Origin of the sequence: Methanosphaera sp. WGK6 (genome assembly GCF_001729965.1) — an archaeon.
Lineage (GTDB): Archaea > Methanobacteriota > Methanobacteria > Methanobacteriales > Methanobacteriaceae > Methanosphaera.
The window spans coordinates 57,672-115,342 of sequence record NZ_JRWK01000002.1; the positions used below are offsets into that span (position 1 = coordinate 57,672).

Consider the following 57,671-nt stretch of genomic DNA (forward strand, 5'->3'; position numbering starts at 1 on the left):
TTTTCTGTTGTTTTACGTGCTATAGCAGCAATTTGTCTTTTAAGACCTCTTACTCCAGCTTCTCTAGTATATTTTTCAATGATTGTATTTATTGCATCATCTGTTATTTCAAGGTCATCTGTTGTAAGTCCATGTTCTTCTAAAACTTCTCCTATTAGATGTTCTTTAGCAATGTGTTGTTTTTCAAGGTTAGTGTAGCTGTCTAATTCAATGATTTCTAATCTATCTCTTAATGGTCCTGGTATATCGTGTAAAGAGTTAGCAGTTCCAATAAAGAAAACATCTGATAAATCATAAGGTACTTCTAAGTAATGATCTGAAAATGTGCTATTTTGTTCAGGATCTAAAACTTCAAGAAGTGCACTAGTTGGATTGCCATTAATGGATGCTGTTGTTTTATCAATTTCATCTAATACAAATACTGGATTTGTTTTACCTGCTTTTTTCATTCCAGTTATAATTCGACCGGGTAGTGCTCCTAGGTATGTTCTACGATGTCCTCTTATTTCAGATTCGTCTTTGACTCCTCCTAAACTTGCTCTGATATATGGTCTATCTAGTGCTGTAGCAATACTTCTTCCAAGACTTGTTTTTCCAGTTCCTGGTGGACCTACAAATAAAAGGATTGAGCCTTGTTTTTCATTTTTCATTTTAAGTACTGTTAAATGTTGAATTATTCTTTCTTTTACTTTTTTAAGTCCATAATGATCTAAATCTAGTTGTTCTTTAGCTTTTATTATGTCTATATCTTGTTTATCTTCTTTATGCCATGGTAATTGGAGTATTGTGTCCAGGTAGTTTCGAATAATGTTTTCTTCGGAGTTATTTTGTCCTTGTCTTTCAAGTTTATTAACTTCTTCTAGTGCGACTTTTTCTACTTCTTCAGGTAGATTTGCTTCTTTGATTCGTTCTCTGTATGTTTTTTTGGATTCATTGTTTTCTGTCATGTTCAGTTCTTCTTGAATCATTTTCATTTGTTCTCGAAGAAGAGTTTGTTTGTGTGATTCACTCATATTTTTATTGAGTTTTTTGGCTATTTCCATTTGTATAATCATTGCTTCTTTTTGTTCTAATAATAGTTGTGTTACTTGTAATGCTCTTAGTTTTGATGAGTTTAACTCAAGTAATTCTTGTTTTCTTTTAATGGGTACTCGAAGGTATGGGAATACTTCTGCAATTTTTTCTTGGAGGTCTGTTTTTTCAATTATTGGTTGAGAATATACTTCTGAGTTAGGAATTAAATTGGATATAGTTTGAATAGCTTCATTAATTTCTTTATTTATTTTTTCAGATTCTTCTGGTGTTATGTTATTTTCTTCATGAATAATTTCATATTGTGCATTGTAGAAACCATCAGTTTCTATGACTTTATTAACAGTTATTTTATCTTTTACTTTTAATTCAAGCATGTATTGTTCTGGTTCTTCATCTAAACTTTTGACTTCTAATATAACACCAATGTCATAGAATTCTACTTCATTTCCTTCATCTTTTGCAGGAATTTTTTTTGGTGTTAATATAATTCCTTGATTTTCTTCATTCACATTTTTTAGCATATTTTCAGTATGAAATTTATCTAAGGGAATAGTAATGTCTGTGTGGGGTAGGAGGATTGTGTTAGGTATTAATAATATGGGTAATTCATTTTTATTTTCTTTAACATCTAATGTATTTTCCATGTTTGCTGTTATATCGGATATTATTAAACCTTTTTCTCTTAAGTTTTGTGTGAATGATAGTGTTTTGTTATCATTTTCAGATGTCATGTTTTATACTCCTTATTTTATGTGATGTGATTTTAATTAATTTGATTATTTTAATATGTTATGGAATAATGTATCAATACATTTTTTTCTTTTTTTAATTGTTCTTGTATTGATTTTATAATAGATATTATTGCCTTTTTTATCACATTTAACAATTTTTTCTTTTTTTAATAATTTTAAATGTTGTGAAGCAGCAGGTTGAGTTATGTTTATTTTTTCTGCAATTTCATTTACTGTTACTTCTTGGTTATTTTTGGCAAGTATTTGTATTATCTTTAAACGATTTTGATTACTAAGAAGTTTGAATGTTTTTTCTATTTCTTCATCAGTTTTCTGTTCATCTATTTTTTCCATAACTTAAGTATATAAGAATATTCTTATATACTTTTTTAATTTTTTTATAACTAAATGTTACTAAAGTAAAATAACCCATATTTTATTTAAAAGATTATTTAAAAATATAATAACATTAAATTTCATGGGAGAATTAATATAATGAAAATATCTTTAACTAAAGGAAAAGCTGAAGGACCTACAAAATTAAATGCTTTTGATAATGCATTACTTGATGCTGATATAGGTAATGTTAACTTAATTCCTGTTTCAAGTATGTTACCACCTAATACTGAAATAATACCAATGCCTGAATTAAAACCAGGGGAGATGACAAATTGTGTATTATCTAGACAATATTCTGATAATCAGGGGGATGAAATAGCTGCAGTAATAGCTTATGCTCAAGCAGAAGAAATGGGTTGTGTAATAGAAACATCTGGGATAAATAAATCAGTTAAGGATTTAGAAGAAGAAGCAAAATTCATGGCAGAATATATGATTGAAAAAAGAGGACTAGAAATTTTGGATTATAAAGCAGTAATTCAAACACATACTGTTGTAGATAAGGCCTGTGTTGTAGCTGCATTAATTTATCATGATCCTATAAGACATTAATATTTGTTTTAAAAAAATAAGATGAGAAATATTTATTTATTAAGTATTTCTTTTAATATTTCAATAAATTTTTCATTTTTAGGATGAGTTTCAATACTAATTCTGATATAGTATTCATCAAGACCGTAGAAACTGGTACAATCTCTTACGATAACTCCTTTTTCCATAAGTTTTGTAGCTAATTCTTTTGCAGTAAATCCAGTTTTTCTAATATCAATTAATAAATAATTGGATTTTGATTTATAGATGTGTAAATTTTCTATAGCATTTACACTTTCGTATAAATATTCTCTCTCAGCAATACCTTTGGTTGTAGATTCTTCAATGTATTGTTTATCATCAAGTGTTGCAATAACTGCTTTTTGAGAAGGAACAGTTACACTAAATACTGGTTTTATTCTAGATATTTTTTCAAGTAAATCTGGATTAGATAATCCATAGCCTACTCTAAGACCTGCAAGTCCCATTACTTTTGAAAATGTTCTTATAATAAGTACATTATCATATTTATCTAATAAATTCACATTATTAACTTCTGCAAATTCCCAGTATGCTTCATCAATAACAACAAGAGCATCTGTTGCTTCAATGATTTTGATTAAATCGTCTTGGGGTATTAATCCACCAGTAGGGTTGTTTGGTGTACAAAGAAATATTACTTTTGTTTTATCAGTTATATTATTAAGTACGGAATCAACATCTAATTTATTTTCTTTAACATTCCATTTTGCATATACTGCTTTTGCTTGGTATTGTTTGAATGTAAATGAATAGTACATGTATGTTGGTGGATGTACAATAAATTCATCTCCGGGATCAATTAATGTTTTAGCTATAATATCTAAAAGTTCATCAGCCCCATCCCCCGTAACAAGTACTTGGTCTTTTCTAACACCAGCATAGTCTGCAATTTTTTCTTTAAGATATTCATGATTTGATTCAGGATATCTGTTCATTTCACTTATTGCATTTGTTATTGCATCTTTAACTCCTGGAGCACAACCCCATGGATTTTCGTTTGATCCAAGTTTTATGATTTCTTCTTCAGGCACTCCAAATTCTTCAGAAATTTCTTTTTTAGATCTACCTGGGATGTATGTGTCAAATTCATCGATTATTGCTCTTGTTTTAACCATATAATCACTTAATATTCTTATTATTCATTAAATGCAAGATTTACATATTCTTCAGCATTTTCTAAGTTTCCTTTAATTTCTTCTTCAGTTAATTGTCTTACTGCTTTTGCTGGTGAACCTATGATTAATGATCCTTCAGGGAATGTTTTGTTTTCAGTTACAAGTGCTCCTGCTCCAACAAGACAATTTTTTGTAATGTGTGCCCCATTTAGAATTATAGCACCCATTCCTATGAGTGCATTGTCATCAATGGTACATCCATGTATGATGGAACCATGTCCTATGGATACATTTTTACCAATTTTTACAGGATGGTCTTTACTAACATGCACTACACAATTATCTTGGACATTTGAATTTTCATCAATGTCTATTGGTTCTAAATCTCCTCTAATAACTGCATTGTACCAAATGGATACATTATTTTTTAAAGTCACATCTCCTACTAGTTTTGCGCCTTCATATATTTTAGTTTTTTCAGTCATAAATATCACTTTTTCATAAATTTAGTTTAATTTTTTTGGGATTTTTTATTAAAAATTTTATTTATAATTAATTTGATTATTTTTTTTATTTATTACTTTGATTAATTTTTATTATGTTTTCGTAGTTTTAATATTTTTTTATATAATATATTTTTGTAGTATACGAACTATATTTAAAAAAATATTTATTATAATTGAGATATAATATATTTACTTAAAAAAACACACATGATTAATATGAATATACAACCAACTTATTCTTCATTAGATTTTCCTGGAAAAATGGCATTAGTGCTTTTTACGCCTGGTTGTGACCTTAGATGTAAATATTGTCATAATCCACAATTATTAAAGAATGAAACACTAACTAAATGGGATATAGAAGAAATTGAAGAAGAAGTAGAGAAAAATATTGATTTTATTGATGGAATTGTTCTCAGTGGTGGTGAACCGTTATTGCATTTGGATGTTATTAAAAATTTTATTAAACAGGCTAAAAATAATAATTTGTTAGTTAAGTTAGATACGAACGGTTTACATCCTGACGAAATTATTAAAATAATTAATGATCTCGATTATGTAGCAATGGATATCAAAGCACCCTTAGATAAATATTATAAAATCACTGATATTTATCCAAGCAATGTTAAAGAAACTATTAATAAAACAATAGATATTATATTAGAACATGAAGTATTTCTAGAATGTAGGACAACATATGTTCCAAAATTATTAGAACCTCAAGATATTGAAAATTTAACTAAAGAAATTAGATGTAATATGTATACATTACAACAATTTAGAAATAGAGTTACATATGATTCAAGATTAGCAGATTATGCTGAACCAAATCCAAATGATTTAGTAAATATATTAAATAATTTAGATACAAATATTCCTGAAATACATTTAAAATCTAATCAATTTGGAAATCAAATTATTAAAAAAGGGTAAAGAAAATGCCAATATTATTATTAGGAAACAAAGATATTGATTTGATTAGTGGTAAAAGAAATATCACAATAAGGCGTTTATGGAAACAACCATTATACAGGGGAGACCGTTTATATTGTTATTGGAATATTCTTTCAAAAGAAAGGGAGAAATTATTTGAAGCTGAAGTAACTCATGTGGATATTATAACATTTGAGCAAATAAAAAATAATTCAGAACTAGCCATAAAATTAGGATATAAAAATTCAAAAGAATTAGAAAAAGATCTTAAAAAAACATATCCTAACAATACAAAAGCTAAAGATAAATTCCAAGTATTTGAATTTCATAAACTACATGTAAGTCAATGGGAAGGCTCTGCTATTAATCAGAAAAATATCATCATAAAGAAAGCAGATGCACTATTTGAAATGGGAAATTATCATGAATCATCTGTATGTTATAAAGTAGCCCTTGAATATGATGAAAATGATATAAATCTCTTAAACAGGATAGGTGATAATTTATCACGTTTAGGTCAATTTGGTGATGCAATAAAACACTATAAAAAAGCTATAAAATTAGACCCTAATAATGAATACTTATATAATAACATAGCTATAGCTTACTTAAATAAACATGAACCAGATAAAGCACTTAAAATGAGTACTGAAGCTCTTAGAATTAATCCAAAGAATACAACAGTACTTTACTGGAGAGGTCTGATTTATGAAATGCTCACAGATTTTGAAAAAGCATTACAATACTTTGACTGTATATTGGAAATAGATGATAATGATCCTGATGTTTGGAATGAAAGAGGTACAGTTTTAAACATGCTTGGAAAAAGTGAAGAAGCATTACTATCTTATGATAAGTCAATAGAATTATGTTTAGATAATGAAGATGATTCAAATACATGGGCAAGTAAAGGAAATACATTATTGGGTTTGCAAAGATATAGTGAAGCAATAGAATGTTATGATAATGCACTAAAAATTGATGTAAATAATCCTATAATATTAAACAATAAAGGAGTAGCTTACATGGAATTAGATGACTTCAAAAGTGCAATAGATTGTTTTACTAAAGTTTTAGTAATGTATCCTGATAATCCTGATGCACAAGTACTTCAAGAAGTTTGTCTTGAAAACCTATAATTAATCTCCATTTATTCTACTTCTATTAATGAATTTTAATGTTTATTTCTTGTTTTAACTAATTTTGGAATATGTCCAGTTTTACCAAGAGTATCTCCTTTTATAACAAGTACACCCTCAAAATACTCAGAATACTCTTCAGCTTTTTCTAATGAATTATTGATAATCTCTTCATCACTATCACCATTACCATAATTACCAATACATGTAGCAAGACTATCAGCAACACTACTTTGATTACTAAAAACAATAGTAGCATCAGTTAAACCAAAACTCTTAGAAGGACCAGCACATGATGATGTACAAATACCATAGCCTTTAGGTTTAGGTTTTATTTTTAAACCAATTTCATATGAAAACACACTTTCACCAGCATATATTCCAAGAATTACTTTTCGTTCTGTTTTTAAAGCAATATCACCACCATTTTCAATAATAGAAAACTTAGATCCTCTTTTTATAAATTCTTCAAGACATACTTCACTAACACTTCCAGCAACTGAAGACATAGGACCAGTATCTGATATTTTTCCAGCATAAGTCATATGTTCTAATATTTTTTCTTTATGAATAAGGGGTATTGGTTTATATTTTATAAAATCAGGATTAATTCTAATTTCATCGGTAATTATCTGTCTTTGTTTTTCAATAAATGGGATAATATTATAATCCAAATCGCTTTTTAAAGAAATATGTGTTGAATCAACATTAATGTCTTTGGAATAAAGTTTAGTTTTCATGAGATTTTTCCTTTTAGTAATTATTAATTCATTATTTTTATGACTCTATATAAAATTATATTATTTATTATCAACAAATATATTTAACATATTTAAAAAAACGGAGGCATTTTAAAATGATGCCAAAACCAAAACAACATAATATAGAGAATAACTCTAATTTCAGGGATAATGTGTCTGAACAAACTTTACTTGAAGTTAAACCAAGTATGATTTTACACATAGACAATTTTATATTTAAAATAGTTGTATTATTCTTGTTAGTATTTTTCTTCACACCAATACTCGCAATCTTCTCTAATCTACAAATTCAATTACTAACATCATTCCAATTAAACTTTACAAATATGACTTTTGTAGTGGAATTAATTCTCATATTTTGTATAATATTAGTACTTCTTAGAATATTATTGGATGTACTTGACTGGAATTCTACACTTTATACACTAACAGAATCACGTATAATAATTAAGAGGGGAATTTTTCGTAAAGAAAAAATTATGATGTCTTATGGGAAAATACAGGATATAGAAGTTTCTCAAACTATATTAGAACGATTATTAAATGCAGGTGATGTTATAATATATGGTGGTCATGAACATCCTGAAACAATATTAGATAATATACCTGATCCTAAAAATGTAGAGGAAATAATATTCAATCGTTTAAATGGAAATTCTAATCATAATCATAATCAACAAAATTATAATCAACAATATATGCCACCTCAACGTAATTATGATGATTATGAGGAATATACAGGAAATCAACAGAGGACTAATAAAAATAAAAATGTACATTACTTTAATAATGAAGATTATCTTGAAGATGAATATAATCAAAGTTCATATGAGCAATCTAATTATGAAGGTTACAAGAATAAATGGCAAAAAAATAAGAATACTCATAAAAAATCTAAAATGAATGATGATGAAATTGTAAGAAAACATCAAGAAATGTTTAGAAATCATAGAAAATAATCTTATTTTTTTATCTTTTTTCAAATATCTTAATTTATTAGAAGATATTTTTTTTATTAATTGTTTATACTTATAAAAAATAAATTGGATGGGAATATGAAAAAATATGATATAATTGTAGTTGGAGCAGGACCTATAGGCTCTACTTATGCCTATAAAATGGCTAAATTAGGCTATGATGTTGGTCTTTTTGACATGAAAAATAGGATAGGTCAACCATTACAATGTGCAGGTATCGTTTCAACAAATATAAATGATACAAAAAATTTACCAAAGGAATTCATAGATAACCAAGTAAAAGGTGCTAACTTAATATCACCTGATAGTACAAGTATTACTGTTGAAAAAGAAGATACAGTAGCATATGTATTAGATAGGGTTATGTATGATAAATATTTGTTTGAAAGAGCAGTTGATGCTGGAGTAGATGCTCATCTAGGTGAACGTGTTTTCGATGTTGACATAAACAATACAAGTATCAAAACAGATAGGGAGTATTCATCTAGACTTATCACAGTATCCTGTGGACCTAACTCATCAACATCTAAAAAAATGAATCCTAATTTAACTGATGAATCATTTATGGGAATACAATATACAGTAAAAACAGAACTAACATCTACTGATTATGTGGATGTTAATGTAAATTCTTCAATATTACCTGGATTTGTATGGAAAATTCCAGTATCTCCAACAGAACAAAGAATAGGTTTATTTACACAGCAATCATATAACAATGCAAATCAAATATTGATGAGTATGATTGATTCTAAAAGTATTATTTCCCAGAAACATTATGGATCCATACCTAAATATAATTTCAAGAAGAATATTGTTGAAAATAACACTATTTTATTAGGTGATTCTGCAAGTCAAGTAAAACCAACAACAGGTGGAGGATTAATAGCTGGATTTAATTGTGTTGATATAGCAGTAAATAATTCAAATAAAATGCTTGAAGAAGAAAATAATAAATATCTTGAAAATTATCAAAAAGAATATCATAAAAAATATGGTAATGAATTTAGAGCACAACAGAATGTGCAAAGTATCATACAGGACATGACTGAAGATGATTTTAATTACATGTTTAAACAATTAAAAGAAAATCATGTTGATGAAATAATTTCAGAATATGGTGATATGGATAATCAAACACCTTTATTAAAACAATTAGTAAAAACAGGAATAATATTTAAATTATTACCGAAAATAGGCCTAAGGAGGCTGAAAAATATATGGAAATCACAGTAATTTTATCACAAGAAAATGAAACATTACCTAAAGCAGAATTATTAGCAAGATTAAAAACTTTGGATATTGATTATAAAATACTAAATGAATATCCCGGAGTTGTAGAATTAGATGTTGATACAACATTAGATAATATTCTAGAATTAGGTAATCACTTAGCATATACTCATGAAATTCTATCAAATATTCAAGAAACAACACCCGATAATCTTCAAAAATCAATTGAATCAATTAACTGGAAAGAATATGTTAAAGATTCATTCAAAGTTCGTGTTAAAAGAATGGGTAATGGTGATGTGGACAAAGATGGTATTGAACGTAATATTGGTGGATACATTAAACAAGAATCACAAATGCCTGTTTCATTAGATAATGCTGTTCATACAATAAAACTTGTATACACAGACCCAATTCTTGAAACTAATGAATATAAAGAATCATCTGTTGTAGGATATAATAAAATAATTATTTCCGAACTAATACTCGAACAAAATAAGAAACATTTCTTTGATAACAAACCCCATAAACGACCATATTTCCATCCGGGATCTATGAGTCCTAAACTAGCATTATGTATGGTAAATCTTGCACATGTTCATGAAAATGACCTAGTTTTAGATCCTTTCTGTGGAACTGGTGGAATTCTCATAGAAGCAGGTGAATTAAATACAAAATTAATTGGTTCAGACATTGAAAAACACATGTATGAAGGAACAAAACTTAATCTTGCTCATGAAGGATTTAAAGACTTTGAAATAATGTGGGAAGATGTAAGAAAATTAGAATTAACTGAAAAAGTAGATGCTGTGGCTATGGATCCACCCTATGGTATATCAACCACACTTGGTGGAGATGATACAAAAGAATTGTATCATGAAGCACTAATAGCAATATCCACCTATCTTAAGGATGATGGATATATATGTATGGCAAGTCCACACTATATAGATTTATATGAAGTAATTGAAAACACACCACTTAAAATAGATGAACAACATGCAATACGTATGCATAAAAGTTTAACCCGTATAATAACTGTTTTAAGTAAAAAATAGGTGATCCTAATGCTAAATGATTTAAAAATACTAGATACAACATTAAGAGATGGAGAACAAACCCCGGGGGTGTTAATAACATCTAATGAAAAACTAAAAATTGCATTAAAACTAGATGAACTAGGAGTAGATGTAATAGAAGCAGGTTCTGCAATAACATCCAAAGATGAACAAAAAAGTATCAAAGCAATAACTGAAAATAATTTATCTGCAGAAATATGTAGTTTTGCAAGACCAGTTAAAGTAGATATTGATACAGCACTTGCTTGTGATGTAGATAGTATTCATTTAGTAATTCCTTCATCTGATTTACATATCCAATATAAATTACGAAAAACTAGAGAACAAGTTGAAGAAATGGCAGTAAAAGCTACTGAATATGCTAAAAGTCATGGTTTAATAGTAGAATTATCAACAGAAGATGCAACAAGAACAGAAGTTAGTGATCTTAAACATTTATATAACTTGTGTATTGATGCAGGTGCTGATAGATTATGTGCATGTGATACAATAGGATTGTTAACTCCTGAAAAATCATATGACTTCTATAAAGAATTATCTCAACTATCAAGACCATTAAGTGTGCATTGTCATAATGATTTTGGATTAGCAGTAGCAAACACTTTAGCTGCATTAAATGGTGGAGCAACAGAAGCACATGTAACAATAAATGGACTTGGTGAAAGAGCAGGAAATGCTTCTTGTGAAGAACTAGTAATGGCTATAGAATCATTATATGGTATAGATACTAGGATAAATACAGAATTATTCTATGAAACATCACAACTAGTAGAGCGAATATCGGGAGTAGTTTTACAATCAAACAAGGCAATAGTTGGAAGTAATGCTTTTGCACATGAATCTGGAATACATGCTGATGGAGTATTAAAAAAATCAGAAACATATGAACCAATAAATCCTGAAAAAGTAGGTCATAGGAGAAGATTTATACTAGGAAAACATGTTGGAAAACACGTAATTCATGAAAAAATAAAAGAAACGAACACAGATGTTACTGATGAAGAATTAGATAGAATTTTTGCAAGTGTAAAATCGTTATCTGATATGGGGAAAACAGTAACTGATGTTGATTTACAAGCAATAACTGATGAAGTATTAAGTATTAATCCTGAAGATTCATTGATTCTAGAAGAATATACAACAGTATCTGGAAATAAAATAACACCAACAGCATCTGTAAAAGTAAATATAAATAATAAAGAAAAAATAGAAGCTGGGGTGGGAGTAGGTCCAGTTGATGCAGCAATAGAAGCAATAAGAAAAAGTATAGTGGATACTGCGGATATTACACTTGAAGAATACCATGTAGATGCAGTGACAGGTGGAACTGATGCATTGATTGATGTACTTGTAAAACTTAAATATGGTGATAAAGTAATTACTTCACGAAGTACAAAACCTGATGTAATTTTAGCAAGTGTAGAAGCATATCTTAAAGGAATAAATAAAATATTATCTGATGAAAAAAGAAGATGAAACAAATGACTGACTTACAAAAAAAATTCTTGGATGATTATAGTATAATTGTACATTCCTATCAGGATAATCATATTAGTAATATTCCTGATTTTCTAAAAAAAGTGGATAAAATCACAGATTTAAAAGAAGATTCCATAATTCAACTATTGGACACAGATTATATTTGTGGGGAAGATCATTTAAATCAGGGAATATCACAAGCATTCAAAGCATTTAATGAAAAACAGAATTTTGCAAAAGATAAAGGATTAGAAATAGGCGTTAGATTATCTGCTCAAAAACAGATAAGTGAAGCATTGAAAATTCTAGGAATCAAAAAAGAAGGAAATATCACAGTATTGTATATTAATACTAGTGATGAACAAGTAAATGAGATGGAAAGCTTATTAAATACTAGAAATGATGAATTACTAGAACAATATGATTCTAGTAAAATAATCAGAACATATGATTTAATTGATGATGAAAATATTATAGATAATTTGAATGAAAAAATAGCTTTATTATCTATTAAAGCATAACTTTTTCACTCTTTTTTTTATTCATTAATTGCTACAATGATAATATCATTTAATTTATCTAAGTTTTCAATAGTTAGTGAAGTTATATCTAAATTTTTTAATTCAATACACACACAAGGTCTTTTAAGTCTATTATAATTAGGTCCTGTGGTTATAATACTTTTATTATTACTTATTTCTAGTTTTTCTCTAATTTTAAATGATAATTGTTTTGCCTTACTTTTACTTTCTTCAGATATGATTATATTAATACCATGACCATCTTTATGAATAATATCATGTATTTTATCTGATTCTAGTTCTTCAATTAATTTATTTTTAAGATATGCTGTTGCTTTTATTGTTTTTTCTAGATTTATCTTAGCATAGGGTATTTCTTCTATAATTCCAGCACATGTAATATTATCTGCTTTAAATGTTTTTAAAAGATGATTGTTGAATTTTATTTTCTGAGTGATATTATTTATAAATCCACCATTTTCAACATTTACTATTTTTGGACTTCCTGTGGATGATACTTGAATATCAGCATATGCAGTATTTGATAAGTAGTCATCTCCAATAGAACCAGAAATATCTACTATAAGTATTACATCATGTAGATTACATAGTTCAGAAATTTCTTTTAAGGGTTGCTCTTTAGTATAACCAACAAGACTTGTAATATAGAGGGAACCTACATCATTTTCATTAAAATAATTACTCAATTCTTTTAAATTTATCAAACCATCTTCAGTAGTAATTTCATGAGTTTCCTTGTTTAATATTTTTGCAGACCGTTGTAATCCATTCCATCCACCTTCATCAGGTATAACTATAGGTTCAGGTAATGCTTCAACTACTGTAAATATTGCACTATTAGCACTATTTAGTATATGTATTTCCTTTGATGGTAATAATTCTTTTATAGTATCAATAGCTTCAGTATAATAATTCTTCTTTGAATCAATAGCTTTTTTCATAGCATTACGTGTATGTTTGGATATTTTTTTATATTCTAGCTTTAACATTTTAATTCCTTCTTAAAAAAATTGGTCCAATGTGGTTTGTCTTTCTTTCAAAACTTCATCAAGTAAATCACTTGCTTTTCTAAAATCATCCACAGTTAATTTTAATTTTGTTTCAATATAATTTAGTGATTGTTTCATTGTTTCAAATTCTTTTGGTTTTGATGTCATTGCATGTCTAACATTTTCTCGAACATTAAACACTCCTAGTGGTATATAATCCTCATTTGCTTCTCTAAATATAATACATCCTGCCTGTTTCTTTTCTTTTTCTAATTGTTCAAGAACAGCCATTTTTGATGTATAGTAACATCCACCTACACGAGAATACTCTTTTTTACCCTTGTTATGTTCATAATCTGTGAATATTAAGTTTCTTCCTTTAACACCTAAAAATGCTTCCATCCATTCAAATTGCCATGGTGTTGGTATTTCAAGTATTGCATAATAATTATTAAGACTAGTATATTCATATACTCGGTATGTGTCAATTTGAGGATAATATTTAACATTTTCAAGTAATTTGTCTGCAATGATTGTATCTACTGCTGTTATTGACCATCTTGTAGGAACTAATTTTCTATTATCTTTTTCACCCATAGTTCCTACTGAAAATGCTTTTTGTATTTGTGTAAATGGGATTTCTTTTTTATGTAGTATTTCGACTGCATCTGCTGCTTTAAGATCTGTGTCATAATATGCTTTTTCTAGTTGATGTTCCCATTTGAAGTTATCAATATCAAATTTTTTAAGTTCTGCACTTGGTCCGTGCGGTGCATTTTCTGCACTAAATGTCATACCTCTTGGTTTTTTATTAAATTCTGCTTCACTTGTAACTGATGTTTTAGCCATAGTTATTTCTTGTAGTTTTTCAACATAGTTATTTTCAAGGTCTGTTATACCAATGGTCTGTTTTCCTCTAACTAAGTTTAGTCTGTAACCTATAATTTCTTCTTGACTAGTATTATTATTAATCCAAAGTTCCGGTTTGTCCATGATACTTGAATCTTCATAAGCTGTTGTAAGTAAGGGTCCTGCAAAAACTTTAGGATAATTATAAGTACCTATAAATACTGAAGGTGGTGTTGTCCCATCAAGTTCTTTATCTACTTTAGTTGATTTCATGTTATATAGTTGTTTTGTAAGCTTTTTTAAGTATTGGTACTTACTATCAATCATTATAGGTTACCTCCCTTTTATTTTTCCATATTATATTTTATAATTATTATATTATAATTTTTTGATATAATTAGTTAATCATGTTTTTATTTTAATAAAAAGGAGACAAGTTTATAAATAATTTTTTTTTAATAATCTTTAGAATATTTAATTTAGTTTCTTAATTAAAATATAAATTAATTATTTTTAGAATCATGTTTTTATAAAAAAAGTATAAGTTTACAAGAAAGAAAATATATTTTTGTTTAACTCTTAGGATGATTGAGTTTATTTTCTTTTTTGTTTTTCTTTTCAAGTTATATTATGTTTTTAATAAGGAGTGGTGAGTTTTTTTTAAACATTTTTATAATATAGGTGATTTAAATTTCTTTTTTTAAACTATCTTGTGTAGGATGAATAGTTTTTATAAAAGTCTTTTAATAAAATGTTTATAGTCTTTCATGTTTAACTCAGTTTGTTGACTAGAATTTTATATTTCCAATTTTTTAGGAATACCTAAATTCTTAGTCAATTTAATATATGCTTTCTTGAGTATATAAATGTTTTGGTATACCTAAAAATTTATGGTATTTTTTATATTAATATAATATCTTTAAAATAAAAATAATAAAAAAATAATGGTTTAATTAAATAATTGTAAGTATATAATATATGAATTGTTGAGCAGTACGACCTGAAGGTCCACCATGGTTCATTAACCATTTATTAGCTTCATTTATTAATTCATCATCAGATAATGTTATTTCAGGATATTTTCTAGCTAATGTTGTTACAATATTGAAATATTCTTTAATAGTAGGTTTATAATATCCAATAGAAATTCCAAAACGATCTACAAGTGATAATTTCTCACGAATAGTATCTGAATGATACATTTCCTCATCAGATGATGTGTTAACACGTTCATTCCATGTTTCCTTAATTAAATGACGTCTATTTGATGTAGCATAAATAAGAACATTACTTGGATTAGTTTCAATTCCACCTTCAATTAAAGCTTTTAAATATTTATATGAACTTTCAGATTCTTCAAATGAAAGATCATCCATGTATATTATAAAATGGTAATTTCTATTTTTTATTTCCGAAATTACTCTTGATAAATATTTAGCTTCATGTTTATAGAGTTCAATCATTCTAAGTCCTTGATCATAGAATTGATTTAAAATAGCTTTAATGCTAGTAGATTTTCCAGTTCCAGCATCACCATATAATAATACATTATTTGCTTTCTTTCCTTGAACAAATGCTTCAGTATTTTTAATTAATTTATCTTTTTGATTTTCATAACCAACAAGATCATCTAGAACAACATCATCAAGGGATGTTATTGGAATTATAAATTCTTGTGAATCATCATCAGATAATCTAAATGCTCGGTTCAAACCAAATTTTCCAACACCATACTTTTCATAAAACTCAGTAACAATTAAAAAAATCTCATTTTCATCTTTAGATTCTTCTATTAACTTACTAAGTTCTTGTACTTTCAGACTAACATCTTTATTAAATAACTGTTCTTTTTTAATTATAGCATGATAGTTCTGAATAGTTGTAAAACAATTAATATCTAACTCTTTTTCTATTTTAGTAAAATCATAATCAAATAATTGTTTTATTATTTTAAAATCATTTTTAGCAAATTCATTCACAGATCCGGTATTAGCACCAATTTTTTCTGAAACTAATGTAAATGGATTTTCCGTCATAGTTATTAAAAATGAAATGTAATTATGCCATAAATTTTCATTAAATCCATAACTTGTTGCAAGAGATAATAATTTATTTATTTGAATGTAAATTTCTTCAATAAGTTCTTCTTTATTGTAATTATCCAAATCATATTTTTTAAAAATGTCTGCTAATTCAAATAAGATATTATTTTCATTATTTTGTCTATATATTATTAATTTTGATGTCAAATGATGCATAAAATCAAGTCCTTTTGTCAGATATTTTATTTGTCTAAGAAAATAATTTAAAAAAAGTAATGATGAGAATAAATAAGTTATTTATTCAAATTCAATTGTAGCTGGTGGTTTATTACTTAAAGATAGTGAAACGTGGGTTATTTCAGGTACGTTAGCTGTAATTTCCTGTGAAACTTTATGTAAAAATGGCCATGGTATGTCTGGTATGTTTGCTGTCATAGCATCAAATGATTGAACCATTCTTATAACAACAAGGTATCCGAAATCTCTTTGATCTCCTTTAACTCCTGTTACTTTACTGTTAGTTAAAACAACAAAGTATTGCCATAAATCTTTGTCAAGTCCTTCTTTTTCAACATTTTCTGTTAATATTGCATTAGCTTCTCTACAAATTTCAAGTTTTTCTTTAGTGATGTCACCTAAAACTCTCACAGCTAATCCAGGTCCTGGGAATGGTTGTCTATGAACTATTTTATCAGATAAATTAAGAGCTGAACCTACTTCTCTAACTTCATCTTTGTATAATTCACGTAAAGGTTCTATAATTTTAAGTACTAAACCTTCAGGTAATGTAAGGTTATGGTGTGACTTAATATTTCCTTCACTTTCAATCCAATCTGGTGCAATAGTTCCTTGTAAAAGATATGTAGCTCCTGATTTTTTGGCTTCTCTTTCAAAAACTTCTATAAATTTATGACCAATAATTTCACGTTTTTTCTCAGGATCTGTTTCACCTTTTAATGCTTCAATAAATTCATCTTGAGCATCAACTAGTTTAAAGTTTAATCTGTCTTTAAATGTTTCTTCAACTTCTTGGGCTTCATTTTTTCTAAGTAATCCATGATCTACAAAAATTGCTTCTAGTTGGTCACCTATAGCTTCTGAAGCTAAAACAGAAGCAACTGAACTATCCACTCCTCCAGATAAAGCTATAATTACTTTTTCATCTTTAACTTCTTCTTTTATTTTTTCAATTGATTCTTTAATAAATTTCTCTGTATCCATCATCATTTTAATTCACACAACTTTACAAATCTAATTCCCTGTCACATATTTTATTGAAATTTTCAAATATTTCTCCACCACGGGGGGTATGCTGTACTTCTGGGTGGAATTGAATACCATATATTGGTTTAGCAATATGTTTCATAGCTTCTATATCACATTTATCTGAAGTAGCAACTATTTCAAATTCTTCAGGTAAAGTAACTACTTCATCTTTATGTGAAGCCCATACTTTGAGAGAATCATCAATACCTTCAAATAATCCACATTCTTTTATGATATTGATGTCTATTTGAGCATAGCTTTCAATTTCTGCAGATTTTATTTTACCTCCAAAAACATCGGCAATTGCCTGATGGCCTAAACAAATTCCTAAAATAGGTATGTTCATTTTAGTAATAAATTCTTTACAATTACCTATACGTTCAATAGATGGTCCTCCTCCTAATATAATTCCTTTTGGATTCATATTTTCAAGTTCTTCTAGACTTATTGTGTTAGGTACAAGTTTATTTTCTATACCTAAATATGTTAAAGTTCTAGATATTCTATGATTATACTGTCCTAAATTATTAATAACAACAATGCTCATGATAAATTCCCATATTACTTTAAAATAAGTTATAACAATTTCTAATTTTTAGTATACTATAAATTTGTTATATATTACTTTTATCTATATATTATATATGATAATGGGGTAATATATTTTTAATGTAAATTATTGTAATTATTTCAAGATAAGAATGGGGTCTTCGCCAAAATTCAAAAATTGATTTTTAATAATGTCTATTCGGGCTTCAATTGTAAAATAAATAAAAGTTCATATGCAAAAAATTTATTTTTGGTGGACATTCAATTATTTAAAAAAAAGGTGAAAAAATGGATGATATTAATTTATTCTCAGAAAATGTTATTTATGAAGTATTAATAACAACATTTGAATGTGGTATTTTTCATACAAAGCCATTTGGGATGAAAATTAATGATAATAAAATAATTTTAAATTTATTTCCAAATAAAACATTATACAATTTAAAACAAAATCCTAATTTCATAATTCAGATAAATCAGAATCCTTTAATTTATGTAAAATCAGCTACAAATCAATTACATTATGAAGATTATGTTAATAATAATATATTAAAAGATACAAGTCATGTTCTAATTGCAAGGGTATTATTTATGGATGAAATAGAAATTAAAGATAGTTATGGGAAAAATGTACTAACTGAAATAATTGCAGAACCATTAGAACTTAAAAAATTAAAAAATACAATTCCTTTGATTAATAGGGCCACTAATATAATAATTGATTTATTGGTGGATTATAGTAGATTTTATTATATGACTAGTTCTGAAAAAGAGAAGTTTTGTGAAAAATTAGTGGATTGTGAACGAATTATAAAAAAAACAGGAACGGAAAATCATTTGGAATCTTTAATGATTCTAAAAAATGAAATAAAATTGGAATAAATTAATCTTCATGTTTTATAATATCAATAAATTTATTCTCATTAACATCAAATAGTCCTTTATTTGTTATTTTAAGGGATGGTACAACAGGTAATGCCATGAAGGATAATGTTGTAAATGGACTACTTAAATAACATCCCATTTGATAAACAAGTTCATTTAATTTTGTTGATGTCTCTGCAACTTCTGTCACAGGTGCGTTACTCATTAATCCAGCTATAGGGAGTGCTAAATCTAATTTTTCTTTATTTGAAATAGCAACTATACCACCTTTATTTTCAATTATTTTATTGGTAGCTTCTGCCATGTATTTGCTATTAGTTCCAACAGCTATGATGTTATGGGAATCATGACTTATACTGGATGCAATAGCTCCATTTTTTATTCCAAATCCTTTTACAAAACCATTGATAATTGTATTTCCTCCATAACGTTCAATTACACTAATTTTGAGTATGTCTTCAAATACTGATGGTATTATATTACCTTTTTCTATGTTTAATTTTGCTTGTGTATGTCCTGTAATTATGGAATCATCTTTCACGGTTATTACATTCACAGTTGCACTTTTATGTGATGGGTTCCTAGCTTTTAAATCGAAATCTGCTGTAGTTTTAGGAGATATTTTTAATGTTGTATCAATTGCTTTGGGATTTGCACGGTATAATAATTTTTGTTTTTTGAAAATTGTATTACCATTGATAATAACTCTATTTACTTTAAAATCTTCTAAATTGTCAATAAATACTAAGTTTGCTTTTTTACCTGGAGTAATACTACCTGTGTTTAAATTATAATGCTCTGCAGGATTTATTGTTACTAATTTAATAGCATCAAATGGGTCCATTCCCAAATCCACTGCTTTACGTAATAGGTAATCGATATGTCCTTTAATAAGGTCTTCTGATTTGAGGTCATCTGTTACCATAAACTCTGCATCTGAATGGATAAGTTCTTCTAAAGAATGTGCTTCTGATCCTTCACGAATCATTATTTTCATTCCCATTCTTCGTTTTTCACTTGCTTCTTTTTTATTAGTACATTCATGATCTGTGCTGATTCCATGTTTTATGTATTTTTGAAGATTTTTTCCACTAAGTAATGGGGCATGTCCATCAATAGGTTTTTGATATTTTTTAGCAATTTCAAGTTTAGATATCATTTCAGGATTTTCATTTATAACTGCATTATAATCCATAACTTCGCCTAATGATACAAATTCGGGTTGTGATAATAGTGATTCTATTGTTTTAGAGTCTATTTCAGCTCCAGAAGTTTCAAATTTTGTTGTGGGTACACAAGATGGTGCTGAGAAATAATAGTTTAATGGTGAATGTTTCGCATCTTCAAGCATATAGTTAATACCATCTATTCCCATAACATTTGCAATTTCATGTGGATCTGCAACAATTGATGTTGTCCCATGTTTAAGTGCAACTTCTGAGAATCTAGAAGGTGTCACCATTGAACTTTCAATATGTATATGTGAATCAATGAATCCTGGAACAATAATGTCATTAAAATCTTTATTAACTTCTTTTATTGATTGGATAATTCCCTGTTCAATTTCAATTTCTCCAGGATATATTTCGTTGGTGAATACATTTAGAATATTTCCTTTTATTATCATTTATTAAAACTCCCCTTTATTAATAAATATAAACTTTAAATTTTATTTTTTTTCACTGTAATTAACAAATATATCGTTTTTAACCATTTTAAAATAAAATAATGATATGTCCTTTTTTATTTGAATATATTTGGGTTTTATTTTTTTAATTTAAAGATTTAGTCATTTTTAAAGTATTTATTTAGATAAGTTGTTATTTTTAACTTATCTTTATTTCTTTTACTTTATTCAATGCTATATTAAAATATTTATTCTATACTATATAAAAAGATATTATTATATTAAAATTAATATGTGTTCATAAAAATAGGATTTTAGTTAAATTTTAAACAATTTTTTAATTATTATTAATATATTTTGAATTTATTTTTCTTTAAAAGAGAATAGTAAATTATTATAATAATTTACGTAATTTTAATAATTTTCTTGGGGATATTTTTATTGCAGCTTTAAGTAATGATTTCGTGGAAAGAGTGGTTATATTAGCTTTATTCAATGCTTCAATATAGTCATTTAAATCATCATCTTCTAAATTATATAAAAAGTCTCTTATGTTAATGTATTTTCTAAATTTTTTACCTATATGTTCTTCAACATAATCAGAATATTCTTGTAAAATTTGTGTGGAATAATTATTTTCTTTAATAGCTTTAGCTGCAACACGTCCTGCTATCATACCACTTTCAAGTGCTGTGTCAATACCTCCTCCAGTAATAGGATTAATACATCCTGCAGCATCACCTACTAACATGAAATTATCTGTAATAATTTGATCAAAAACACCACATAATGGATTTCCACCTGTATTAATTTCTACAATTTGACCATCCTTTGTAGCAGGATTATTTTTGACAAAATTATTAAGATATTCTAAAGCACTTTCAGTAGATTTAACACTTGATATGTCAATACCTACATTAGCAGAATCATAACCTTTAGGGAATATCCATGCATATCCTCCAGGAGCCACACTTCCAAAATAAAATTCAATAGTGTCATTTTTTTCCATTTTTAAATTAGTCATTTCATATTGTATTCCAGATTCCATTTCATTTGCTGGAACTTTTGTTTTAATACCCGCCCATGTACCAACATGACCTTCAGGACCATCTGCACCAATAACAATATTTGCTTTAATTTGGGTAATTTCACTATTAAATCCGTTAATATCAACTAGGAAGTAATTATTTTCTTTTTTCATGGATAAAGCTTCTGTTTTTATCATTACTTCAGCACCATTACGAATTGCATCCATTGTTACGTGTTTATCAAATACTTTTCGTTCTAATATAATTCCTGTGGCAGGTGTTTCTAGATTTTCTGATGTGAACCAAGCACTAGTATTATTTGGTGATACTATACGAGCTCCATCAATATGTCTTGCAATCCATCTTTCGTCTGGTGTAATTCCTACTCTTTCAAGAACACCATCCATAATACCTTCAGCACAACGTTTTGGAGTACCAATTTCGGATTTTTTATCAATAATTAATGTTTTAGCTCCATTTTTACTAGCTTCTCTTGCTGCAATAGAACCTGCTGGTCCAGCACCTATAACTAATACATCTACTTCTTTAATATTATTCATATAATTCCATTCCTAGTTTGCTTTATTTATTGAAATTTACCTATTTATAATATAATATGTAATTTATCTATTATTACTTTTATTGATAATCAATTATTTTATAAATTATCTTTTCAATAAATAATAGTACTAATAATTATGAGAACAAAAATGCTTAAAATCACAATAAAAGATAGAGAAATAGAATATTCTGTTCATTATCGTAATGTTAAATATATTCGATATGAACTACGTGAAGGTAAACTTAAGGTAGTATTACCTAAACGTTATGATGTTGATGTGGAAGATTGTGTTCGTAGAAAAGAAGACTGGATTTATAATAAATTGATTGAATATGATAAGGTACATAATGAGCTAAAAAAACAAACTGAAAATAAGACTTTGATTAATAGAACATTAACTGAACTTAGATTAATTGTGGATAGTTATATTGATAAATATCAAGATTTGTTAAATGTGCATGTAAATAGATTACAATTTAGGTGCATGACTACAAAATGGGGTAGTTGTAGTAGTTTAGGTAATGTGACATTATCTAAGGATCTTCGTTTTTTACCTGAAGAGTTAATTGCATATATTGTATATCATGAATTAACTCATTTGATTATTTTAGCACATAATAATGATTTTTTTAAGATTATAAAACAAGAATTTCCTTTTTATGAACTGTATGATCAACAATTAAAAGAATATTGGTATTTAATATATAATAATACTTGATTTTTTGTAATTTTTAATAAAAAAGTGATTTATACTATAAACTAAGATTTAAATTATTATATTTTAGTATTTTTCTTTTTTTAGGGAGTTTTTTTTAATTTTTGAGTTATAAATAAATATTAAAAGAATTATTTTTTTATAATAATAGGTGATAAGTCCTTTATTTGAACTATTTTTGTTTATTGTGTAGGAGTAATATGTTATTTAATTCTTTTAATATGGTGTGGTCTTGTTATTTCTAACTCATTGACTAAACTTTATATATTCCTATGAATTAAGGTTAACCTAAACTTTAGTCAATTTTTATATTGTATTCTAGGAGTATATAAATATTTTGTTATATCAAAATTTTTTTTAGGAAAAAATAAAAAGAGAAAAAAAGATGTTTACCTATTCTCATAAGGATTTTCTTTTTTACTAGAATGAGTGAATGGGATATTAAGACCTAAATCTAGTTTTTTATCAATATTTTTTTGATTTTTCTTCTTTTTATTAGAAGCTAGTTTATTAAGCATTTCTAATCCAAATTTACCTTCATCAATAGGTGCAGTTTCAAGAACATTGTCTTCAATAGCTTGATCAATTAATGATTTTCCTTTATCTGTACGTTTTATAATGGTGGACCATCCCGGTTTAGCACCTACTGATCCACAAGAAATATCTGCTAATTCTGCAACATAATCCATACAATAGTTACATCCACTTTGTTCATATCCATGAGTTTCTTTTAGAGGTATTTTACCTTCACCTTCAGTATGTGTGATAAATAATTTACCTTTAGTAATATTCATTTTTGTAACTTGTGATGGTTTTACACCAACTTTATCTTGAATAAATGTTTTTATGGATTCATAGGGGAAGTTTTCCATACAGTAAATACCCAGAGATAATGCAATTTTATCAGTTACATTTCTTACACCCATAGGATATGTTTGCATTTTACGTAATCCCATAACTTGACAGGGAGTTCCAATAGTTCCTATTTTTTCAAGACCATATTCACGTGTTGCTTCTTTAATTAAAGAAAGGTTAGGACACATGGTGTATTTTGTTCCAGCTCCTTTAAGGATTTCTTTTTTCGTTGTTGCAATCATTGGTTCTGGATTCCATGGGTCTTCTTTACTAGGAACAGCTACAATAGTACCATCAATAATATTTTTTTCTAATGCATATATCATTATGGATGATACAATTCCTCCATCTTGAGATTTACTTGTAACTTTATTATCTTTAGCTTTTGCAGTTATAATTTCTTGATATGGGCCTAAAATTGAATCATGTATCATTTATACTTCCTCCTTAAATCCTATTTCTTTATTAATTTGATCTATTGGCCACCAACTACGTGTACATTGATAATAACATAATCCACATTTCACACAACGATCACAATTAAATGAAGGTCTACCATCTTTCATAGTCATAGCTCTAGTAGGACATGCTGCAGCACAAGCTCCACAACCAATACAAATGGACTGATTTACTATTTTTTTCTGTAAGTCACAGCCACATGCTTCTTTGTTTCCAGCAAAATCAAGGAATGGTTGTAAATAATCCATATCATTATTTATAGCTGCAAGTAATACTTTTTTAATCATTTCGGGTGAAGGAGGACATCCTGGAATTGCAAGGTCTACTTTCACTAAATGTTGCAATGCTAAAAAAGATGCATGTTGTGGTTGAGCTTGTTGTCCTCCTTTTGCATAAACTGTAAATCCTCCAGTAGCAGCACAGGATCCTAGAGCAACTAAAAGTTTGGATTTATTTCTAGCTTCTTGTAATTCTTTTATTGAGTGTTTATCTTCTAAACATACTGACCCCTCAATTAGTACTAAATCCATTTCAGGCATTTCCCAACAATCTACTAATGTTTGTCCATATACAATATCAACTGCATTGAGTAAATCAGCGAAATCATCATAATTTTCAGTAAATGACATTAAATCACCAGTACATCCAGATAAGTGGATATATCCTATTTTTAATTTATCTCCGGATTTATTTGGAGAGTTATTTTTTATAGTATTATTTTCATTACTTAATCTTTTTTTGAGTTTTTCAAACACAATTCTCACCTTTAATTATTATTAAACTCCTTTTAACATATCATTCAAAACTTTAATAGTGATTTCCACAGTTTTAGGTATATTTTCTAGTAGTACTTCACTTAAACCAATTTTCATATCTGATGGGACATTTTCAGGTTGACATGCTATTATTTTAATGTTTACTTTACCTTTTAAGCTGTGTAAAGGATATGTTGCAGATATACCATGAACATCCATATATCTTTCTTCTTCTTTTATTTGATTTAATTCTAAAATATCTATTGTCCCAGGTTTTTCATTCATAGAAGCAATATCTATGATAATAATATTTTTCCATTTATCTTGTGGTAATGTGAAAATATAATGGGGAGCACTAGTTCCACCATCAATCAGACAAGTATCTCCATTTAATTTTATATTATTCTCTTTCATGTATTTGATAACTTCAGGTCCAAAACCATCATCACCAAAAAGGATATTTCCACACCCTACTATTAAGTTTTCATGATTATATGACATAAAATTCCTTCATTTTATAATTGAACCATGTCTTCTTTTATTATTTTTTTAGTTTCATCATCTTTAATAACCATATGAGTAGCGCAGGATAAACATGGATCATATGCTCTAATTACATGAGGTGCATACTCATAATGGAAGTTTTCTGTTGCATATCCCATTGTTGGAATATTCCAAGTGGTTGGTACAATAGCTCTGTAATCACTAATATATCCTTGTGATGATATTTTTGCAGTATGTATGTTTGTTCCTCGAGGTCCTTCAATAACACCTACACCTAAACGGTCAGTACCTTCTAATGTGAATTTAGCCATAACTTGTGCTGAAGGGTCAAGTTGGTCAACTAATTCAATTATTTTTTCTGCAGAATTTATCATTTCTTTTGCACGTGCAAGGTGTTGTGCTTTAACTCCTGTTTCTTTAAATTTACGGAATTTAGCAGCTCTTGCTCTTGGACCTGTTTCAACAACTTCTCCTTTATATCTTGGTATTTGTGAGCAAGCTTTTTCACCTATTTTTGGATCATCATACCATGAACTTGGTAATATTTCTTCAATATCATTCATTGAAATTGCAGTTCTAGATCCATATGTGTCATCAGATGCAAATATTGGTTGTGTATGTGTACCTAATCCTTTAGGAAAATCTTTGTCTTGGATAAATCCTTCCATTGTTTCAACATGTTTTTCAAGTAAATTCATAAGACCTTCAATACGTGTTTTTATTTTATTTTTGGTATTTTTTGTTATGTTATGTGCCATTCCACCAATTCTTATATCTGATGGATGAATTCCTTCTCCACCAACAGAGTCTTCAATGTATTGTGCTTGTTTTCTTATTTCAGATACATTTTTAACTACTTCATTATACTGATTTTCAGGTACAAAATCAGGTGCTATTAGAAAATGATGAATTGCATGACTATTTATCATATGTGCATTAAGACACATTTCTCTTAAAATTCGTGCTGCTTTAGGAATTTCTATTTTCAATGAATCATCAATAGCTTCTACAGAAGAAAGAGTATGTGTAACGGGACAAACTCCACAAATTCTTTGAACTAGTACTGGAGCTGTTTCAGGTCTTTTTCCTATAACCATTTTTTCAATGCCACGTACTGGTGTAATACTGAAATAACGTCCTGTAGTTACTATTCCATTTTCGTCAACTTCCATTGATAATTCGGCATGTCCCTCTTGACGGCTAGTTGGGGAGATTACTATAGTTTCACTCAAATAAATCACCTATTATTTAGTATTGTCTTTCTAAATTTCTTTATAATTATTATTTTTTAAATATAATTTATTTTAAATGTTATTTAGAATACATTATCTTTTTATACTTATTATTAGTCTAACTTATCTATTAATCAGAAAAGTACTTCCGAGACTATTATGATAATATATAATTATGTCATAGTATATATTTTTTATTTTTATCTAATTTTTAACTAAATTAATAGTTATTTTTCAATAAATAATGTATATTAAATTTTTTTATAAAAAAAGAAGTGTTGATGAAGAAGTTATTCTTCATTTTTAGGAATTATTTTTTTTAAAGTAAGATTAGTTTTTGTAGAGACTAATGTATTAGAATCAATGTCTGTATATAAAACACATCCTGCATTAATAAATGAATTATTACCTATTTTTACACCAGGGTTTACACTAGTATTAATTCCGGTTTTTACACCATCACCAAAAATTGCACCTAATTTTCTAAGACCTGAGTCAATTTTTTTCCCTTTAATAGTTACAGTCACATGTTTATCATCAAATCTTAAATTTGCAAGGTTAGTTCCAGCACCTAAATTACAATTAACTCCAATAACTGAATCTCCTACATAAGATAAATGGTTAACATTAGTTCCATCCATTATAATACTATTTTTAATTTCAACAGCATTACCTACATCAACATTATTGCAAAGGCATGTATATGGCCTGAGATATGTATTTGGTCCAACATCACAGTTTTCACCTATAAATACAGGGCCTTGAATGTAACAACCAGATCTAATAATACTATTTTTACCTAAATGTACGGGGCCATGGATAGTAACATTTTCTTCTATTTCACCTTCAATAGAGTTTTCCATTTTTTCAAGAAAATCTTGATTACATTTTAATAATTCCCATGGTCTTCCTACATCCATCCAGGGTTCTTTTGAAACTAAACCTAGTATTTCCCATCCTTCTTGTAGTTCAATGTCTAATGAGTCAGTAATCTCATATTCGCCTCGTTTTGACTTTTCTGTTTTTCGTATAGCCTCAAAAATTTCGGGACTGAATAAGTAAATTCCCGCATTTGCTAGATTACTTGGAGCATCTTCAATAGCTGGTTTTTCAATAATTTCAACTATTTTATCATTTTGCATAGAAACAATACCGTAATTTGAAGGATTATCTACTTCAATCAATGTTAAAACAGATTTAACACTATTATCTGTTCTAGTAGCATATTTTTCAATTAAATTTCTAATTAAATCATAACTAACAATAATATCTCCATTTAAAACAATAAAACTTTCATCTATGTATTCTTCAGCACTACCTATAGCATGTGCTGTTCCTAGTTGTCCATCTTGTACAGCGTATGTTATATTTACTCCAAATTTACTACCATCGCCGAAATATTCTTCAATAATTTCTTTTTTATATCCTACAACAAGGGTTATGTCTTTTATCCCAGCATTTTTTAATGATTCGATATTATATTGTATTAATGGTTTACCGCCTGTGATTAGCATAGTTTTAGGTCTTGTTGTTGTTAATGGACGCATTCTTGTTCCTTCACCGGCAGTTAAAATTACAGCTTTCATTAGTTTTCTCCCTTATATTTTATTATATTAATATTAGTAATCCATTAATATTAAATCTTAATCAAATATTTGGTGAGTTTAAAATGATATTAAACTTTTTATAAAAAAGAGAGGAGATTAAAAAAAATTAAATTAGGTTATTGAGGAATTTTTTTGATATTTTTTCGATATCATTTAAGTGTTCTTGAGTTTTACCTTCAGCAGTTATTCTAATGTATGGTTCAGTTCCAGAAGGTCTTATTAAAACCCAACTTCCATCTTTAAATTTGATACGTACACCATCAATGGTGAGTATTTCAGTAACATCATTGAATTCGTTTTTAAAGTCTGAAGATACTACTTTCATAACTTCATCTTTTTTATTATTTTCACAAGTAATTTTTTCTCTAATAGTTGGGTAGTTTTCAATTGCATTCAATTGTTCTGATAATTTACCATTTTTTTGTATACATCTAACAATTCTTAAACCTGAAAGAAGACCATCTGGACACATACAGAAATCGGGATGTAACCATGTACCTGAAGGTTCACCACCAAATGTTCCATTATTTTCATTAATTGATTCTGCTACATGAACATCTCCAACGGGTGTTCTAAGAACTGTGCCTCCAATTTTTTCCATTTCGGTATCAAGACAAGCTGATGCATCAACAGTTGTAACAACAGTACCTCCAAATTCTTTAGCAATTATTGTTAATAATTTATCAAAGTCGGATAAATTTCCATTTTCATCAACAGCAATCATACGATCGGCATCACCATCATGAGCTAAACCAACATCAGCTCCAATTGTTTTCACTGTTTTCATTAATTCTTGAAGATTATCGCTGTTTGGTTCGGGGTTACGTCCGGGGAAGAAACCATCTGGTTGTGAATTTAAAGTAATTACATTCATTCCTGATTTTCTCAGTGCTTCTGGTGATAAATAGGATCCTGCTCCACTAGCACAATCTACAACAACTTTCAATGGTTTTTCAGGATCAATTTCTGAAATTTTTATAATATCGTTAATATATTCTTCTTTGAAAGAACTAATATCATATTCCTTTCCTATTTTATCCCAGCCTACTAAATTAAATTCTTTTTCATAAACAATTCGTTCTATTTCACGTTCTTGTTCTTGTTTATATGCTAAACCATCAGCATTCCATAGTTTAATACCATTGTATTGTGAAGGATTATGTGAAGCAGTAATCATAATTCCTGCATCAGCTTCTTTTTTTAGTGTTGCATAACCTACTGTAGGTGTTGGAACCATACCTAAAAGCAGTACATTACATCCTGATTGTTCTAGTCCTGCAGTCATAATATGTGCTATGAGTTTACCTGTTGTTCTAGTGTCATAACCTATTACTACTTTTTTATCTTCTCCTCCAATATATTTAGCTAGTGCTCTAGCAACATCTAAAGCTAATTCTAATGTAATTTCGTCTTGATATTTGCCTCTAATTCCTGAGGTTCCAAATAATTTTGGTATATTATCCATTATTTAATACTCCTCTTTTAAAATATTGATTAATAAGTATGTTTATAATTGTTTTAGAAATAGTTGTTTAATTTTTTTAAATAAGTAATTAAAGAAAAAATAAGTAAGATTTTTATTTATCTTACTTTTTAAGCTCCAAATTTAGTTACAACATTCATTAAGTCACGAATTATGTACATTACATCAGATCCTCTTATACGACATAATCCACCTTTGGCTGCTTGTCTTTCACCATATTCTGTAATGTCATCCACACGTAATCCTGGTGCTTTCATAAATACAGGTACTGGATCACCTGTATGGTCCATCACACTTACTGGTGTTGAATGGTCTGCAGTAACAAACAATACAATATCGTCCATTTCACTTAAATCCTTCATAATATTATCTACTTTTTCTATGAAATCTCTTTTACCAAATATGTCTCCATCATGTCCAGCTTCATCTGCACCATCTACATTTACTAGGATAAAATCATATTTATCACTTTTTACAGTATCAATAATGTGTTTATGTACACTATCAATATCTGTATCGATTCCACCTGTAGCTCCAGGTATATTTATAATATCCATGCCTGCAATTTTAGCTATTCCTTTAATAAGTCCTGTTTCAGCAACACAAACTCCTTTTAAACCATATTTTTCTTCAAAAGGTTCTACATGAGGTACTGCACCTACACCTCTTGGAAGAACTATGTTTGCAGGATTTTCACCTTCTTTAATTCTTTCAATATTCACTGGGTGATTTTTTAACATTTCATATGATTTGTTTACAAATTGATTTACAATATCTGCAGTATATTTTGCTTCTTCAGAGTTATCTAATGCTTTAACAATTTTTGGTTTGTTTCCTTCATGTTTAGGATCAGCATCTGAAATTTTATCAGATAAACCTTCTCCTCTAAGTACTAAAACTCCTCTATGTGCATCGGATTCTTTGAATATGATTTCTACATTATCATCAATTTTCATTTGATTTAGGGTTTCAGTTAGTTTATCTGTGTCTTTGTTAATTCGTCCTGCACGCCTATCTGTAATTATCATGTTGTCATCTGCAGTTGAAAAATTACATCTAAATGCAATATCACCTGGTTTCACATCTACATTTACACCTGCAGCTTCAAAAGGTCCTCTTCCAGTGTATACTTCATAAGGATCATATCCTAATAATGTTAAGTGTGCTGTATCACTTCCAGGTCTAACTCCTGGACGTATAGTGTCCATAATACCAGTTATACCTTCTTTAACCATTTTATCCATTGATGGAGTTCTTGCACTTTCTAATGGTGTTTTGTCACCAAGTTCTTTCATTGGGCGGTCACCCATTCCATCTATTACAAATATAATTCCTTTCATTTTTTCATGCTCCAATTGTTATAATGATACCAACTAATGCTCCAATTATTGTGGCGGTTAAATTAACATGTTCATTGTTAAATAACCCATTACGTTCTAATGTTGCACCAAGAAGACTATCTGCAAAGCAACCAATAAATCCTGCTATGATTGCTATACAAATACTGTGGGTAATGTCTGGGGATACATTTACTATAAAGGCTGAAACTCCTATTATTAGAGCTCCTATTAATCCTGCTACTGTTCCAAGAAGGGAAATTCCTCCATCAGTTCCAGGTTTCACATGTTCTTTAGTTGTAATTAATACTGGTTCACTTAGTACTCCTATTTCGCTTGCCATGGTATCTGCAATTGCTGTTGCTATTGCACCTATAAAACCAGCATAATTTCCAAATATTGCCATAATCACGGGGATTATCCCATTTGAAATAACATTTCTTATAGTACGTTTTTCATGAACTAGGCCTATACGTCTTTTATAATCTTTTTTAAATTGAGTAAACGCTGAACCTAATATAAGAAATAGTAAAAGTATTGCTAACCAGTTAAAACCTCTGGATAGCACAATAAATATTCCAATAATTGTAACAAAAAATGAGCCTAGTAAATCAAGTGCACCACTTAAGTATACTATGATTCCGAATATTACACAAATTATAAGAAATATTAATTGTATCATATAATAATTTCTGTGTCTTGTTAATATAATATTTTTGTATAAAAAAATTAAAGAAAAAAAGAAGGCGGTTATAATAAAGTTAATAGTTTTCTATTTTTAAAACTAATCCCTTAAAGTACTTTTGTTTTGATTGTTTCTACTTTTTTAAGTGGGTATATTTTTTTAGCTTCATGGTATATGCTGGATGCAAATTTACCTGAAATAATCTCTTTTACTAGTTCATCAAGGTTTTTCTCAGCAGCATTTTCTAAAATCATGTTTTGCATAGTTTCTCTGATAAGTCTTTGTTGTGAAGCTTTTGCTCTTTTCACAGTAATAGCTAACATATGTACATTAACTTTTTTACCATCTTTTGTGGTAGCATTTGTGATGGTATCAATTCTACTTGTACCTCTTCTAATCATACTACGTACATAGTCTGTTGTTACTTTATGTCCTGTAAATATTGTGTGTGCTACTTCTCCACTTACATGGTCTACTTCAAAGAATAATTTTACATACTGTCTACTGAAATCACCAGTAATTTCACGCATTGATGTTTCAATTTTACGACCAACAAGCATTTCTGGTTCTTTTGCTGGACTTGTTCCTAAACTAGCTTCATCAAATTCTGCTGGTGCTAAAATTTCATACCAAATTTTTTCTTTCCAGGTGTCACGTACTCGTCTTCTTGCTTTTGCCATTATATCACTTTCTCCATTTTTTTTTAATTAAATATTAGTTTTATTGTTACAGCAAATTCTTATAATCTTTATTAAATTCAGTGTAACATTACTTGATTTTAGGGGGTTATCTTTTTTTAAAATATTTTTTATTAGTACTAAATAAGTTTTTAAGGTTATAAAAATTTAAATCTATTGATTTGTAAAGTTCCGTCCAGTCTTACTGGTAAATAAAACAAGAATAGTTGTTTTTTATAAAAGAATTTAGATACTCATGACTTTAGTCATATTCTATTATAATAATCTCTTAATATCAGATTATAAATTACCATAGACTTAGTCTATATACTTATTTATTATTATATTTTTTATATAATATAAACTTAATGAAAAAATAGTAAATGATAAAAGAATTAAATGGAAAGTAAATTTTATTTAGGAATTGATAGTATTTTGGATTAATTTATCTAAATTGTAATTGAACACGTCGTTATTTCCTTCAACTTTTTGTTTTGTTATTTCTTCATCAATAATTTTTAATAAGTTTTCTAGTTTTCTAGTATCTTGATTTTTTTCGAGGTATGTATCTTCAAATAGTTTATTTTCACTATTTTTAATGATATCAAGGTATTTGGAATTCACATCATATGCTTTTGCATAAAGTAGTGATTTATTATTTTGACTTCCAGGTAATGTTACAAGTTGTGAAAACGGTTCTATTTGAGTATATGTTAGAGTTGTAATTTCTGTATATGTTTCTATGAATTTATATAGGTAGTAATAAGTTATTGTGGGATTTTTTAGTTGTAATTTGTTGGTGAATAGATATAAATAACATTCATTGTAACCATTAAACATAATCCATGGTTTTATGTTGAATAGTTCTTTAATAGCCGTATTTACTTTTTTAACATCATGTATTATTGTTTTATCAGAACCTAAGTTTATGGATCTACGAATAAACATGAATTTTTGAATGTCATTTAAATTAATAATTTCTTCTCGTATAATATCTGTGTTTTGTCTAAATCGGAATAATATTGAATTTTTTATTGCTTTTTTTTCGAATTTATTACTATCTAGTCTATTCCATGAAAGTAATGATTCTTCAGAATCATAATCATATAAACTAATATAGAATTCATTTCTAGGATAATATTCATCTAATTTTTCTTTTAACTCATTAAGTGATTTTATGTTAAAAGTTTCATAACCGTTCTTTGTTGTACCTATTGTTAAAAGTCTGTTAAATTTACTTCCATATAGGTATTCATATAATTCATGCCATTTATTGTCTAGCTTCATAAAGATTACTCTCCGTTTAATATCTTCAAAAATATCTTATGAATTATCCACTTAATTTTAATTTAATTTGAATTATTAAGTTGTATGTCAGTATATTGTATTTATTATAAATAAGATTTATCTATTATTCATTAAAATTCATTTAAGTTTTATTTATATTATTTTGAATTTTATTTGAGGAGTATTTTTTTAAATTAAAACTAGTTAGTATAAAAAGGAGAGGATAATTATATTATTTTATTATAAAATAATATTTTCTTTTTTAGTTTCAGTTTTTATGAAATCATCAAGTATGTCTTCAATTAAACCTTCACTTTCAATAATTTTAATACCCATTTCTTTAACTTCATTTTTAGCGACTAATCCTATTTTTTCACATATAACTATGTCACAGTTTTTAATAGCATCTGCTGATTTTTCCCATTCTTCACCATTGGTTCCATGATCTTTTGAGGAGAAGATTACATTATTGTATTCAACATTATGTTTTTTTTCATCATAATTATATACAATAAAATACTCGCATATACCAAAGTGTTCTACTTTTTTTCCATTTTCTTTAACAGCTATTGCAATTTTTTTCATGTAATGTTTCCTCTATTTAATTCTATTATTTAATTCTGTCATTACTATTTAATTAATTTAAGTTGATTATATGATATGGATTCATGTTAATTATTTGAGAATATTTTATTTAGTGTAACTTGTTTTTGGTTTAAGTATATTCATAAGATAAATAACTTCATCTTCATTAACCAGTGTATTAATACAACCATCATTTAATAAATATATTCCTTGAACGGTATAGTTAGATAGTGCAGTCATAGCAGTATTTAAATCTAAGGGACAAGCAACACCAATCACACCTTTAAATTTTCTTATTTTTATAACATGTTTAATAAAAGTAGAACCAGGTACAATATACATTCCAATTCCTTTTTCATCACTAATTTTTTTAAATGTACCAATAGAACATTTTCCACATTTAATACATTCTAAACCAGCATGTCCTAATTTTGCAGGACAATTCATTGCTCTTAAACAATGTGGTAAAACCATTATTACATCTTTGGCATCTAATTCTTTGAATTTTTTTTCATTTAATTTATTTCTTAAATCAATACTAATACGATCTATAATTAAATCATCAAATTGAAATTTCTGAAGTAAGTATTTTATGGATGGGTATGTGAAATTCAATGTAAATAATAGAATTTTTGGGAAAATTAGCTTATTCTTACGTAATAAATAAATTCCTAAAATAATTGTGATAATTATGGCTATTAAAAGTATTATAATGCCTAATACAATTATTTCTCCAACTAATGTAAATATGTTTATATTCATGTTATATTCCTTTAAACTGATTGTTTCATTTTTAACTATAATATTTATATTACTTTTTTTCTTTTATGATTATTTTTATTTTCTAATTTTATTTTTAATTTTTATCATTTAATCAATTTAATTTAATATGTCATTTAATGTAATTATCATAACTTATTTTGTTTTAAAGTCGTTCAATATTTCTTATTTTGTAATTTAGTTCATTTTTATTATTTTTATTATTTTGAATATGGTTATCTATAATAGAAATCTTTTTATTATGTAAAATAAATAAATATGATATACTATTCTAATAATAATATATTATTCTAAAATTTTTATTCAAAAAAGAATAATAACTAATTATAAGAATTATTAATTTAATTATAAAATATTTAAAGTTTAATAAGATGAAAATTGTAATTTATCACTCAAATGAGTGTGATCCAAAAAGATGCACCTCAATAAAACTAGAAAAGCAAGATAAAGTAAATATTACTCATAATATGAGAAAAATACCTTATAATGCAATAGTTTTGGATGCTGAAGCTAATAAATCTGTATCTCGGGAAGATAGGGATAAAATTACAAAATATGGATTATCGGCATTAGATTGTTCTTGGAATAAATTAAAAAAATCATCATTTAATTTTAAATCTAAGAAAAATCATAGGTTACTTCCATTTTTAGTAGCAGCTAATCCTGTAAATTATGGAAAACCTTGTATATTATCTACTGCTGAAGCATTAAGTGCTACACTGTATATTGTAGGTTACAAAGATGAAGCTTGTGATTTGATGAATTCATTTAAATGGGGGCCTCATTTCATAACACTTAATGAAAACTTATTAGAAGCGTATAGTGATGCAAAAAATAGTGCTGAACTTATTCAAGTACAAAATGAATTTTTAGGAGGAAAATAGAATGGCAAAATTTGAAGAAGCTGAAAATAGGATGTTTAACATTAAAATTTGTTTAAAATGTAATGCAAGAAATCCTGCTACTGCAAAAACATGCAGAAAATGTGGATACAAAGGTTTAAGATACAAAGCAAAAGAGCCAAGAGGATAGATTAATTGAATTATTAATTAGTCTTACTCTTTTTTTATTTTTAAACAACTTTTTTTTTATTCAAAACTTAGTTATACATTCATTATTTATCTAAAAATTATTTTATTATTTATTGGTGTTGATTTAGAAAAAAAATAATGTTTATGATTCTATTTTTAATAGGGTTAATTTATTTTTTTTGAAATATAGATTATTATTGCACTGAATAAAATAAGAATTTGAATTTTTTCAAATAGTTATATGTGTTATTCTTATGTTTGATAATTTCTGCTAAAATAATAAATTATAGTAATTTGATAAATAATATTATATATTTTAGAATTTCATTAATTAAATAGTAGGTAAACTATCATGAATGTTGAAAATTTTCTGAATGAAACATTGAAAAATCATAAATTACACTTAACTTTAATTGATCCTGATGAACAAACACCTGAACAAGCAGTTAAAATAGCAAAAGAAGCTAAAAGAGCTGAAACTGATGCTATTTTAGTTGGAGGTTCTATAACTAATCAAGAGGAATTAGATCTCACAGTTAAAGCATTAAAAGAAAATGTTGATTTACCTGTTTTATTATTTCCTGGTAATATTAGTGGTGTTAGTAAATATGCTGATGCTTTATTATTTATGAGTTTATTAAATTCAACAAATCCTTATTGGATTACTGGTGCTCAAGCTTTATCTGCACCTGCTGTTAAAAAAATGGGTATTGAAACTATTCCTATGGGGTATTTGATTGTAGAACCAGGAGGTACTGTTGGTTGGGTTGGGGATGCAAAACCAATTCCAAGAAATAAATCTGATTTGGCAGTAGCATATTCTTTAGCTGCAGAATTTTTAGGAATGAGAGTAATTTATCTTGAAGCAGGTTCTGGAGCTGATACTCATATACCTTTAGATTTCATTATGAAAGTGAAAAAATTAACTAATTTAATTGTAATTGTGGGTGGTGGAATCAGAACAGCGGAAGATGCAAGAGAAGTTAAAGAAGCCGGTGCTGATATAATAATAACAGGTACTGTTGTTGAAGAAAGTAGTAATGTATATGAAAAAATTAAAGAATTGACTGATGCTATACATTAAGTACTATTTTATTCTATTTTTCTATTTTTTTTAATTATTTCCTGATAATTTATTTTGATATTTAATTATGTTATATACAATAAATTAGATAATATAATATATTCTAAAAAACTATAACATAATACAATAATTTTTATTATTATATAAGGAGTTTAATGATTATGAGTCAAGTTCATATTAGGGATTATGAAAGAATATCTGGAAAATTAAAAATTTTATTTAAATTAGATAAAAGTCCTGTTGCAGTAAAATTATATAAATCAGAAAATGATGTAAAAAAAATATTACCTAAATTTGAAGATAAGGCAAAACACTGTCAATTAACTTATATTTCTGCACAAAATAAAAAATCATTTTATGCTACAGTAAATGAAGTGGATTGTAAAAGTGGGGCGGGTTCATTAGGTTTGCTTGATGTTCCTAATTTAAAAGTACCAAAAGCAGAACCTATTAATGAAGCAGTTGCATATGCACCATTAGAAAATGCAACATTTGAACCAGATGTGGTTATATTATATTGTAATGTAATGCAAGCATTTGATTTTATTACATTATATAGAAGATCCACTGGGAAAAGATTGCAACCTGATTTAGCAGGAACACAAGCATTATGTTCTGAATCAGTAATAATACCTAAAGAAACTAAAAAACCAAATATATCCTTTGGTTGTCCGGGATCTAGAGCATTCAGTGATTTAAAAGAAGATGAATTGATAATTTCTTTAACAGTTGATGATGCAGAAATAATATCTAATTTTGCCTAATTTTTCATTTTTTTTATTTTTCTAATTTATTTTTAATATACCTATATTCATCATAATGATTAATATTCATTAGTTCTAATGTATTTTCTGAAGATACTCCGTAAAAATCAATATTGTCTAAAATCATTTTTCTAAGTATTGGATTTAAATTGTTATTTTCATATTTTATATAATCATATAATAAGTTACCATAACAACAAAAAGGCATACCTAATCCTTCAGCACTATCTAATTTGCCTATTTTTCTTCTTGCAAGGATACTAATAGTTTTTTTAGGATTCTCACTATTGTTTAAAGTAGTTATTAAGTTATTTATTGTATTGGTGGATATTGTTGGTTGGTCCGCAGCCATAAATAAATAATTATTTTTTAGATCTTCTTTTAAACAGTTTTCAATTGTTTTAGATAAACCTACATTTATGTTGGGATTAATTTTAATCTGGACTTTATCTAATAAATTATATTCTTCAATTAATGAGTAAATTTCATCTTTATAATGACCTAGGGCAATAATTACATTATTAATATTGGAGTTAAGGACATTATTTAATGTATGAATTAGTATTGGTTTTTCATTAATTTCTAATTTTAATTTATGAATTGGTGTTTTATTTCTTTTTTTAAAATCATTTATCATTCTAGAATTTTTTCCAGCCGCAGTTATAATAGCATTCATAAACTCATCTCTATTTATAAATTGAACTATGAATAATATAAAGTTCTCATATAAAAAAATAAAATATTTGAAAAAGGGGGTTATTCAGAACTACTATTTGTATTATTTGTACTGTTAGTAATATCTGTTGTATTATCTGTTAGTTTATATATTTTGGTATATATTTGCGTGTCTCCACTGGATCCCGTGGTCCACATAACAATTTTTATTGGATAATCTAAATTGTTAGTTACTAATACATCTACTGTTGGTCTATAGCCATATAAAACTGCTTCATCACCTGTAGTCATTCCAACAGGTATTGGACATCCTAACTCTAGTAATGCATTTCTCAAAGATCTTGCTGGAGGACATACTCCATGAGTAGCACTTCCAGATGCAGCTTCAGATTCAGCTATTGCTGTAAAAGATGCATTTTCTTTTCCATGGGCTGATGAATGTGCAGGTATAACTGTGTTATTCCAACCAGCTGCAAATGCCTTAGCATTGGCTGCTCTTGTTTCTGTGGGATATCCTGATAGATATTCAACAGTACTAACACTATTACTTACTTCTATTTCAGAAGCATTATGTTCATATACAAGTACTGGTGCTCCTGAAGTGTAATTTCGCATATAGCCGTATGAATCATTACCAAAATTTTTAATTATGTTTTCTTTACCATAAACATTTGCTCTATCATCACTAAAGTTACCTAAATAATAGTCTACAGCAATTTCAGAACCATTACTTGCAGAATCAAACCATGATTGTAATTCTGCTGCAGTAACATAATCTGTAGGGATAGAATCATTATTGATTTCACTTTTGGATAATGTTTTGATGGTTGTGTTATTTTGGACTAATGATATTGAATCTCCTGATTTAATTGCAACAGTATAGGGTAACTTATAACCCCATATCATTGAATCAGCAGGTTTAACTAGTATTTTACCTTCATCATCCATTATAATTTTACCAGGACCTTCTAATTTACTAGAAATATGTCCATTTGCTGTTATGTATGAATTATTTTTAATAACATCTTTTGGAGCAGATCCTGTCATTAATGATAATAATACTGTTGTTATATCTCTATTTTTAAGAGGACGTAGTATATTTTCAGGATTTGATGCTAATGGAACTTTTCTCATGGTTCCAGTATTAATCAAAAGATCACCTGAAACAACAGTAGTTCCGTTTTCAGCCATAATACTTGAAGTATCATGAGTATTTGCTGTAATTATATTACACATAAGACCTGATGCAATAACAGCTAAAATTAGAATTCCAATAAATAAATAAGGATTATCATATTTGACCAATGTTATTTAACCTCCTTTTAAGTTCGTAAAATGAAATTAAGTATTAAATTTAATTGTTAAAATAGCTTTTAAATTTTATTAATAATTATAATTATTTATTTTATATTATATATTTTATTTCATTTAAATTAAACTAGGTTTATTGGGATTTATTTCTATAATAAGTTTTATTAAGATGATGTTTTTATAAAAATTAAAAAAATAAAGGTTATTATTGTAATTTATTAGTTATTTTTGTTATTTTAGCTTGTCCATTCCCTCCAATGAATATTTTACAATTATCTTTGCTTTCAATATATTTTAAGATATCATCTATGTTTTTAATAACTAGTACATCTTTAGTATAACCTAGATTATTAAGGTATTGAACATACTCATAAGTAGTATCTTCAAGTCCTGGAAATATCACTATAGTATCAGGACTATATTCTTTAAGGTAATCTAGAATATTATATCTACATTTTTCATGTTTACGTGGAGTACCTATGACTACAATATTAAATTTTTCTTCTTCCAAAACAGCTTTTAATGCATCAACATTATCTGTTTTTCCAGAAATAATTTCATTATTTTTATAGTTTATTTTTATTGTACGACCTTCTACTGATTTGAATGTTTTTAAGAATTCGATAATTTTTTCATCAGGAATTCCAAGATATTTACAAGTTACTCTTGCAGCATCAGCATTTTGTAAATTAAATTTACCAAATAAATTTAAAGAATATTTATATGTATCAAATAATAATGGTTTGCTACTTTTTTCTTTAATTTTTAATAAGTTTTCATCATTTTTATTTAAAATAGCTGGTTTATTGTTTATGAATGTTCCTATTTCTTCTGTATAATGTTCTATAGAATCATGAACATCCATATGGTCATAACCTATATTGGTTGTAACAATAATATCAATATCAAACACATAATTACAAAAATCAAGGGTCATATCACATGTTTCAATAATCATGTAATCATATTCGTTTTCATTTGCAGTTAATAATAGTTCAGTGTATCCTGAAAATCCACCACCACCATTACCTCCAATAACTACTTTATAACCGGCATTTTTAAGAATATGGTAAATCATATGGCTAGTGGTTGTTTTTCCATTAGTTCCTGTAACAGCAATTGTTTTTATTTTTTTGTGTTTTTCAAATACATCTGATATAAAAATCCCTTTTTCTATAATTTTTTTACTAATTTCTTTTTTAAATAAACTAGGACTAACTAGAACAGCTTTTACTTTATATATTTTATCTAGATTATGACTTCCAATTTCAAGATCTAAATTAGATTTATCTAAGGGATTTTCATTTAAAAGTGTTAAATCAATATTTCTATTAATATCTGAAGCATATACTGAATAACCTCTATTTAATAAGGATATTGTTGCTTTTTGTCCTTCAACACCTAATCCCACAACACTTACTTGCATATATATTCCACGACCTTATTTTTTAAACAAATTTTATAGTTTATAATTCATTATCATGTATTATTTATTCATATTTTTCAACATTGAATTAGACTATTAGTAATTATATAATAATATAAATATTTTAATTTTAATAATATTATTCATTGATAAATAAAATAGAAACTACATATTTATTATATTAATAATTTTTCAGCTAAAATAAGAATATAAGGAGTTATTGGTTAATATGAAAAATTTAACAAAAGATATACTTAAAAAAATAGATGAAGTAAAAACACCAATGAAAATTATGCATGTATGTGGTTCACATGAACATACAATAATGTATAATGGTATCAGATCAATGTTACCAGAAGAAGTTGAAATTGTGGCAGGTCCGGGATGTCCAGTATGTGTAGTTCCAGCTCAAGAAATTGATGAATGTGTTGCATTAGCAGAGCAAGGAGTAACAGTAACAATATTTGGTGACATGTTAAGAGTACCTGGAACTATAAAATCATTAGCAGATGCAAAAGCAGAAGGAGCTGATGTTAGGATTGTTTATGGTATAGGAAATGCGGTAGAATTAGCAAAAGAGATTGATAATGATGTAGTATTTATGTCAGCAGGATTTGAAACAACTGCTCCAACTACTGCAAATGAAATGTTAAGTAATCCTCCTGAAAATTTTTCAGTATTGTCTTGTCATAGATTAATACCTCCAACACTTGATTTTTTAGTACATGATGAAGTAAAATTAGACGGGCTTATAGAACCAGGACATGTATGTACAGTTATAGGTACAAAACCATTTGATTTCTTATCTGAGGATTATGGAATTCCTCAATCAACTGCAGGTTTCAATCCTTTAGATATATTATATGCAATATACTTAATATTAAAACAGAAAAAAGATGGAAATCCACGTATGCAAAATGAATATAAGCGAGCAGTACGTGAAGAAGGAAATATTAAAGCTCAAGAAGAAATGGAAGAAGTATTCCAAGTAGCTTCAAAAGAATGGAGAGGCTTTCCGGAAATACCAAACTCTGTATATGAACTTAAAAAAGAATTTGATGATAATAATGCAAGAGTAAAATATGATATGGACCTTCCTGATTCTGAAAATGTTCCAAAAGGATGTATTTGTGGTCCAATACTTAGGGGTATGGCAAGACCGGAAGATTGTAAGCTATTCCGTGGAGAATGTAATCCATTACATCCAATTGGTGCATGTATGGTAAGTAAAGAAGGTACGTGTAATATTGCTTACAGATTTTCTAAAATGGATTAATTAATAGGTTGGTAACATGAATCAACTAATGGATGATATTTTAAGAAATGTAACCAAAAAAGTGGATCACGCAGAAGTATACATGGAACGAGAACAATCTACTGACGTGGACATATTAAATGATAAAGTAAATCATGCAAAAGAAGAAAACATAGTGGGTTTAGGAATTAGAGTAATTAAAGATCAAAAACAAGGTTTTGCTTATACTACTAATTTAAGTAAAGTGGAGGAAACAATAACTCAAGCAATCAATAATTCTAAACTAAATAATGTTGATAAAAATTTAACAATTATAGATAATAATAAAGTTTATTCAAAAATAGATGGGTTATATGATAAAAAATTAGAAAATATTGATTTACAAGAAGCTATTGACTATTCAAAAACATTAATTGACTTAGTAAAGGAAAAAAAGTGTAATCCTACAGCAGGTGGTTATGGTGAAGGAATAGGTATAGTAAATATAGTAAATTCAAATGGTGTTGAAGTAACTGAATCAACAACTTCTTGTGGAGCATCTGTATCTGTTAATGTTGAAGATGCGGATGTTGTATCTAGTGCTTATTATTATGATTTAAAACATGATAAAAATTTAGATTTGGATTTGATAGTAGATAAAGCAACAGAATTAGCATTATCTTCAAGAAATGCAAAATCAACAGAAACAAGAAATACTGCAGTGGTTCTAGATCATACAGCAGCAGTATCATTATTGAGTACATTCTTTTCAGCATTGAATAGTGAAAATAAACAAAGAGGACGATCTAAATTCAAAGATAGTCTTGGTGAATTAATAGCATCTGAAAACTTTAATTTAGTGGATGATGGAACAATTCCTGGAGCTTTACGTTCTTCAATTGCTGATGATGAAGGGACACCTACAGAAAAAACAATTTTAATAGATGAAGGAGTACTTACAAATTTTATCTATGATACATATCATGCTAAAAAAGATGAATCGGATGTAACTACAACAGCAAATGCAATTAGGGCAGGATATAGTTCAGTACCAAGTGTAGGTTTCACAAATTTAAAATTAAATTTTAAAGAATTAGTGGATATATCTGATATTTCAAATGGGATTATTGTAAATAGTGTAATGGGAGCTCATACAGCAAATCCAATCACTGGTGATTTCTCTGTTGAAGCAATGAATGCATTTGAGATAAGAAATGGATCAATTGAAAATCCAATTAAAAAAGCAATGATTTCTGGAAATATTTTTGATATAATGAAAGATGTGAAAGCAATTAATGGTGAAATTCGTCAACTTGGCTCATGTATAACTCCAAAAATTTTAGCAGATAATTTAAGAGTAATTGGTTAATTAAACCATTTAATTCTCATCTATTTTTTTTTAAAAATAAAATAAATCTTCTTTAATGTTCTAATTAGTAAAAAATAATATTTTGTGTACTGAGTTGTGTTTCTACTGTATTTTACTCTATTTAATTTAAGATTCTATTTTTAATCGGAGATTATAAAAATTAAAATATAGGAATCTATTTTATAGTTTATTTCTAAACTTTTGTACTATTTTATTTGAGATAGTTTCTAAGTTATTTTTTTTGATATGGATGATTTATTTCTATCTATTTTACTTTGTTGTGTGGCTAGTTATTATCTTAAATTATAATTCATATGGTTTAAATTTTTCGGGAAGAACTATATTAAGTAGTTTAATGTAATTTTTCAGAATTTTTAATATAACTTTATATAATATTATATTTTATATAATATAAAACACATAATTATTATTTAATAAAAAATTATATTCACATAGAATAATAATGTATAAAATAATAATGTAATTTAATTTATTTATCAAATAAGTTTAATATTACTTTTTTTCATTTATCAATCATATAATTTTTAAAAAATACAAACGGGGGTATAATCTAATGTTTTGCAGGAAATGTGGGACAGAATTAAGTGATAAAGATAATTTCTGTTTTAATTGTGGAACTCCTATTCCAGAATCAAATGCAGAAAAAACTATTTCAAAAGAAAAAACTATTCCAAGAAAATCAAAAAAAATTGTGGATGAATTTGACGAACTTTTAGATTTAAATATTAATGAAATTAGTGAAGATAATATTATTTGGCAAGAAGTACCCTTCGATGATTCTATTGATGAAACCATAGATTTTAATGAAAATAAATCTAAACCAAAAACAAAAGAAGAAGCTGTTGTTAAGAAACCTTTTAATAATCAAAAAGAAGAATCTATTTCACAAATAAAACCATCAAAAAATGCTTCAGAGTTAAGATCAACAAAATCAACTATAGCTAATCCAATAAAACCAAAATCAAGAAAATTAAAAACAGAACCTAAAGAAGACTCAAGTATTATGGAAGAACAAGTATCTAATAATATAGATGTTGTATCTGACGATATTTTAGTTGATGATGTGGTTGTTGATGATGTTGTATCTGATGATATTTTAGTTGATGATGTGGTTGTTGATGATGTTGTATCTGATGATATTTCAATTGATGATGTGGTTGTTGATGATGTTGTATCTGATGATATTTTAGTTGATGATGTAGTTGTTGATGATGTTGTATCTGATGATATTTTAGTTGATGATGTGGTTGTTGATGATGTTGTATCTGATGATATTTTAGTTGATGATGTTGTGGGAGATAATATTGAAGAAGAATTAACAGTTTCTAAAGATGTGGCTGATATTAAAACAGCATCTGCTGATATAAATATAAAACAAGAAACTACTTCTAAAATAACTGAAAATACTGATGATATTGATTTAGAAGAATTAATTGAATCTGATTTTGAGGAAGAACCTATTAAAGAAAAAATAGTAAGTTCTGATAGTAAATCAAATAATACCTTCAAACAAGAAGTTTCAACAGAAGATAAAGCAATTCAATCTCAATTTAATAAAAATTTAGATGATGAACTTGAAGATTATGATGTTGATTTAGATGAAAATATAAATAATTTAACAAGTAAATTTGTAACAGTACTCATAATGATTTTAATTTTAATAATAGCTGTTGTAGTTGTAATGACTTTAATTCAATATGTGGGTATATAATATTATCTACTCCCTTTTTTTTAATTTAATTTTAGAAATTTTTATAAAGTGTTAATATAATAAACATTACTATGAAAATCTTAGATAGTAGGCGTAATCTTTCAAGAATGAATGAAATTGTAAAAATACTTATAAAATATGGTTTTGAAGGTATTGCTCAAAATATAAGTAGTAAAAATACCAAATTTCTTCCAGTAGATAAACTTTTTACCATAGAATCTAATGTTAGTTTAAATACACGTATCCGATGGGTTTTACAAGATTTAGGCACTACTTTTATTAAATTAGGTCAAACACTTAGTACCTATCCTGAACTTGTTGGTTTTGATTTAGCTGAAGAATTATCTAAGTTACAGGAATCTGCTCCTATAACACCATTTGTTGATGTAAAAAAAATAATTGAATCAGAGTTTTCAAAATCAATTGATGAAATATTTGATGATTTTTCTGAAGAGCCAATAGCATCTGCAAGTATTGGTCAGGTGCATAAAGCATATTTGGGTGGGGTATGTGTGGCTGTCAAAGTACAACATCCAGGAATTAGGGATACTGTTGATAGTGATATTAATTTAATGAAAATTATTGCAAATCGTTTAGATAAAAGTATAGCTAATACTAAATCATATAATTTACCGGGTATTGTTGAAGTTTTTGAAAAGGATATTCGAAAAGAATTAGATTATGGATTTGAAGCAAGAAATGCAATTCATTTGGGTGTTTTATTAGAAAATGATGATGTTTATATTCCTAAAATCTATCAAAAATATTCTACCGATAAAGTATTAGTCATGGAATTTTTAGATGGTGTTAGTTTAAATTATGTATTGTCTAGTTCTGATGAAAAATTTGATAATGAAAAAATTGCAAGAACAGGTGCTGATTCATTTGTTAAACAAATATTAGTTCATGGATTTTATCATGCAGATCCTCATCCAGGAAATATTTTTGTTTTAGAGGATAATATTGTTGCATTTGTAGATTTTGGTATGATGGGTCATTTAGATAGTGAATTAAGAGAGGATTTAACAAAATTATTTATATTTATATCAAATGGTGATGCAAAATTACTTACTAAACAATTATATCACATGTCTATTTTCAATGATAAATCATTATATGATGATATAGAATATGAAATTATGAATTTACTCGACAAATACTATGGTGTACAATTTAATGATGTGTCTGGTGTCTTACATGAACTTATTCAAAATAATACATTAAATAAATATGGTATAGTAATACCTAGGGACTTATTAATGGTAATTAGAACATTAATTATGGTAGATGATATAGGTAAAAAATTAGATCCATCATTTAATACTACTGAAATATTAAAACAATATACATTAATCATGTTATTAGATAATTTCAAACCTAAAAATATGTTTACAAAACTTAGTGAAGGTTATATGGATTTACAATATTTTATTACTAAATTACCAGGTTTTTTGTTAAGTTTTGAAGATATTCTAAATGATGGAAAATTTGAATTATCTGTAGGCTTGAATGAATTATCTGAGTTAAATAATATCTTTTCAAGAATAATAAATGAATTATCACTAGCTATAATAACAGCTGCATTAATTGTTGGTTCATCATTAATTATGTTAACTGATAATGGCTATTATTTATTCGGATATCCATTTTTAGGATTTATAGGATTTGTATTTAGTGCAGTATTAGGTGTAATTTTAATAATAATGATTCTAAGAAGAGGAAATTATTAATTTCATTTTCTAAAATAAAAATAGTTTTTCAATGGAGGTTAAAATACTTTAGAAGAAACTATCAAGGCTTGTTTGTTTTTCATTATTCATTATTTGTTCTTCAGAATAACCTATAGCTTCAAGAATTCTTAAAGTTGCAGGTAATACTTGGTTTTGAATATAATATTCAGGATCATATTCTTTATTTCCAATATATTCTATTGGTTCTGCTCTTTTACTAATGGGTTCTTTACCTTTTGTAATAACGTAGCGAATAATAGAACCACTAGTAACTTTTTGTCCATGTAATGCTAGTTTCTCAGCCGCAATTACGTGTGGAGCTATTTGTTTATAATTTTCAGGTTTTTTAGTAAGTTTTGTATGTATGACAAGATCTTCAATGTCTACTTCACCATTATTTAATTTTTTAATAACATCTTTCACAATTTTTTTTGCTTGTGTTGGTGAAGCATGTTTAAGTATAGCTTCTAAAATATCATGTTGTGTGTTTTTAGCTACAGCAGCCCAGTCACGACGAACTAACTCTAAACCTTTCACTGTGATAACATCATCAGCAATGACCGCATATCTTTTTTTAGTAACGAAGAATCCTCTATCATAATAACCTTCCAATTCGAGTTCCATATCATTTGGAAGGTTTTGGTTTATGGAGCCAAGAAGCTCCGTAACCTCTTCTTCGATTTTTTTTGGAATGCTCATTCGATTAATACACCATTAACTATTCCTTTTTGTCCAGGTCTTGATGTTATTTTTGCTTTACCAATTTCAGTTTCAACAATTGCACCTTTTGTAATAATATTTCTTCTTACGAAGTGGCTGTTTGCACTGTTTTCGAGTACGGTTTTTATTTCAACATTTTTGCTGGAGTTGTCTTTAGGATCAATAACATTGATTCTATTTGCAACAGTAGCTCTTGTTTTTGTGCAGTTTCCTCTTGCTACTATTTCTTTTTTAACTTCTTCTCCAATTCTTGTTTCTGCTGGTGTTCTTCCGAATTCAGCATTTCTTTTATTTTTATTTCTTCTTGATCTTGCTCCGGATGGTCTTCTTAAGGAGCTTCCTTGCCATATTGCCATATTTTCACCTCATGTTTAATGTAAATTTATACTTAATAAGTTGAAGTATAATTTAAGTAAATCCGTATAATACTCATCAACTTTTAAAAGTTATTGTATGAAAGTAAAATTTGTATATATTATTTAATCCATGTTTTTAGATTTTATATTACCTTTATTGATAATTAACTTCTAGAATCATCAATTATCTTCTTGTAATTTGTACGGGATTACTATAAAGATAATAAGAGTATTATAATACTATACTATTTTTACAATAATATTATAATATATTATTTCAATTATATTTATATTTATTTATCCAATTTCAAAATACTTGTTACATAACATAATAGGTTATTGACTATTATTTAGTATAATTTTATAAAATATTGTAATAATAATATATATTATAGATAAAATAAAAAAATTATTTTTTTAAATTGATTTTCATAATTAATTAATTGATTAATTGAAGGAGTTAAATAATGGCATACAATGATGATAAAATAAACATGGTTCATGGTGCTGGTGGAGAAGTTATGCAAAGTATGATTTCAGACATCATATTAGGTAATATTTCAAAAACTAGTGTAAATGGTGGAATTGGTTTAGAAGCATTAGATGATAGTGCAACAATACCTTTGGATGATGACCATGTAGTTGTAACAACTATTGATAGTCACACAGTACAACCTTTATTCTTCCCAGGAGGAGATATTGGAAGAATTTCAGCTGCAGGAACATTAAATGATATAGCAGTAATGGGAGTAAAACCAGTATCTTTAAATAATGCAATGGTTATAAGTGAAGGTTTTCCACGTGATGATTTAGAAAAAATTATTAAATCTATGAATGAAACGTGTGAAGAAATAGGGGCTGCAATAATCACTGGAGATACTAAAGTAATTGACAGTGATAAATTGGATAGTATGATTATAACAACTGCAGGTATTGGTATAGGTAAGAAAGAAGATGTTGTAACAGACTCTGGATTAGAAGTTGGAGATAAAATAATTATCACAGGAAGTGTTGGTGACCATGGAATGGCTATAATGTCAAAAAGAGAAGGATTTGGTTATAATACTGAATTAAAATCTGATGTAGCTCCTGTATGGAGTATGGTTGAAGCAGCTAAAAATGTGGGAACAATTACGGCAATGAAAGATCCAACACGTGGTGGAATAGCAAATGCATTAAATGAAATGGCTACTAAAGCATCTGTAGGGATGATGCTTGATGAAGAAAGAATTCCAATCAAACCTGAAGTAAATGCTGTTTCTGAAATGTTAGGAATTGACCCATTTGAAGTGGCTAATGAGGGAAAAATAGTTATGGGTGTAAAAGCAGATACTGCAGATGATGTATTACAAGCTATCCAAAAAACAAAATATGGTAAAGATGCTCAAATTATTGGTGAAGTTACTGAAGGAAAACATGTAATTATGGAAACATTAATTGGAGGAGAACGATTAATTGAACCACCAATAGCTGACCCAGTGCCAAGAGTATGTTAAGTGATTTAAATGGAACATTTCATATTACGAGCTGAAGCTTTAATTATAGACATGATTATTGTAACATTATTTACTGCTTTAATTAATAATATTTTATATATATTATTATCTTTAATTGGTAATTCTATATTGCTTGCAGGATATGCATATGTTGTATTAATCATTGTAACGATGGCTTATTTCACATTTTTTGAAGCTAAAACAAATAAAACTATTGGAAAAAGAATTACTCACTTATATGTGTCTGATGTTGAAGGATATATGACTTATAAAAAAGCATTCATAAGAAATTTAACTAAATTATTTTGGATACCTTTGATAATTGATATTCTCATTGGTAAAATACTTAATTATCCTTCACGTTTATTTGATAAAATTGCAGGTACTGATGTGTATAAAGATGATGAATTAGAGTTAGTGGACTAAATAGATATAAAAGGGGAAAAATATTTTGTTAGATATAAAATTATTCAGAGAAGAACCAGAAAAAATTATGGAATCTGAGAAGAAAAGGTTTAGAGATACAACAAATGTTGAAAAAGTTATTGAATATGATAATTTATGGAGAAATGGATTAATGGATTTAAATAATCTACGATCTGAAAAAAATAAACTATCTAAATCTTTTAAACAAGCAAAAAAAGATGGGAATATTGAAGAAGTAATAAGTAAATCTAAACAAGTAGCTGAGGATATCAAAGAATTAGAACCAAAAATTGAAGAATATGAAAAAATACGTGATGAATACAGGTATAAAGTAGGTAATATAATAGATGAAAAAGTACCTATTTCTGATACTGAAGATGATAATGAAATAGTAAAAACACATGGGGAATTACCTTCATTTGACTTTGAACCTTTAAATCATGTGGATTTAATTAAAATTATTGATGGGGCAGATACAGAAACAGCATCTGAAATAGCAGGATCTCGATTTTATTACTTAAAACAAGATATTCTTTTCCTTAATTTAGCTTTAATTCAATTTGCTTTAAATGAATTAACTCAAAAAGGTTATTCTCCACTACAAACTCCTTTTTTCATTAAAGGAGAAGTGGCAGAAGAAACATCGGAATTAGGTGAATTTGAAGAAACATTATATAAGGTTGAAAATGAGGATTTATTTTTAATTGCTACAGCAGAACAAACACTAGCTGCATTACATAGAAATGAAATAATTCCATCTGAGGATTTACCTTTAAGATATTGTGCTCTTTCAACATGTTTTAGAAAAGAAGCAGGATCTCATGGAAAAGATACATTAGGTATTTTCAGAGTTCATCAATTTGAAAAAGTAGAACAATTTATATATTCAACACCTGAAGAATCTGGAAAAGAACATGAAAAATTATTAGAAGTAACAGAAGGAATATATCAAAAACTAGGACTACCTTATAGAATTGTTGGAATAGTATCATCTGCATTAAATGATAATGCAGCTATAAAATATGATCTTGAAGCATGGTTCCCTGGTTCAGAAACCTATCGTGAACTAGTATCCTGTACTAATTGTAAAGATTACCAAGCAAGAAAAATTAACACTAGATTTGGTAAAGCTGGAGCAGGAGATGCTCAAATACTTCATACATTAAATAGTACTGCTATAGCTACGGAAAGAACAATGTGTTGTATATTAGAAAACTATCAACAAGAAGATGGTAGTATAAAAGTACCTAGTGTTTTAGTACCCTACATGAATGGAAGAACTGTTATTGAAGCTAAAAAATAAATTTCTTCTCCTTTTATTTTTCATATCTTTTTTTTACATCAATTATTTTATATAAAAAGTAATATAATATTAATTATTAATAATTATAGTTATAACAATAATTCAATATATTTTATCCTATATTATAAGCTGAAAAAGTGATTATCATGAAAGCAAGTGAAATAATGACCGAAAATGTTCAAGTAGGAACAGTACCTGGAACAGTCAGTAGTATTTATGAAATTCTAAGAGAAAAAAAATTATCTGGATTACCAATAGTTAAAAAACAAACAGGTGAATTAGCAGGAGTAGTTACACGATCTGATCTTATCAAAAATCCTGATGAAGATCAAATTGCAATGGTTATGACTAGAAATCCTATAACCGCTGCACCAGATGAAGATGTGATATCTGTAGTTCATAAAATGATAAATAATAAAATTAGAAGAGTTCCAATAACAGAAGATAATCAAATTCTAGGAATAATTACTTCTGCAGATATAATCAATAAAGCATTATGGAAAATTAATAATACGGAACCTGTTGAAAAATACATGGTACATAATGTACCGACAGTATGGGAAAAAACACCATTACCTGTAGCGTATTCAATAACTAGTTATTTTAATTTTAAATCAGTAATTTCTTTAACTGATGATAGTAAAGCATCAGGAATATTAACGGAAACTGATTTTATTAATGAAAGTGAAGTTGTTGAAGAACAAACAATACATAATAGTTCAGTAAGTACTGAAGGAGATAAATGGACATGGAATAGTCAAAGTGTAATGTATATCCTAAAAAATAAGTTACGATTTTCAGATAAATTAGTTAAAGATGTAACTGGTGATAAATTGATTTCAATTACTCGTAAAACTTCAGTAAAGGAATGTGCTAATATTCTAAGACAAAATAATATTGAACAAGTTCCTGTATTAAATATGTCTGATGAACCTATTGGACTTGTAAGAGCAAGTGATTTGATGAGGGCTATGATTCAATAATTAGTATAAAATAGAAATAAGTATTTTATTTCTATTCTATTTTTTTTCTTTTGATTGCTGGTAAAATATTGTTGAATTTATTAATAAAGTCCTCTGTTTGTGGCATGCTTACTTTACCATTTTTATTAATGATTATATCATTATATTGTATGTATTCTGGGAATTGTTTTGTTTTTTTTTGTAAGTTATTTTTTTCTTGAATTGTCTTAAAGGTATTGTTTAAATCAATAGTATATGGTAATTGATAATAGTACATGTTTTTGTTATCTATATAAAATTTAAGTTCTGTTTTTTCATATCCTGTAATATCTAAGAATATTTTTTTGAAGCCTAATTTATGTAGTTCATTGCGCAGTGTTTTTATTAGATTTTTATCGAGTATATTTAAAGGTTCATCAACAGATATTGTTGCATTATAATTATCAAATCTAACTCTTATATTTTCTTGATGAATATATCTTTTAACAAGTTTTTCTGCTTCATAGATTAAATTTAATTTTTCTTCATTTACTGTTTCATTTGTTTTCACACGTGTTGCAAGACATGTTGTATCATTGGAGTAGTCTAATTTGAAATATTTAATCATTTCAAATACATCTTTTTTTGTAATTTCACATTCGATTAGTGGACTTGTCATGTTATACATAGAACTTACAAGAACACCTGGTCTGTCTTCAAGAAGATCTGTTAAATTTGTTCCTTCAAGGAAGTATTCATATTTATCAAATTCAGGTAATTTTTGTATATTTGAGTACATTAATTTTCTACAATTGTAACATCGTTTAGGGTTGTTTGATATAAACTCTGGATCTTCTAAGAAATCTAATTTAATTATTTCATGTTTAAGATGGAATTCTTTTGATTTTTTTTGAGTATATTCTATGAATTCTTTTGGCATCATATTATTATCTATTGTAACAAGTAGTGAGTCAGGACTTACTTGTGATAAAATATATGCTATTAAGGTGCTGTCTGATCCTGCACTGAATGCTAATATGCATTTTTTATCTTTTAAAAATTCTTTTAATCTTTTTATCTTATTTTCTAATTTCATCTTATCAACTGTAATTTTCTTTGATATATTCGATGACTTTTTTTGCATCATTGTATTTGATATCAAATTTATTTTTGTTAATATATTTAGTTAACGTTGTTATATTATTTTTGGATAATAATTGTGATTTTTTAATTGTATATTCAAAAGAACGTTTAGGGTAATATGTTTGCTTAGCTATTGATAATAACTCTTCTTCTTCTTCTTGAGTTATAATCTTGTTCTTTTTAGCTGCATCTAAATTATATCTCATATTAATCAATGATTCTGACATTTGTTCTAGTGTTTCAGGATTTAATGCAACAGCAACATCATCATCTGATTCAATAACTCCAGTTTTATAATCATTAAAAATATCACCGACACCAATCATACCATAGGGGTATAATTCACAAGCTCTTAAAGCACCTATACTAGAACCACCAACAACAGCAATATTTTTTTTAAGAGCAGATAATATTTCTTTATGAGCTACTGCAGGACTTTGATGGAAAACACCATCAATAATGCCAATAACTTCAATATCATCTCTATTAGATAGTAAATTTGATATATCGCCTCTTTTTACAGGAGGTAAATATTCAGCATCTAATATCGTACGTGCTTCTTCAAATGAAATAGATAATCCTGTATATATTACAATGGTCATAAAAACACTCCTAATTGATAAGTTCATCATGTAATTTTATAAGACGATTAATAGAATCATTACTCATACCTTTATTGGTCCATTTCTTTATCACAAAATCTAAATCTACAAATTTAATGCCATGAACTAAATTATCTGCATGAGCCACTATTTTTTCTTCAAGAGTCTCTGGAATATAATTTCTAGGGGGTAATTCTAATTTTTTTGCTTCTAATGGTGTTATTCCAGCACCTATATGACGTTCAGTTATTTTACAAATGCGTTCATCTATATTTAATTCACGTAAAAGATCTGCTCCAATATACGCATGTTTAACACTAGATGTAACTGTTCTTCCAACATCGTGTAATTTAGCTCCAGCTTTTATGAGCTCTTTATCTATGTTATCGTAATGTTTTGTAATCTCTTGTGTTCGTTTATAAACTGTATTGGAATGATTTATAATATACTCAGAACATTCAAGTTCGTTATATATTCTATTAATTAATTTATCAATATTTTTCATGGTAAATCTCCGAAGTAATAATTAAATTCAATAAAAAAGAATATTATAAAAAAAGAAGGTGTTTAAGGTTATTCATTAACTGTGTATGATGATTCTAACTTTTTAAGATCGTTTATTATATCTGTGTTATCTTTAAATTCTAGTTTCTCATTGCATCTTGGACATATAAATTGGAAGTCAGTAGCTTCATCAAAGGGGTATCTACAACCATTAGGACATACAAAGAACATATTATTTTCTTCAAATTCTAATGATTCCTTAATTTCTTTATTATGGTGGTTGTATTGTTTTTCTAATATTTGTGCAGCTTTTCTAGAATCGAATCTCCAGTAATATGTGAACCATTGAGTTTCAGGATCTTTTTTTCTAGTATAATTAGCCATACCTACATCATAGAATTTGTATAAAATTTTTCTAACAAAATTTAGTTTAATGCCTGTAGCTTCAGCTATTTGTTCATCTGTAACTTCTGCTGTGAATAAACAATCTAATATTTTTTTACTGGTATCTGCATCATGAGTAAGTTCATATGCTAATTTTTTAACATTGTGTTCATTTAAGAATTTAGAATCATAATCAAATGTATATTTAACTTTTTTCCTAGCCATTATATTATCTCTCTTATTTTTATATATACTCATTCTAATAGTATGTTTCAATACTAATTAAAATAGCTTTTTTAAATCATTATATTTAATCATTGAATTTTTTTTATTTTTAATCTATTTTTAAATAGTATTAATTTTATAATGATTTTATTTTTATTTAGTTGAGTTTGTATACATTTAATAGTTTATTAAATGGAATTATTTCATAAGGTTAAAAAAAATAACTAATATATTATTATGTTATTACATATTATAAATACTTATTCAAAACGGATTAACACTGCAGGGATATGTGTTACAGTTTTTAACATATCATTTGTTATTTGATTATAATCAGTATCAAAAACATTTTGCATATTATATATAGTTTCAAAAAAATTTTCATTATTTTCTTTTTGACATTTTTCAGCAATAGTTCCTAGTTCAATTAATTTATATATATTGCACTTTATTGTAGATGCAAGAATAGTTGGACCTACTTTTTTAGAAAATATTTTTAGAAAGTAGCCAATTATACCTGTATTGTTTTTAATACTATTTAGGGATAATGGTATTGTTGTGAAGAGTTTTTCATGTATTTCATACGTAGCATCAGTATCTATTATTATAATATGCACATCTTTTCCACAGATTTCCTTAATATTCTTCTGAATTTTATGAGCACTTTTCATTGGATTTTCAGGTAGTAATGATACATATTGTCCTGGAACATTACTTAAATCAACTCCTGCTTCAGCAGTTGGTTGTAATGCATGCTTTAAACCATATTTCTCTAGAATAAATTGTTTATGAACTCTTGCTTCGGGAGGCATTTTTCTAAGATTATTAATTGTTCTTTTTTTATATTTTAGTAAAGGACCTAAAATGTAACCCCAAATGTATCTACCCCATAATTCTGTTAATATGTAAGCAAGAATTCCTGGGATGTATTGTGATTCATCTACTAAATTATTTTCTGCAGTTGAAATAGGTGTTTCACTAATAATAATATAATCATTATTTTCACAGACTTCAATTATGCCTTTTATTATTTTAGAATAACCTTCACCTGGTATAATATATTCTGTTTTTATAGGGATTGTTTTATAAGTCATATTCATAATTCTTAATATATATTATATAATTATACTTTTCCGAGAGTATCTCCTCTTAATCCTCGACGTAGTGTTTCAAGGGAAATTATGTCATTTGAATTAATATTTCCAAGATTCACTGTATTTCCTAGTTTGAGAATTAATGCTATTTGTTGATTTTTTTGAGGAGCTTCCCATAATAATTTTTCAGTTTTTGTTTTCATAGATATTTCATCTATTTCATCTAATTTAACATTACCATTTGAATCATAAATTCCAATATTTTTACCACTTTCACGACCTTCAATAATAACCATATCACTTCCTGCTTCTATGTCTTTATTTATAAGATTAATTCTTTGTTCAAGACTATATTCTTTGTCTTTTTCTGGATTTTTTTTACCGATTTCACTTAATGTATAGAAACCTAATTCTTTTGATTTTGTAATTAATTCTAATCTTTTTTCTGAAGAAATGGTAGTTGATCCATCAGATATTTCCACAGCATTAAAATTTAATTTATCTATTTCATTGAAATATTCGTCTATTTTGTCTTTTTTATTTGCTAATTCAAATAATGTTCCTCCAACATATGTTTTAATATTGTATGAATGGTATAATTCATTTTTATCTTTAATTATTTCTTGATTGTATAATATGGATGTACCCCATCCATATTTCAATAAATTAAAATAATCTCCAGTTAACTTTAGCATATCTTCAATATTATTATAACTCATGCCTTTATCTAATACCATGGTATTTGTATTTAAAGAACCTACATCATCTAAAAATTCAAAAGCTCTCATATTGTCTTCTCCATATTGTTTTTATAGAATAATTCATTAATTACTTATTACATTTTAATTTTTTATTATATTA

General features: G+C 27.2%; 57 protein-coding genes (1 of these 57 only partly in view). 22 read left to right on the plus strand and 35 right to left on the minus strand.

The genetic code is table 11. The annotated features are described in order from the left end of the window. Together lon and NL43_RS01330 are read right to left on the minus strand one after the other, a co-directional pair. A protein-coding gene (lon, locus tag NL43_RS01325) for an endopeptidase La (RefSeq protein WP_084790324.1) crosses the window boundary here: on the minus strand, positions 1–1,766 show its 5' portion. The gene continues 700 nt to the left of window position 1, outside the view; the window shows 1,766 of its 2,466 coding nt (coding positions 1–1,766); it begins with the start codon at positions 1,764–1,766; the stop codon falls past the left edge of the window. 45 nt (positions 1,767–1,811) lie between these two features. After that, positions 1,812–2,120, minus strand: a complete 309-nt coding sequence (locus NL43_RS01330; RefSeq protein ID WP_069592193.1) for a helix-turn-helix transcriptional regulator — start codon at positions 2,118–2,120, stop codon at positions 1,812–1,814. Positions 2,121–2,261: 141 nt separating this feature from the next. On the opposite strand from NL43_RS01330, the gene NL43_RS01335 reads away from it, so the two are divergent. After that, positions 2,262–2,717: a pyruvoyl-dependent arginine decarboxylase gene (locus NL43_RS01335; RefSeq protein ID WP_069592194.1), complete on the plus strand. Its 456-nt coding sequence runs from the start codon at positions 2,262–2,264 to the stop codon at positions 2,715–2,717. Positions 2,718–2,749: 32 nt separating this feature from the next. Here the strand turns inward: NL43_RS01335 and hisC are convergent, their stop codons facing one another. Beyond that, positions 2,750–3,853, minus strand: coding sequence for a histidinol-phosphate transaminase (gene hisC / locus NL43_RS01340; RefSeq protein WP_069592195.1), 1,104 nt, complete (start codon positions 3,851–3,853; stop codon positions 2,750–2,752). A gap of 20 nt (positions 3,854–3,873) precedes the next feature. Beyond that, positions 3,874–4,338 carry a gamma carbonic anhydrase family protein gene (locus NL43_RS01345; RefSeq protein WP_069592196.1) on the minus strand — a complete coding sequence of 155 codons (465 nt, stop codon included), beginning with the start codon at positions 4,336–4,338 and terminating at the stop codon, positions 3,874–3,876. A gap of 237 nt (positions 4,339–4,575) precedes the next feature. Between NL43_RS01345 and NL43_RS01350 the strand changes: the two genes are divergently transcribed. Both NL43_RS01350 and NL43_RS01355 read left to right on the plus strand, forming a co-directional pair. Beyond that, positions 4,576–5,292, plus strand: a complete 717-nt coding sequence (locus NL43_RS01350; RefSeq protein ID WP_069592372.1) for an anaerobic ribonucleoside-triphosphate reductase activating protein — start codon at positions 4,576–4,578, stop codon at positions 5,290–5,292. A 5-nt stretch (positions 5,293–5,297) separates the two neighbouring features. Beyond that, positions 5,298–6,431, plus strand: a complete 1,134-nt coding sequence (locus NL43_RS01355) for a tetratricopeptide repeat protein (protein ID WP_198923175.1) — start codon at positions 5,298–5,300, stop codon at positions 6,429–6,431. A gap of 35 nt (positions 6,432–6,466) precedes the next feature. Here NL43_RS01355 and NL43_RS01360 read toward each other — a convergent pair whose 3' ends face one another. Continuing rightward, a complete protein-coding gene (locus NL43_RS01360; protein WP_069592197.1) occupies positions 6,467–7,171 on the minus strand; it encodes a UPF0280 family protein in 705 nt (234 codons plus the stop codon). 116 nt (positions 7,172–7,287) lie between these two features. Here NL43_RS01360 and NL43_RS01365 point away from each other — a divergent pair, with 116 nt between their 5' ends. The 5 genes from NL43_RS01365 to cgi121 all read left to right on the plus strand — a co-directional run bounded on the left by NL43_RS01365 (position 7,288) and on the right by cgi121 (position 12,481). Further along, complete coding sequence (locus NL43_RS01365; protein WP_069592198.1) at positions 7,288–8,151, plus strand: PH domain-containing protein; 864 nt, start codon at positions 7,288–7,290, stop codon at positions 8,149–8,151. Positions 8,152–8,247: 96 nt separating this feature from the next. Continuing rightward, the gene (locus tag NL43_RS01370) at positions 8,248–9,405 is read left to right on the plus strand and encodes a geranylgeranyl reductase family protein (protein WP_069592199.1); all 1,158 of its coding nucleotides are present in this window, start codon (positions 8,248–8,250) and stop codon (positions 9,403–9,405) included. Continuing rightward, on the plus strand, positions 9,390–10,460 hold the full coding sequence (locus tag NL43_RS01375) for a DNA methyltransferase (RefSeq protein ID WP_069592201.1): 1,071 nt from the start codon (positions 9,390–9,392) through the stop codon (positions 10,458–10,460). The genes NL43_RS01370 and NL43_RS01375 overlap by 16 nt, the downstream gene beginning before the upstream one ends. Positions 10,461–10,469: 9 nt before the next feature. Continuing rightward, on the plus strand, positions 10,470–11,957 hold the full coding sequence (locus NL43_RS01380; protein WP_069592202.1) for a (R)-citramalate synthase: 1,488 nt from the start codon (positions 10,470–10,472) through the stop codon (positions 11,955–11,957). A 5-nt stretch (positions 11,958–11,962) separates the two neighbouring features. Further along, complete coding sequence (gene cgi121 / locus NL43_RS01385; RefSeq protein ID WP_158005536.1) at positions 11,963–12,481, plus strand: KEOPS complex subunit Cgi121; 519 nt, start codon at positions 11,963–11,965, stop codon at positions 12,479–12,481. A 17-nt stretch (positions 12,482–12,498) separates the two neighbouring features. Here cgi121 and NL43_RS01390 read toward each other — a convergent pair whose 3' ends face one another. The 5 genes from NL43_RS01390 to NL43_RS01410 all read right to left on the minus strand — a co-directional run bounded on the left by NL43_RS01390 (position 12,499) and on the right by NL43_RS01410 (position 18,195). Then, on the minus strand, positions 12,499–13,491 hold the full coding sequence (locus NL43_RS01390; RefSeq protein ID WP_069592203.1) for a hypothetical protein: 993 nt from the start codon (positions 13,489–13,491) through the stop codon (positions 12,499–12,501). Between the two features lie 12 nt (positions 13,492–13,503). Next, positions 13,504–14,667: an Nre family DNA repair protein gene (locus tag NL43_RS01395; protein ID WP_069592204.1), complete on the minus strand. Its 1,164-nt coding sequence runs from the start codon at positions 14,665–14,667 to the stop codon at positions 13,504–13,506. Positions 14,668–15,293: 626 nt separating this feature from the next. Then, positions 15,294–16,598, minus strand: coding sequence for an ATP-binding protein (locus tag NL43_RS01400; RefSeq protein ID WP_069592205.1), 1,305 nt, complete (start codon positions 16,596–16,598; stop codon positions 15,294–15,296). An 81-nt stretch (positions 16,599–16,679) separates the two neighbouring features. Continuing rightward, entirely contained in the window at positions 16,680–17,606 is a 927-nt protein-coding gene (guaA, locus tag NL43_RS01405; RefSeq protein WP_069592375.1) for a glutamine-hydrolyzing GMP synthase, read from the minus strand. 19 nt (positions 17,607–17,625) lie between these two features. Then, entirely contained in the window at positions 17,626–18,195 is a 570-nt protein-coding gene (locus NL43_RS01410; RefSeq protein WP_069592206.1) for a GMP synthase subunit A, read from the minus strand. Between the two features lie 290 nt (positions 18,196–18,485). On the opposite strand from NL43_RS01410, the gene NL43_RS01415 reads away from it, so the two are divergent. Next, positions 18,486–19,079, plus strand: coding sequence for a DUF447 domain-containing protein (locus NL43_RS01415; protein ID WP_069592208.1), 594 nt, complete (start codon positions 18,486–18,488; stop codon positions 19,077–19,079). 1 nt (position 19,080) lies between these two features. Here NL43_RS01415 and ade read toward each other — a convergent pair whose 3' ends face one another. Both ade and NL43_RS01425 read right to left on the minus strand, forming a co-directional pair. After that, entirely contained in the window at positions 19,081–20,709 is a 1,629-nt protein-coding gene (gene ade / locus NL43_RS01420) for an adenine deaminase (protein WP_069592209.1), read from the minus strand. A gap of 394 nt (positions 20,710–21,103) precedes the next feature. Next, positions 21,104–22,297 (minus strand): NAD(P)/FAD-dependent oxidoreductase, encoded by a 1,194-nt coding sequence (locus NL43_RS01425; protein WP_084790327.1) that lies wholly within the window; start codon positions 22,295–22,297, stop codon positions 21,104–21,106. A gap of 150 nt (positions 22,298–22,447) precedes the next feature. Between NL43_RS01425 and NL43_RS01430 the strand changes: the two genes are divergently transcribed. Next, positions 22,448–23,017: a M48 family metallopeptidase gene (locus tag NL43_RS01430; RefSeq protein WP_069592210.1), complete on the plus strand. Its 570-nt coding sequence runs from the start codon at positions 22,448–22,450 to the stop codon at positions 23,015–23,017. Positions 23,018–23,403: 386 nt separating this feature from the next. Here NL43_RS01430 and frhB read toward each other — a convergent pair whose 3' ends face one another. The 12 genes from frhB to NL43_RS01490 form a co-directional block, all read right to left on the minus strand. Continuing rightward, on the minus strand, positions 23,404–24,303 hold the full coding sequence (gene frhB / locus NL43_RS01435) for a coenzyme F420 hydrogenase subunit beta (protein WP_069592211.1): 900 nt from the start codon (positions 24,301–24,303) through the stop codon (positions 23,404–23,406). Beyond that, positions 24,304–25,038 carry a coenzyme F420 hydrogenase subunit gamma gene (gene frhG / locus NL43_RS01440; RefSeq protein ID WP_241776196.1) on the minus strand — a complete coding sequence of 245 codons (735 nt, stop codon included), beginning with the start codon at positions 25,036–25,038 and terminating at the stop codon, positions 24,304–24,306. A gap of 66 nt (positions 25,039–25,104) precedes the next feature. Continuing rightward, on the minus strand, positions 25,105–25,584 hold the full coding sequence (frhD, locus tag NL43_RS01445; RefSeq protein ID WP_069592214.1) for a coenzyme F420-reducing hydrogenase, FrhD protein: 480 nt from the start codon (positions 25,582–25,584) through the stop codon (positions 25,105–25,107). A gap of 14 nt (positions 25,585–25,598) precedes the next feature. Continuing rightward, positions 25,599–26,819, minus strand: coding sequence for a coenzyme F420 hydrogenase subunit alpha (gene frhA, locus NL43_RS01450; protein ID WP_069592215.1), 1,221 nt, complete (start codon positions 26,817–26,819; stop codon positions 25,599–25,601). 290 nt (positions 26,820–27,109) lie between these two features. Next, positions 27,110–28,405, minus strand: coding sequence for a bifunctional sugar-1-phosphate nucleotidylyltransferase/acetyltransferase (gene glmU, locus NL43_RS01455; RefSeq protein ID WP_069592217.1), 1,296 nt, complete (start codon positions 28,403–28,405; stop codon positions 27,110–27,112). A gap of 127 nt (positions 28,406–28,532) precedes the next feature. Next, positions 28,533–29,891 (minus strand): phosphoglucosamine mutase, encoded by a 1,359-nt coding sequence (glmM, locus tag NL43_RS01460; RefSeq protein WP_069592218.1) that lies wholly within the window; start codon positions 29,889–29,891, stop codon positions 28,533–28,535. Between the two features lie 128 nt (positions 29,892–30,019). Then, entirely contained in the window at positions 30,020–31,249 is a 1,230-nt protein-coding gene (locus NL43_RS01465) for a 2,3-bisphosphoglycerate-independent phosphoglycerate mutase (protein ID WP_069592219.1), read from the minus strand. 4 nt (positions 31,250–31,253) lie between these two features. Continuing rightward, entirely contained in the window at positions 31,254–31,928 is a 675-nt protein-coding gene (locus tag NL43_RS01470; protein ID WP_069592220.1) for a TIGR00297 family protein, read from the minus strand. A 110-nt stretch (positions 31,929–32,038) separates the two neighbouring features. Further along, the gene (locus tag NL43_RS01475) at positions 32,039–32,611 is read right to left on the minus strand and encodes a 30S ribosomal protein S3ae (protein WP_069592221.1); all 573 of its coding nucleotides are present in this window, start codon (positions 32,609–32,611) and stop codon (positions 32,039–32,041) included. Positions 32,612–33,025: 414 nt separating this feature from the next. Beyond that, entirely contained in the window at positions 33,026–33,895 is an 870-nt protein-coding gene (locus NL43_RS01480; RefSeq protein WP_069592222.1) for a hypothetical protein, read from the minus strand. Positions 33,896–34,135: 240 nt separating this feature from the next. Then, positions 34,136–34,480 carry a NifB/NifX family molybdenum-iron cluster-binding protein gene (locus NL43_RS01485; protein ID WP_069592224.1) on the minus strand — a complete coding sequence of 115 codons (345 nt, stop codon included), beginning with the start codon at positions 34,478–34,480 and terminating at the stop codon, positions 34,136–34,138. Between the two features lie 105 nt (positions 34,481–34,585). Further along, entirely contained in the window at positions 34,586–35,242 is a 657-nt protein-coding gene (locus NL43_RS01490) for a DUF116 domain-containing protein (RefSeq protein WP_069592226.1), read from the minus strand. Between the two features lie 389 nt (positions 35,243–35,631). On the opposite strand from NL43_RS01490, the gene NL43_RS01495 reads away from it, so the two are divergent. The 4 genes from NL43_RS01495 to NL43_RS01510 all read left to right on the plus strand — a co-directional run bounded on the left by NL43_RS01495 (position 35,632) and on the right by NL43_RS01510 (position 38,139). Continuing rightward, positions 35,632–36,144 (plus strand): DUF367 family protein, encoded by a 513-nt coding sequence (locus tag NL43_RS01495; RefSeq protein WP_069592230.1) that lies wholly within the window; start codon positions 35,632–35,634, stop codon positions 36,142–36,144. Position 36,145: 1 nt separating this feature from the next. Next, complete coding sequence (locus NL43_RS01500) at positions 36,146–36,292, plus strand: 50S ribosomal protein L40e (RefSeq protein WP_069592232.1); 147 nt, start codon at positions 36,146–36,148, stop codon at positions 36,290–36,292. A 351-nt stretch (positions 36,293–36,643) separates the two neighbouring features. Continuing rightward, positions 36,644–37,375, plus strand: a complete 732-nt coding sequence (locus NL43_RS01505) for a geranylgeranylglyceryl/heptaprenylglyceryl phosphate synthase (protein ID WP_069592238.1) — start codon at positions 36,644–36,646, stop codon at positions 37,373–37,375. 161 nt (positions 37,376–37,536) lie between these two features. Beyond that, the gene (locus NL43_RS01510) at positions 37,537–38,139 is read left to right on the plus strand and encodes a DUF169 domain-containing protein (RefSeq protein ID WP_069592242.1); all 603 of its coding nucleotides are present in this window, start codon (positions 37,537–37,539) and stop codon (positions 38,137–38,139) included. A gap of 13 nt (positions 38,140–38,152) precedes the next feature. On the opposite strand, the gene NL43_RS01515 is transcribed toward NL43_RS01510, so the two are convergent. The 3 genes from NL43_RS01515 to NL43_RS01525 all read right to left on the minus strand — a co-directional run bounded on the left by NL43_RS01515 (position 38,153) and on the right by NL43_RS01525 (position 41,551). Further along, on the minus strand, positions 38,153–38,815 hold the full coding sequence (locus NL43_RS01515; protein WP_069592244.1) for an NTP transferase domain-containing protein: 663 nt from the start codon (positions 38,813–38,815) through the stop codon (positions 38,153–38,155). An 80-nt stretch (positions 38,816–38,895) separates the two neighbouring features. After that, complete coding sequence (locus tag NL43_RS01520) at positions 38,896–40,119, minus strand: hypothetical protein (protein WP_069592247.1); 1,224 nt, start codon at positions 40,117–40,119, stop codon at positions 38,896–38,898. 211 nt (positions 40,120–40,330) lie between these two features. Then, entirely contained in the window at positions 40,331–41,551 is a 1,221-nt protein-coding gene (locus NL43_RS01525) for a Mur ligase family protein (protein ID WP_069592248.1), read from the minus strand. 229 nt (positions 41,552–41,780) lie between these two features. Between NL43_RS01525 and hypD the strand changes: the two genes are divergently transcribed. From hypD to NL43_RS01545, 4 genes are all read left to right on the plus strand, one after another. Further along, on the plus strand, positions 41,781–42,827 hold the full coding sequence (hypD, locus tag NL43_RS01530; RefSeq protein ID WP_069592249.1) for a hydrogenase formation protein HypD: 1,047 nt from the start codon (positions 41,781–41,783) through the stop codon (positions 42,825–42,827). A gap of 16 nt (positions 42,828–42,843) precedes the next feature. Continuing rightward, a complete protein-coding gene (locus NL43_RS01535; protein WP_069592251.1) occupies positions 42,844–44,154 on the plus strand; it encodes a TldD/PmbA family protein in 1,311 nt (436 codons plus the stop codon). A 574-nt stretch (positions 44,155–44,728) separates the two neighbouring features. Then, positions 44,729–45,886, plus strand: a complete 1,158-nt coding sequence (locus NL43_RS01540) for a zinc ribbon domain-containing protein (RefSeq protein WP_069592253.1) — start codon at positions 44,729–44,731, stop codon at positions 45,884–45,886. 107 nt (positions 45,887–45,993) lie between these two features. Then, a complete protein-coding gene (locus tag NL43_RS01545; protein ID WP_158005537.1) occupies positions 45,994–47,616 on the plus strand; it encodes an AarF/ABC1/UbiB kinase family protein in 1,623 nt (540 codons plus the stop codon). A gap of 48 nt (positions 47,617–47,664) precedes the next feature. Here NL43_RS01545 and NL43_RS01550 read toward each other — a convergent pair whose 3' ends face one another. Beyond that, positions 47,665–48,315, minus strand: a complete 651-nt coding sequence (locus NL43_RS01550) for a DNA polymerase domain-containing protein (protein ID WP_084790330.1) — start codon at positions 48,313–48,315, stop codon at positions 47,665–47,667. Further along, positions 48,312–48,692, minus strand: a complete 381-nt coding sequence (locus NL43_RS01555; RefSeq protein ID WP_069592257.1) for a 30S ribosomal protein S8e — start codon at positions 48,690–48,692, stop codon at positions 48,312–48,314. The genes NL43_RS01550 and NL43_RS01555 overlap by 4 nt, the downstream gene beginning before the upstream one ends. 467 nt (positions 48,693–49,159) lie before the next feature. Between NL43_RS01555 and hypE the strand changes: the two genes are divergently transcribed. The 4 genes from hypE to NL43_RS01575 all read left to right on the plus strand — a co-directional run bounded on the left by hypE (position 49,160) and on the right by NL43_RS01575 (position 52,900). Continuing rightward, positions 49,160–50,188 carry a hydrogenase expression/formation protein HypE gene (hypE, locus tag NL43_RS01560; RefSeq protein WP_069592259.1) on the plus strand — a complete coding sequence of 343 codons (1,029 nt, stop codon included), beginning with the start codon at positions 49,160–49,162 and terminating at the stop codon, positions 50,186–50,188. 9 nt (positions 50,189–50,197) lie between these two features. Beyond that, positions 50,198–50,614 (plus strand): RDD family protein, encoded by a 417-nt coding sequence (locus NL43_RS01565; protein WP_069592261.1) that lies wholly within the window; start codon positions 50,198–50,200, stop codon positions 50,612–50,614. A 25-nt stretch (positions 50,615–50,639) separates the two neighbouring features. Then, the gene (serS, locus tag NL43_RS01570) at positions 50,640–51,917 is read left to right on the plus strand and encodes a serine--tRNA ligase (RefSeq protein ID WP_069592263.1); all 1,278 of its coding nucleotides are present in this window, start codon (positions 50,640–50,642) and stop codon (positions 51,915–51,917) included. A 146-nt stretch (positions 51,918–52,063) separates the two neighbouring features. Further along, positions 52,064–52,900, plus strand: a complete 837-nt coding sequence (locus NL43_RS01575) for a CBS domain-containing protein (protein WP_069592265.1) — start codon at positions 52,064–52,066, stop codon at positions 52,898–52,900. A 31-nt stretch (positions 52,901–52,931) separates the two neighbouring features. Here NL43_RS01575 and larE read toward each other — a convergent pair whose 3' ends face one another. The 6 genes from larE to comA all read right to left on the minus strand — a co-directional run bounded on the left by larE (position 52,932) and on the right by comA (position 57,598). Continuing rightward, a complete protein-coding gene (gene larE, locus NL43_RS01580; protein WP_069592267.1) occupies positions 52,932–54,005 on the minus strand; it encodes an ATP-dependent sacrificial sulfur transferase LarE in 1,074 nt (357 codons plus the stop codon). Beyond that, the gene (locus NL43_RS01585; protein WP_069592269.1) at positions 53,959–54,603 is read right to left on the minus strand and encodes a TfuA-related McrA-glycine thioamidation protein; all 645 of its coding nucleotides are present in this window, start codon (positions 54,601–54,603) and stop codon (positions 53,959–53,961) included. Before NL43_RS01585 ends, larE begins: the two co-directional genes overlap by 47 nt. Positions 54,604–54,613: 10 nt before the next feature. After that, positions 54,614–55,108 (minus strand): TIGR00295 family protein, encoded by a 495-nt coding sequence (locus NL43_RS01590; RefSeq protein WP_069592271.1) that lies wholly within the window; start codon positions 55,106–55,108, stop codon positions 54,614–54,616. A gap of 68 nt (positions 55,109–55,176) precedes the next feature. Further along, positions 55,177–55,716 (minus strand): transcription factor E, encoded by a 540-nt coding sequence (tfe, locus tag NL43_RS01595; RefSeq protein WP_069592273.1) that lies wholly within the window; start codon positions 55,714–55,716, stop codon positions 55,177–55,179. A gap of 260 nt (positions 55,717–55,976) precedes the next feature. Next, positions 55,977–56,810: a coenzyme F420-0:L-glutamate ligase gene (locus NL43_RS01600; RefSeq protein ID WP_241776194.1), complete on the minus strand. Its 834-nt coding sequence runs from the start codon at positions 56,808–56,810 to the stop codon at positions 55,977–55,979. Between the two features lie 29 nt (positions 56,811–56,839). Then, positions 56,840–57,598: a phosphosulfolactate synthase gene (gene comA / locus NL43_RS01605; protein ID WP_069592277.1), complete on the minus strand. Its 759-nt coding sequence runs from the start codon at positions 57,596–57,598 to the stop codon at positions 56,840–56,842. Between the last annotated feature and the right edge of the window lie 73 nt (positions 57,599–57,671).

What these genes read in the sequence shown, in the direction of transcription:
- NL43_RS01565 (WP_069592261.1), top strand. Translation starts at nt 50,198, where the DNA reads ATGGAACATTTCATATTACGAGCTGAAGCTTTAATTATAGACATGATT.
- NL43_RS01505 (WP_069592238.1), top strand. Translation starts at nt 36,644, where the DNA reads ATGAATGTTGAAAATTTTCTGAATGAAACATTGAAAAATCATAAATTA.
- NL43_RS01345 (WP_069592196.1), bottom strand. Translation starts at nt 4,338, where the DNA reads ATGACTGAAAAAACTAAAATATATGAAGGCGCAAAACTAGTAGGAGAT.
- NL43_RS01355 (WP_198923175.1), top strand. Translation starts at nt 5,298, where the DNA reads ATGCCAATATTATTATTAGGAAACAAAGATATTGATTTGATTAGTGGT.
- NL43_RS01495 (WP_069592230.1), top strand. Translation starts at nt 35,632, where the DNA reads ATGAAAATTGTAATTTATCACTCAAATGAGTGTGATCCAAAAAGATGC.
- NL43_RS01540 (WP_069592253.1), top strand. Translation starts at nt 44,729, where the DNA reads ATGTTTTGCAGGAAATGTGGGACAGAATTAAGTGATAAAGATAATTTC.
- NL43_RS01360 (WP_069592197.1), bottom strand. Translation starts at nt 7,171, where the DNA reads ATGAAAACTAAACTTTATTCCAAAGACATTAATGTTGATTCAACACAT.
- NL43_RS01550 (WP_084790330.1), bottom strand. Translation starts at nt 48,315, where the DNA reads ATGAGCATTCCAAAAAAAATCGAAGAAGAGGTTACGGAGCTTCTTGGC.
- NL43_RS01430 (WP_069592210.1), top strand. Translation starts at nt 22,448, where the DNA reads ATGCTTAAAATCACAATAAAAGATAGAGAAATAGAATATTCTGTTCAT.
- NL43_RS01515 (WP_069592244.1), bottom strand. Translation starts at nt 38,815, where the DNA reads ATGAATGCTATTATAACTGCGGCTGGAAAAAATTCTAGAATGATAAAT.
- cgi121 (WP_158005536.1), top strand. Translation starts at nt 11,963, where the DNA reads ATGACTGACTTACAAAAAAAATTCTTGGATGATTATAGTATAATTGTA.
- NL43_RS01380 (WP_069592202.1), top strand. Translation starts at nt 10,470, where the DNA reads ATGCTAAATGATTTAAAAATACTAGATACAACATTAAGAGATGGAGAA.
- NL43_RS01535 (WP_069592251.1), top strand. Translation starts at nt 42,844, where the DNA reads ATGAATCAACTAATGGATGATATTTTAAGAAATGTAACCAAAAAAGTG.
- NL43_RS01335 (WP_069592194.1), top strand. Translation starts at nt 2,262, where the DNA reads ATGAAAATATCTTTAACTAAAGGAAAAGCTGAAGGACCTACAAAATTA.
- larE (WP_069592267.1), bottom strand. Translation starts at nt 54,005, where the DNA reads ATGATGCAAAAAAAGTCATCGAATATATCAAAGAAAATTACAGTTGAT.
- NL43_RS01470 (WP_069592220.1), bottom strand. Translation starts at nt 31,928, where the DNA reads ATGATACAATTAATATTTCTTATAATTTGTGTAATATTCGGAATCATA.
- ade (WP_069592209.1), bottom strand. Translation starts at nt 20,709, where the DNA reads ATGATAATAAAAGGAAATATTCTAAATGTATTCACCAACGAAATATAT.
- NL43_RS01485 (WP_069592224.1), bottom strand. Translation starts at nt 34,480, where the DNA reads ATGAAAAAAATTGCAATAGCTGTTAAAGAAAATGGAAAAAAAGTAGAA.
- hypD (WP_069592249.1), top strand. Translation starts at nt 41,781, where the DNA reads ATGAAAAATTTAACAAAAGATATACTTAAAAAAATAGATGAAGTAAAA.
- NL43_RS01330 (WP_069592193.1), bottom strand. Translation starts at nt 2,120, where the DNA reads ATGGAAAAAATAGATGAACAGAAAACTGATGAAGAAATAGAAAAAACA.
- NL43_RS01525 (WP_069592248.1), bottom strand. Translation starts at nt 41,551, where the DNA reads ATGCAAGTAAGTGTTGTGGGATTAGGTGTTGAAGGACAAAAAGCAACA.
- glmU (WP_069592217.1), bottom strand. Translation starts at nt 28,405, where the DNA reads ATGAAAGCTGTAATTTTAACTGCCGGTGAAGGAACAAGAATGCGTCCA.
- NL43_RS01575 (WP_069592265.1), top strand. Translation starts at nt 52,064, where the DNA reads ATGAAAGCAAGTGAAATAATGACCGAAAATGTTCAAGTAGGAACAGTA.
- NL43_RS01425 (WP_084790327.1), bottom strand. Translation starts at nt 22,297, where the DNA reads ATGAATAATATTAAAGAAGTAGATGTATTAGTTATAGGTGCTGGACCA.
- NL43_RS01395 (WP_069592204.1), bottom strand. Translation starts at nt 14,667, where the DNA reads ATGATTGATAGTAAGTACCAATACTTAAAAAAGCTTACAAAACAACTA.
- frhD (WP_069592214.1), bottom strand. Translation starts at nt 25,584, where the DNA reads ATGTCATATAATCATGAAAACTTAATAGTAGGGTGTGGAAATATCCTT.
- NL43_RS01410 (WP_069592206.1), bottom strand. Translation starts at nt 18,195, where the DNA reads ATGAGCATTGTTGTTATTAATAATTTAGGACAGTATAATCATAGAATA.
- NL43_RS01600 (WP_241776194.1), bottom strand. Translation starts at nt 56,810, where the DNA reads ATGACTTATAAAACAATCCCTATAAAAACAGAATATATTATACCAGGT.
- NL43_RS01590 (WP_069592271.1), bottom strand. Translation starts at nt 55,108, where the DNA reads ATGAAAAATATTGATAAATTAATTAATAGAATATATAACGAACTTGAA.
- NL43_RS01365 (WP_069592198.1), top strand. Translation starts at nt 7,288, where the DNA reads ATGATGCCAAAACCAAAACAACATAATATAGAGAATAACTCTAATTTC.
- NL43_RS01490 (WP_069592226.1), bottom strand. Translation starts at nt 35,242, where the DNA reads ATGAATATAAACATATTTACATTAGTTGGAGAAATAATTGTATTAGGC.
- NL43_RS01400 (WP_069592205.1), bottom strand. Translation starts at nt 16,598, where the DNA reads ATGCATCATTTGACATCAAAATTAATAATATATAGACAAAATAATGAA.
- NL43_RS01415 (WP_069592208.1), top strand. Translation starts at nt 18,486, where the DNA reads ATGGATGATATTAATTTATTCTCAGAAAATGTTATTTATGAAGTATTA.
- tfe (WP_069592273.1), bottom strand. Translation starts at nt 55,716, where the DNA reads ATGGCTAGGAAAAAAGTTAAATATACATTTGATTATGATTCTAAATTC.
- NL43_RS01585 (WP_069592269.1), bottom strand. Translation starts at nt 54,603, where the DNA reads ATGACCATTGTAATATATACAGGATTATCTATTTCATTTGAAGAAGCA.
- NL43_RS01480 (WP_069592222.1), bottom strand. Translation starts at nt 33,895, where the DNA reads ATGAAGCTAGACAATAAATGGCATGAATTATATGAATACCTATATGGA.
- hisC (WP_069592195.1), bottom strand. Translation starts at nt 3,853, where the DNA reads ATGGTTAAAACAAGAGCAATAATCGATGAATTTGACACATACATCCCA.
- NL43_RS01555 (WP_069592257.1), bottom strand. Translation starts at nt 48,692, where the DNA reads ATGGCAATATGGCAAGGAAGCTCCTTAAGAAGACCATCCGGAGCAAGA.
- NL43_RS01375 (WP_069592201.1), top strand. Translation starts at nt 9,390, where the DNA reads ATGGAAATCACAGTAATTTTATCACAAGAAAATGAAACATTACCTAAA.
- frhB (WP_069592211.1), bottom strand. Translation starts at nt 24,303, where the DNA reads ATGATACATGATTCAATTTTAGGCCCATATCAAGAAATTATAACTGCA.
- NL43_RS01465 (WP_069592219.1), bottom strand. Translation starts at nt 31,249, where the DNA reads ATGAAAGGAATTATATTTGTAATAGATGGAATGGGTGACCGCCCAATG.
- NL43_RS01370 (WP_069592199.1), top strand. Translation starts at nt 8,248, where the DNA reads ATGAAAAAATATGATATAATTGTAGTTGGAGCAGGACCTATAGGCTCT.
- NL43_RS01350 (WP_069592372.1), top strand. Translation starts at nt 4,576, where the DNA reads ATGAATATACAACCAACTTATTCTTCATTAGATTTTCCTGGAAAAATG.
- comA (WP_069592277.1), bottom strand. Translation starts at nt 57,598, where the DNA reads ATGAGAGCTTTTGAATTTTTAGATGATGTAGGTTCTTTAAATACAAAT.
- NL43_RS01510 (WP_069592242.1), top strand. Translation starts at nt 37,537, where the DNA reads ATGAGTCAAGTTCATATTAGGGATTATGAAAGAATATCTGGAAAATTA.
- NL43_RS01390 (WP_069592203.1), bottom strand. Translation starts at nt 13,491, where the DNA reads ATGTTAAAGCTAGAATATAAAAAAATATCCAAACATACACGTAATGCT.
- NL43_RS01500 (WP_069592232.1), top strand. Translation starts at nt 36,146, where the DNA reads ATGGCAAAATTTGAAGAAGCTGAAAATAGGATGTTTAACATTAAAATT.
- NL43_RS01475 (WP_069592221.1), bottom strand. Translation starts at nt 32,611, where the DNA reads ATGGCAAAAGCAAGAAGACGAGTACGTGACACCTGGAAAGAAAAAATT.
- glmM (WP_069592218.1), bottom strand. Translation starts at nt 29,891, where the DNA reads ATGGATAATATACCAAAATTATTTGGAACCTCAGGAATTAGAGGCAAA.
- hypE (WP_069592259.1), top strand. Translation starts at nt 49,160, where the DNA reads ATGGCATACAATGATGATAAAATAAACATGGTTCATGGTGCTGGTGGA.
- NL43_RS01545 (WP_158005537.1), top strand. Translation starts at nt 45,994, where the DNA reads ATGAATGAAATTGTAAAAATACTTATAAAATATGGTTTTGAAGGTATT.
- guaA (WP_069592375.1), bottom strand. Translation starts at nt 17,606, where the DNA reads ATGATGGATACAGAGAAATTTATTAAAGAATCAATTGAAAAAATAAAA.